Origin of the sequence: Bacillus sp. BB51/4, assembly GCF_008368845.1 — a bacterium.
Taxonomy (GTDB): Bacteria; Bacillota; Bacilli; order Bacillales; family Bacillaceae_G; genus Bacillus_A; species Bacillus_A wiedmannii.
The window spans coordinates 1-57,671 of sequence record NZ_QOSC01000014.1 but is presented as its reverse complement, the minus strand read 5'-3'; the positions used below and the strand labels follow the sequence as shown (position 1 = coordinate 57,671).

The window sequence follows — 57,671 nt, the reverse complement described above, 5'->3', positions numbered from 1 at the left end:
TATGAGTCAAAAGGTGACACATTTATTCACGAAATCATTATGGAGCTAAACAAAGCGTTTATTACTCCAATTGAACGTGAGGACATCCTACAACTTGCAATGAGTATGGATGATGTATTAGATGGATTAGATCATAGTGCTGGTCTATTCGAAATGTATTCTATTACAGAAGCTGATGAATACATGATTAAATTCGTTGAAGCAATTAATCAATGTGCGATTGAGATTGCAAATTCTGTTGAACTACTGTCTAAAAAGAAGTTAGTCGACATTCGTACGAACGCAATTAAGATTAAGGATTACGAATCACAATGTGATGATATTCGCCGTCATGCAATTAAGCACTTATTCTCTCGTGAGAAAGATCCGATTAAGATTATTCAATACAAAGAGATTTACGAAGAGCTTGAAGAAGTAGCGGATAGCTGCCAAAGCGTTGCAAACGTATTAGAAACAATTATTATGAAGAACGCGTAAGGAGTTTGATCATGGATACACTCTTGATACTGACCGTTTTAGTAGTCATTTGCGCTTTAGCTTTTGACTTTATCAATGGATTTCACGATACAGCAAACGCTATTGCAACGGCTGTTTCAACGAAAGCTCTAAAGCCTAGACATGCAATTATTATGGCAGCTATTATGAACTTTTTAGGTGCGATGACATTTACAGGTGTAGCAAAAACGATTACAAAAGATATCGTTGATCCATTTGCCTTGCAAAATGGTTCTCTTGTAATTTTAGCTGCTTTGCTTGCGGCAATAGCTTGGAATTTAATTACTTGGTACTACGGTATTCCAAGTAGTTCTTCGCATGCAATTATCGGCTCAATCGCAGGTGCAGCTATCGCTGCTGCCGGTATTAGCTCATTAAATCTTAAAGGGTTCATAAAAATTCTTGAAGCTTTAATCATTTCACCGATTATCGCTTTTGTTATTGGTTATATCGTATACAGTATTTTTAAAGTGGTCTTTAAAAACTTTAATTTAACGAAAACGAACAAAAACTTCCGTTTATTCCAAATTTTCACTGCAGCATTACAAGCTTATACACATGGTACGAATGATGCACAAAAAGCAATGGGAATCATTACGATGGCTCTTATGGCCAATAACTATCATACTTCTGACGACATCCCGTTCTGGGTACAATTATGTTGTGCAATCGCAATGGGTCTTGGTACTTCTGTTGGCGGATGGAAAATTATTAAAACTGTCGGTGGACAAATTATGAAAATTCGTCCTGTAAATGGTGTAGCTGCTGATTTATCATCATCACTTGTTATTTTCGGCGCAACATTCATTCACTTACCGGTTAGTACAACGCACGTTATCTCTTCTTCTATTTTAGGGGTTGGTGCTTCACATCGTGTGAAAGGTGTAAAATGGGGAACTGCAAAACGCATGTTAATTACATGGGTTATTACACTTCCTATTTCAGCTTCGTTAGCTGCATTATTTTTCGCTTTATTACACTTAATCTTTTAATTAAAAGTCGTCTTCCTTATTTTTCTAGGAAGACGACTTTTTTGTGAACAAACCTTTTTCTTATTAAAAAGCGTGTATAATAATTGGTGGATAAGTTATATAGAGGAGTTGGCAATTTTGGAATACATCATGTTACTTTTCATCGGGTTAATCGCCGGGACAGTCGGGAGTCTAGTCGGGCTTGGTGGCGGAATTATTATTGTTCCGTTATTAATCGGATTACACAGTCTATCACCACAACTTGCAGTAGGAACTTCAATGGTAACAGTCGTTTTTACAGGACTATCTTCCACCCTTACTTATATGAAGCATAAACGAGTAGATTACAAAAGTGGACTTATTTTATTTATCGGGAGTGGCCCTGGTGGTATCATCGGCTCGTGGGCAAACAAATTTTTAAACCAAGATACATTTTCTTTATATTTTGGGATTTTCCTTATTTTTGTCTCCATTCTTCTTATGTTACGAGACAAATTAAACCCCCTTTCTTTATCAAATATGACGGTAATTAAGCGTTCTTTTACAGATAACGAAGGAAACACTGTACACTATCAATTTCCACCGCTTCTCGCAATCTTTATCGCCTTTATAGTTGGTTTTATATCTGGATTATTTGGAATTGGCGGCGGTGCCTTACTTGTTCCAGCAATGATGCTACTTTTTGCATTCCCAGCACATATTGCTGTAGCAACTTCGATGTTTATCGTATTTTTATCAGCAATTGTAAGTTCTGCAACTCACATCTCCCTTGGAAATGTCAGCTGGGTTTACGCATTAATTCTTATTCCTGGTGCATGGATTGGCGGGAAAATCGGGGCTTATATTAATACAAAATTAAGTGGTAATGCCGTAATTAATTTATTACGTATCACATTAATTATTCTCGGAACTAGATTAATCATTACTTCTTTTTTATAACGCGTTCTTTTTAGAATGCGTTTTTCTTATACACATGAATATAAAAATCCTCCTAAGAGAACAAATAAAATTAAACAAACACATAATAACATATAGTTGGAAATATGTACTTTCTTCAAGTTGACCACTCCTATAACTGCGACTGTTATCTTTATGATAGCGAAAAAATAATTCCCTTGCAGTTACAAAGTGCTAACAATGCAAAATCATTTATTACAAATTTTATCCTTATATTTCATTTCTTTGTATATTCTATCGTTTTAATAAAAAAAGATGTCATATTGACATCTTTTTTAGTGAAGAAGTGACCATCCCATAAAATCCTCATGTACTTGGCACGCCCTCTTATCGTTTCGATCATATAATTCAGCATAACTATCTGTTTCTTCATCATAAGCCATCGTATAAATAATTTGGCCGTCTACTTCAACGGATAACACGACTCCACCTTTCATCTCTTCTACATGAATGATAGCATTCGCCGGAATTCTCATATCCGTCATTTTTATCGCATCTAACAATATACTAAACCCCCTACAGCGTATTCATTGCTAGTACTATTACACACTAAATAGTATACTACTGTAATAGCATATATTTCGTCAATGAAATTGCTATTTAAAAGCATATTGTCTTTATACATATACGCTAAAATAGAAGAAATAGAAATGTTTAAATGGGGGGCTAACATTGATTCTACACAAAGGAGATGTACTATTCCGTCAAGGCGAGGACGGTCCTTTATATTTTATAAAAACAGGTTTATTAAAAGTAGTACGGATAGAAAAAGATGGAACACCATTTCTATTCAACATTATCGTTCCAGGTGAAACGATACCTCACCATTCTTTAATTTCACCGAAGGAATATCACGGTACAGCAATCGCTTTAATGAAAACAGAAGTTGAACCTATAATTAGTAATGAATGGTACGATCAACTTCAGGCAAATCCTGCATCATATGCAAATATTGCTATGCAACTACAATCAAAATTAAGAATGATGCAACAGCGTATCGATCAATTGACAACCGTCTCTCCGAAAGAACGTCTACATCGTTTACAAGAATGGTTCACACTATATTTAGGTGACATTCCTATATATGAAATATTAACACAAACTGAAATCGGTCAACTCATAGGTATACGCCGTGAAACGGTAAATCGGCTGTTACGAGAACAAATAAAAAACGAGGTAAAATAATACCTCGTTTTTTACTTATTTCAAACTTCATCTATTGTAAGCTTGCTGCTGGACCGAAAAATTCATAATGAATATGCTCTTGTTCCACACCTAAATTAGTTAGTGCAGCATTTATATGCTTCATAAATGGTACGGGACCACAGAAATAAAATTCTGCTTCAGTTGTCGGAATAATAGTTTGTAACCATTCAGCTTCAATGAAACCTTCTTTATCAAAGTTCTTCATTTCCAAATCTTTTTCAGTTGGTGCAGAATAGCAAGTGTATGCTTTAACTTGTTCGTATTCATTATCTACTGCCTCAACGTGTTCTTTCATTGCATGTGTATTACTATTTATCGCTGCATGAACAAAACATACATTACGTTTTGAGTTTTGTTCAATTAATGTATTTAGCATACTCATCATTGGTGTAATACCTACTCCACCACTAATTAGCACAACTGGTAATGTTGAATCCATATTTAATACGAAATCTCCTGCTGGTGCACTTACTGGTAACATATCCCCTTCTGCTACATGATCGTGTAAGTAGTTAGATACTTTACCGTCCGTTGTATCTACACCTTTTTCTTTCTTTACACTAATACGATAATATTCTTTTCCAGGAGCATCTGATAAACTATATTGACGATTATGTGTATACGTTTCACCTTCTATATTTATTTGAATCGTTACATATTGTCCTGGGATGAATGAAGAAACTTGCCCTCCATCTTCAGGTTTTAAATAAAATGATGTAATAACGTCGCTTTCCGTAACTTTTTTAACAACCACAAAGTTACGGAAATCTTTCCATCCCCCTTCTTTATGTGCCGCTTCTTCATACATCTCTGCTTCAATGCTAATGAATGCATCAGCAATGACACCATAAGCTTCTCCCCATGCATTTAAAACTTCATCAGGTGCACCTGCAACCTCTTTAATTGCACGTAGTAAACATGTACCTACAATCGGGTAATGCTCTGCTTTAATACCTAAACTTCTATGCTTATGACCAATTTGTTTTACAACCGGAATAATAGCTTCTAAATTATCAATATACGTTGCAGCTGCATAAACAGCATTCGCTAGCGCTTGTTGTTGTCTTCCCTTTTTCTGATTTGTATGGTTGAAAATATTTAATAACTCCGGATGTTCCGAAAATAAAATTTGATAAAATCTCGTTGTAATTTCAACGCCTTTTTCTTGTAATAATGGTACTGTTGACTTTACGATTTCAATTGTTTTTGCACTTAACATTGTATCCCACTCCTCTATTTCCTTAACTGTTTTTAGTTTAACTGAATTGTATAGTACATATTGTGATTTTAATCACTATTAACACGGTGTTTTTGTGAATAATATATGAACATTGCACTTACAAAAGAAAATAAGCCAACTAGAATTTCTAGCTAGCTTATTATTTGGACTGTATAGCTTGTTCAATTACCCTTATATCTTTTCCATCTCCAAACTCTGTATACCCCCAGATGTTCGTTTCACCTCTATATTTATTTACTATAATATCTAAGTCATGGTATACACGATGTGCATAAACTACATACTCAATATTTTGAAGTTCCACACCTTTTTTTACAATTTCATAGCTTCTATTTACATCACGTTTTATTTTTTCATTCTTTATTTCTGTATGTATATTTTTTAAAGATGATTCTTGTTGTTGAAACCATTGTTTAAATTGGTTCCAGTCCCCTTCTGTATAATTCTCTGCTTTACCGTAATTTAAGAAATTATTATAACTTTCATGCGTCATACGAATAAAATCTAGCACTTTTGTCTCTTCTTGCACATCTTCTATTTGAGCTATTGTACTTACCTCAGCAGGCTTATTCGCATAATGTAATAGCAATTTCATAAGACTATAGCTCGCAATGATCATTACGATAATAATCCCGAATACAATTAACAATTTCTTCATATACAGAACTCCTTCTCTACTAAAGATATTACAATGTATGACTATACTTGTAACATTCTCTCGTAGAAATATAATTCCTGTATAAATTCTTCCTATCATTTCGACAATATTTTTCTATACATTTCTCGTTGGTAAATGTTCTTGTAAAACAATGTACCCTTCATAAGCTGTGTAACCGAGTATAGCCATTAATCCGATATAACAAGCAAAGACTGTCCATTTTGTTTTCATATCAACTTTATAATAGTTTTCCTGTTGTCTCTTTTCTGTCTCCCATTCCTGTAATTTTCTTTCTGACATTTCAAATGCTTCTCTTATATGAATTGTATGCGTTTCTTTTTCATCTTCATATGGAACGTAATCAAGCGGCTCAAACTTTGGTAAAAGATGCTCTAACACTTCAATCTTTTGAAGTTCTCCTACTTTTAATTCTTTCTCTCTTTCTTTTTGCCTTAATATATTTATTTCATGTTGCATCATATATATATTTCGATGCACCGCACCTGTTTCTTTTAACTCCTCTTCAAGTCTTGCAACATATTCTTTCATTCCATCAATTCTATATCCTAATTCCTTAATTGGCTCATCTCTCTTTATTACTCTATATAATTCCATACAGCCGATAATAAAAATAAATCCTCCCAAAATACTTTTAAAGTAAATGGCATAACAGAGCAATACAATAAGACCCGCTCCCCAAATCTTTGTACTTACAACTGAGATAATTCGTCCACCATCTAATGGAGAAACCGGAATCAAGTTAAAGAAGTTAATCATACTTCCAAGTAAAATAATTAATGCCCAAAATGGCTCTTTCGTTATTATATAAAGTGGAATCGCAGGTAAAAATGACAACAATCCGAAAAGAGGTCCCATGAAGGCGATGTAAGCTTCATCTTTTGCATTTTTCGGCATCTCTTTCATCCCAATAAGAGCGCCCATAAATGGAATAAATATTGCTGGCGATGTTGGTATACCTTTTCTTTTCGCAGCCCATAAATGGCCCATTTCATGAATAAACAACAAATAAATGAGCGCTACCCCAAATTTCCAACCATATATAACCGCGTATGCTCCAAGTGATAGAAACATACTAAATACCGTTGAAAACTTTGCTAGTTTAAAAATTGCAAATACCCACTTTAACTTAGAAAGTAAAAATAGCCCTATTGCAACAATAATTCCCCATAATCCTTTTTTATTATTTTTCATATTCCTCTCCTTTATCTCTCATTAATGAATCATATTTATTCATCAAAACTATTCTTTTCTCTATTATGACATATTTTTTTCTATCGTTAGAAATAATGTTTATTTAATCCATTTTTAGCCAAAAATATAAATATAAGGAGGTGTTTGCAAATGAATTTACAATCTCTCATAATAGGCGCTCTATCGTTTTTAGCTTCAACTCTTATTTTTTATACCGTTAGTTACGTATTATTATTAGATTTGTTGCCCAATCACGTATTTATTGCCCTTGTCATCCTTTCCGCTCTTATGATTTCTTTTCTTATTACACGAAAATCAATGAATGAGCCATCTGCAAAAGCAAAGTAATAGAGAGGGGGAAAAACCCCCTCTCTATTATCATTTCCTAGGAAAGGCCATATAAACTTTACTAATTACCTTCATCCCGATCCGTAAGGGCTAATTAAAGTTTCATTTTATCTTTGTAAATCCATTTTTTCACCATACTCTTTAACAATTTGAATGATATTTTGAAAAACACCTATTTTTTCTTTTTTGCTATTTAATATTTTCAAATCATAATTTTCATAATATGTTTCTAATGACTTTAATTGTGATTCTGAAGCATCTTTTACCGGAACAGTAGCATGCAATTCATATTGTTTATACCCTTCCTTTACCTTTTCACCTGAAATTTTTTCACTCTCTTTTGCTCCAATTAATTTTTGAACTTTTTCTGGGAAAACGACTTGTAAATAATACTCTTGTTCCTTCTCTAACTTGTTGTATAGTGATTGTGAAATCGTATACCGCACCGTATAATTCACTTTTTGATCGCCTGCTTTAATATGAAACGCAGTAATCTGCAAATCTTTTTTTGTTACTTCCGTTAAAGGACCTACCTGCATCTCATCTTCTTTTTGTTCTAAAACATTTGGAAATATAGCCAAAAGCTTTTCTGTATCTTTTTTATTCAGCATATACATAGCTTTTTTATATTGTATCCATCCTCTTCTGTCTTCTCCTCTTAGCCATGCATAATATGTTTCTTTTTTTCCACCCCTATTAATTTGTATTTCATATTCCGGTTCACCAAAACTACCTGTTACTTCTTGTTTTTCCGTTTTATCTATAATGTCTATTACTAACTTAGCTTCTGATTCCTGTAACTTTTTCTCTTTATGTTTTTTTTGTATAACGGTTACCCCTATCGTTTCTTTCACTTCATTCACCGTCTCTTCCACTTTTTTTGTTTCTTTTTTTTGCTCTACTTGACCACAAGACGCTAGTAACATAGCAAATAACAATAATACATATTTCCTTTTCAACTTAATCCTCCTTTTACAATAAGAAATTCTTATACTCTTCATATAAAAAACAAAAACGTGACACACTATAAAATACGCTATACTAAGTATTGAAAGGAGGTCTTTTTCATGTCCATTAATTTTCACGATGCAAATAATAAATACACATACGCACAGCGAAACGCCCATATTTCTTGGGGAGAAATGATAACAAGTATTACAAATATACAAAACAAGCAAATAATTGATATCGGCTGTGGTGGCGGGATTTATACGAAAGAACTTGCTCTTATGGGGGCCAAAAATGTCATTGGACTTGATTTTTCAAAAGAAATATTACAAGCTGCAAAAGAAAATTGTAGCGGCTTTCCAAATATTTCATTCATTCACGGTGATGCACATAGCGTCCCATATCCTAATGATACATTCGACATTGTTATTTCGCGCGCAGTGATTCATCATTTACAAGACATTCCTACATTTCTACGTGAAGCTTCTCGTATATTAAAGAAAAACGGTGTACTTATTGTACAAGACCGAACTATTGAAGATTGTACAATTCCTGGAAGCCCCGAACACATTCGTGGATATTTTTTCTCTACCTTTCCAAAACTCATTGAAATAGAATCAAAAAGGCGGCCAAAAACCACCACGATACAGCAAGAATTACAAAAACATTTTCTTCACGTGTTCCCCTCTCAAACACAATGGGAAGTACGAAAAATACATGATTCTGTAGAAGCATTGCTACAAGATTTATCACCTCGAACAGGTCGATCCATTCTATATGAATTAACAGATCATGAACTTTCTCAACTTCTACAACAGATCCAGACCGCATTACAAAGTATCTCTCCTATTATCGAAAGAGATCGGTGGACAATTTGGAGCGCCATGAAATTGTAAGGAAGGAAGCCTCACAACATAATGTGAGGCTTCCTTCTTTCATAATCTAATTTTGCAACACTCTTGATATCCTCCACTTCTGGCCTGTGCACTTCCACACTTCGGACATACTAAATATCTAGACTGATTTGTCAACAAACTACCTTTTTGAAAGAGTAAAACTTCTGCTTGTTTAAACGAACGCGAATAATATAACCACATAAAACCAATTATAGCAATAATGCCAAATAATACTCCCATCGCAAGCATTCCAGTCACCTCTTTTGGTTTGTTCTTTCCAGCAAGTGGATTGTTGTATTATTCTCTGTAAATTCAAACAATACCTTCTTTACTCCTATAAATATCAACTTTCTCTATAAGTTTTACAATTCTCTACAACTTTTTACTCCCGTTTTACAATTCACCATTCCCTTTACAATAACGAATATCACATTCGATATTTCCATATATAAATACATCTTTCAAAAAAATGTTGACTTTCAAAAAAAAACATGTGACAATACTGTCAGAATACTTGAATAAAAATTCATTGACGAGAACGAGTACGTTATAGGACTGTCCCCCAGAGAGTTGGCGATTTGCTGAAAGCCAACGTTCAGTGCGTAACCGAAAATCATCTCCGAGAAGTAGAACCGAATGTTACAGTAAGTTCTTACCGGCTGTCCCCCGTTACAAGGAACACGTATCATGTTGTACGTTGTAAAGCCGTATACATATAGACTCATTTCTACATGTATAAATTAGGGTGGTATCGCGGGTAAATATAACTCGTCCCTTTCTTTAGGGACGAGTTTTTTGTGTTCTTACAAATGAATTTAAAAAAGGAGGAAAAACAATGAACACTGTATCAAAAAAACATATTTTTTTCACGGGTCTTATGCTATTTTCTTTATTTTTTGGGGCAGGTAATTTAATTTTCCCTCCCATGCTTGGACAAAATGCAGGTGAAAACTTTTGGCCGGCAATGATTGGATTTTTACTAACAGGAGTCGGTTTACCATTATTAACTGTTATTGCAATTTCTTTATCAGGAAGCGGCATGCAACAACTCGCAAGTCATGTTCACCCATTATTCGGAATTTTCTTTACTGTAGTTGTATACATCGCAATCGGTCCTTCTATGGGAATTCCACGCGTTGCAAATGTCGCTTATGAAATGGGTGTTAGTTCTTTCTTACCAGAAACAATTCGTTCTAGTAACCTAGCACTATTTTTATACACAGTCGTCTTCTTCGCTATCGTATTTTGGCTTAGTTTAAATCCATCTAAACTTGTCGATCGCATCGGAAATATTTTAACACCTATTTTATTACTCTCTATTTTCTTACTATTTGTTAAAAGTGTATTTACACCACTCGGGCAATCAGGACCAGCGATGCAAGAGTATCAAACTTCTCCAATATTCAAAGGCTTTATGGAAGGATACTTAACGATGGATACCATTTCTGCGCTTGCATTTGGAATTATCGTTGTAAATGCCATTCGCTCTAAAGGTGTGAGTGATCGTAAATCCATTGCCATCGCAACAACGAAAGCAGGACTTATTGCCGCTACTGGTCTCGTACTTGTATATGGTGCACTTGGCTGGCTCGGTGCAACTAGCGTCTCGCTCGGATATGCACAAAATGGCGGACAATTACTTACTGTTATCGTACAGCAATTATTCGGTCCATACGGTTTACTTCTATTATCTCTAATCGTTACACTCGCTTGTCTAACGACTTGTGTTGGACTTGTATCTGCGTGTAGTCAATATTTCTCAACATTATTGACTAAATTTTCATACAAAATGTTCGCGATTATTATTTGTGCGTTAGGATTATTAGTTGCCAACTTAGGTTTAACGAAAATTATTGCCATCTCTGTTCCAATTCTACTTGTTGTATATCCAGTTGCAATTGTACTCGTTCTACTATCGTTACTTCATAAATATTTCGGTGGATATCGCTCTGTTTATGTAGGTGCTTTAATTGGAGCAGCAATCGTAAGCGTATTTGACGGATTAAAACAAGGTGGCATTTCAGTTTCATTTATCACACCATATTTTGAATTTATCCCTTTATATAATGAAGGAATTGGCTGGCTAATACCAGCATTAGCCGGGGCTATTATCGGCCTTACAATCGCTAAGTTAAGCGGTGCGAAAAAAGTTCCCTTAATAACCGATTCTCGCGAAGTAAAAGCATCCTAAAAAAACTCCCGAAAGGGAGTTTTTTACTTTTGATAAGCAGTATGATTAAAACTGCTTATTTTATACGCTTTCGTATAATAGTCGATATTTGTATCCACTGTTTCTACTTTGACAACATCGTAGCAATCTTCTTGCTTTACTAAAAATAAATAGTACTCTTCTGTCGCCTCAACAATTGCAATTTTATCTGTTTCAACATTATATTGTTCACAAAGCGCTTGTAATGCGTTCACATAATCCCCTAATTTTTTAGACTTATCCATGCCAAATATCGTTTGAACTAACATACACTCTCTCCCCTTTGTATGTACTGTTAACAGTTTAATGATAACGCTTACATTTATTAACGTCAATAAAAAAATTTGGCGTAAACTAATAATCAGTGGGATAGCCCCCCACTGATTAAAGTTTCACTTTATCATTTCGTCAATTGATGTCTAAACGCATAAATAACCGCCTGTGTCCGGTCACTGACATTTAGCTTATTTAAAATATTACTCACATGTGTCTTTACTGTTTTGAGGGCAATAAACAATTCATCTGCAATCTCTTGATTACTTTTCCCCTCTGCAATTAATAACAAAATTTCAGACTCTCTTTCTGTTAACTCCTCGTGCAAAGGTTGTTCTTTCTTCTGACGCATACGAGACATCATTTTACCAGTAACTTTTGGCTCTAATACCGTTTCTCCATCATAAGTAGCTCGTACAGCGTCTGCTATATCACTTGCTCTTGATGTTTTTAATAAATAACTTGTCGCTCCAGCCTCAATAACAGGGTACAATTTCTCATCATCTAAAAAGCTCGTTACAACTACAATTTTCGCTTCTGGCCATTCCTGAATAATAGCACGTGTTGCTTCAACCCCATCCATCTCGTCCATGACAAGATCCATCAAAATAATATCTGGTCTTAATTGCAGTGCTAACTCTGAACCTTTTCTTCCATTTTCAGCTTCTCCAACTACTTCGATATCTGGCTGCGTTGATAAATATGCTGATACACCCATTCGAACCATTTCATGATCATCAACAAGTAACACTTTTATCATGATTCTCCCCCTCTCTCAATCATAATCGGTACTTTTACTTCTATTTGCGTCCCTTTAGCCGGGAAACTAAGTACTTTTAATGTCCCACCAATTTCATGAACACGCTCTTGCATTGATCTTAAACCATATGAACCAGCCTTATTCACTCCGACTTCAAATCCAACGCCATCATCAATAATTTTTAGAATTGCATATTGATCAATTTTCCGAAGACGTACTTCCGTTTTCTTCGCTTTCGCATGTCGTAAAGTATTGGATAAAGCTTCTTGCACAATACGAAATAAATGATCTTCTACACCTTTTTTCAATTCTATTGGCTCGATTAGCCATTCAATTTTCATATGTTGCTTTCGCGATAATTCCGTCAATAATTCCTCTATACCTTGTGTCAGTTTCTTACCTTCTAATTGTACAGGCCGTAAATGAAGAAGCAATGCTCTCATTTCTGATTGCGCATTTACAACCATATTTTCAACGAGCTGCAACTGCTTGTTTGTCGTTTCTGGAATTTCAGCTACTTGTTCATTAATAGCCGACATCATCATCGACATTGCAAAAAGCTGCTGACTTACAGAATCATGCAGCTCCCTCGCCAATCGATGCCTTTCTTGGGATATCGCTTCTTGTCTCATCTCTTCATTCCAATGAGCTCGTTCATTCGTTACTTTTTGAAAGAGTCCAGCTTGCTCCTCTAATCGACGAGCAAGACCGATTACTTTTCGTTCTACTTCATGAAATTCATCATCTGCAGTAAACGAAACATCGCTCGGAAAATTCCCTCGCTCCACTTCAAATAGAAAAGTATTTAATCCTTGTATACGCTGCTCTATATAGTAACCGATTGCATACCCTACAATTCCCCCGATAAGTAAACTTGTAGTCATAATAAACAAGCCAATTGGAACAGAAGCGATGGATTCCTTCCATAATAAATCATACACTTGTTGCTCGCTTTTCCATACATATACAATTGTACAAATGAGTGCGATACTAACAGAAGACAACATAGAATAACGAATATACATCCACGAAATATTTTTTTGTTTCTTCATTATACTTTCCTCACTTCCGTATCGCCTACGACAAGCGAAGAAATAATTTTAATACGACGAGGAGCTTCTTTATACTGCTCTGTTCTAAATGTAACATTACGATTAAATCCTGTCTCTTCATGTCCTGGCAGGAGCACACGTCCGACAATAACAGAATGATTTAAAGACAGCTCAATATCATATGGCACGTATAAACGAATATTACCAACGATACCTCGGATAACAATTACCGTTTCTCCTTCTGGAATCATAGCAGTTGTTAAATCTATTTCCACATCACAAGCACCATATTGAACATTAATATCCTCAAGTTCATAAATATGATCCATCATTCGCACATTACCTACAAACATGTTTTTTAAATATGGTTCTGTACGATAAATTTGCTTCTCTTCATCTATATATCCTTTTTCTTTAATTTCAACCTTCATTGCTTTTTTCTGATGTCCTTGTTGAATCAATTGATAACCAATTAAAGCTAAACAAGCAAAGACGACAAGAACAAATGCTGCTGATGAAAATAAGAAGAATAAAAATACGATACCACCAACAAATAAAAAGACATTTCCCCTTACATAACGATTCTTCTTACGATAATGCCTTCCAAACATAAGCATAATAAATGCAAAAATGAGACCACCTGGTTCAAAATGTCCAAGTATCATATCAAGAAAAAGACCGAATCCAAATATGATGAGGAGCATCCCCATTAATTGTGTTTTTGAAAATTGTTTCTTCATTTCAGCTCCCCCCTTCTTGTTACATATACATAGAAGAAAAGGCATTGCTTTCCAACACCTTTTCTCCTATCACTATATCATAAGCCTGTTTTATAATATACTACTATTATTTTGTTAACTCTTTCGTTAACGATACATCATTCTTCTCTTTCATTTCACGCTCAAGCTTTGCAATCTTCATATCAAATGTGTCACGTTCATGCTCCTCATTTATACGAGATTCTAAGTCGCGAATATGATCTTCAATTTCTTCAAAGCGTAAGAACGGATTATTTTCATCCATTTTATGCATCGCTGTATTCATACGACGATTTGCATGTGCCATATTTTCACGTGCCATTAATTCCATACGTTTTGCGTGCATTTCTTTTAATTTATTTTTCATCTCAGCAAGACGACGCTCTAACTCATCAATTTGATCTACAACACCTGCATACATTTCTTCTAATCGAGTTACTTGCCCTTCATAATACGCTACTTCTTGTAACGCACGCTCATGTAGTTGTAATTCGCCTGCTTCTTGAGCGACGATCGCTTGCTTTGATCTTTTATTAACGAAATAACGTGCTTGCTCAAGCTCACGAGCGAAATTAGATTTTAATGTTTTATGGCGCTCAATTAACTTCTCAATTTTTGTTATTTCACGCTCACTATCGCGTAAATATTGGTTTAACATCGCGATTGGATTTTTTCTTTCTTTCTCATCTAACACATTATGAAAATCTGCTAAAATTGCATCGCGTACACGTCCGAATAAAGATTGTTTCATTATAATCTTCCTCTCTTCTACTTTATCAATTTGATTTGGTTTTTATTAATTTTTTATTAGTTTTTCATTAACTTGTTCCACTCATCTTCAAAGTTGCTATATGGTTTAGAACTTTCTGTTGCAGAATCAACAACTACATTTTTTTCTTTTTTCCACTCACGGTATCCGTAGTATAAAACTACTAATGCTGCGATACCGATTAATGCTGGGGAATGAGAAAGGGCGATGGACAAGCCGATCAAACCAACAATACCCCAAGCTAACTTTCCAAAAAATGATTGTGCTCGCACAAATGATTTATAGCTCCAGTACACAACTCCTGCTCCAATTGCGAATCCTATAATACCAGCAAGACTGCCAAGAGCAATTAAAGCTAAAATACCAGCCGCGATAAACGCTAGAAATTGTTTCATCTTGTGCTTGCCTCCCTTCGATTTGATACTCTTATCTTAACTATTTTTTCACTTTTCCATAACGAGCTTAAGAACCGTTTTCGACTCAGACTTAAGACTGAGTTGCATTCAGCCTTTTGTAAAAATATGCGGTAGGATAGGATGATTCACTCTTTTATCGCAAAAAAAAGCCGTACAGAGAACATTCTCTGTACGGCTTTCGTTATTATTCATAAACTTCATTTTAAATTATGCTGTTTTGTGATACTCTTTCTTTCCCGCTACTTTAGAAAACTTCGGGAAACCAATTAATATAGAAATAATTCCACATACTCCAACTAAAATCGGATAAAACGCATATGGTAACAATTCAATCGGAGATAACGCCGCAAATCCTGCTGCCGTTAACATTTGCGCACCATACGGAATTAATCCTTGCACACAGCATGAGAAAAGATCTAATACACTCGCTGATTTACGAGGATCAATTTCATATTGATCTGCAATGTTTTTCGCAAGCGGACCTGTAAAGATAATAGAAATCGTATTATTTGCTGTACACATATTCGTCATACTCACTAAGCCAGCGATACCGAACTCTGCTCCTTTTTTTGAACGAATGTTACGCGTTAAAATATTCATTAAATATTGAATGCCACCATTATATTGAATCAGTTCGACCATACCGCCAATTAAAATAGCAAGTAATACTAACTCCATCATACCGCCCATTCCAGCCGTTACACTTTTAAAGAAACTCTCTAATGTGTAACTCCCATCTAAAAGACCGATAACGCCAGATAGTACAGTTCCACCAGTTAACACAATAAGTACATTCCAACCAAGTAATGCTGTAATAAGTACTCCTGCATACGGTAAAATCTTTATCCAGTCAAAGCTATGCGCTTTAATCTGCGTGTCGCTTCCTAAAGTAACGATTACTAATAGTACAATTGTAATAATAGCTGCTGGTAATACAATTAAAAAGTTCGTTTTAAACTTATCTTTCATTTCCGTTCCTTGTGAACGTACAGCTGCGATTGTTGTATCTGAAATAAATGATAAATTATCACCAAACATCGCCCCGCCAACAACAGTAGCCATCGTAAGTGCAATTGAGATATCAGTTTGTCCACTAATACCTACAGCAATTGGTGCTAATGCAGCAATTGTTCCCATTGAAGTTCCCATTGCTAATGAAATAAATGCCCCTATAACAAAAATTCCAGCTACGATAAATCCTTGCGGTAAAATGGATAACGCTAAGTTAACTGTAGAATCAACGCCACCCATCCCTTTTGCCGTTTCAGAAAACGCTCCTGCCAGTACAAAAATTAAAACCATAATCATAATATCCGGGTTCCCTGCACCTTTAGCGAATCGTTCTACTTTTACATTAAAACTTTCTTTACGATTCATTGCTAAAGCGACTCCTACAGCAATTGAAATTGCTACAAGTATCGGCAATTTATAGAAATCACCTGTAATAATTCCAGAACCAATAAATAGCGCCAAAAATATCCCAAGTGGTAATAAAGCCAAACCATTTCCTCTCGTTTCTTTCAAAGTACCATCTCTCCCTAGTTTCAACCTTTTTCTAATGAATAACAAAAGACCTCTTCCAATGAGAAGAGGTCTTATACATCTATAAGGAACGCTCTTCTCATCTTTCAAGCACAATGCTTGCTGGATTTGGCACAGCACTCTGAAATCGAGTCCGCTGCCGAGGCATCGTAGGGCCAGTCCCTCCGCCTCTCTTTATAAGAAGGTTTCATATTTATTTTTTAATAATAATTTCTCCCCTAACTTTACTCGCTTACAAAACAAAAGTCAATTATTTTTTGTATAGATTTTTTTGGTAATTATACAAAAATTTGAATACAACAATCATTTTAACTTTTTGATTTCTTCTTCCAATATTGAAATCCAATAAAATTCGCTATTTTTTATTGCATCTATTATCCATTTCGTAGTGTACCAAGCTAACTCATACTCTTCTTTTGTAACATCGCCACTTTTATAAGCATCCTCTAGCTCATCTTCATCCAATATATACATTTTACCGTTCGGTAATAACACTACATCTAAATATAAATCATCAAAATACGGTAAACCACGTTCATCTATTTCATATTCTTTCGCCACATCGATATAATATTGCACTAATTTTTTCTGATCATCTAACATAGCTGTAATCGCAAAATTTTTCCCGTCTATGAAATATTGAATCCACGTATATTGATTCCCTGCGATACAAAGTTCTTTACCATCATATTCTTTACAACTAGGTTCTCTTACCTTTTTTATTTCTAATATTCCTAGCATTCCTTCTTCCACTTGCTTAACCACATAATCCTTCTCTATTAGTCGCTTCCACGAAGAACCGTCACCATATTTACGTTTCATTACGTCCGCTCCCCTTCTATATAGAAAAGCCCCCACATATTATGTGAGAGCTTGTTCAAATTATAATTAAGCTGCTTGACCTTTTTCAGAAATCTCTTTCAAATAAGCTTGTCCTTTTTCAGCGTCATACTGACCTTCCCACTTAGACATAACTACAGCTGCTAAAGAGTTACCTACAACGTTAACTGCTGTACGAGCCATATCTAAAATACGGTCAATACCAGCGATAAAGGCTAAACCTTCAGCTGGAATACCTACTGTACCAAGTGTCGCTAATAATACAACGAATGATACGCCCGGTACACCCGCAATACCTTTTGATGTAACCATTAATACGAGTAATAATGTAATTTGTTGTGTAATGGATAAATCAATACCGTACATTTGCGCTAAGAAAATAGCTGCAATTGCTTGATATAAAGTTGATCCATCTAAGTTAAATGAATAACCTGTCGGAATAACGAAAGATGTAATTGCCTTCGGACAACCGAACTTCTCCATTTTCTCCATGATTTTCGGTAAAACTGTTTCTGAACTTGCTGTAGAGTATGCTAAGATCAGTTCGTCTTTTAAAATCTTAAAGAATTGGAAAATGTTAATTCCAAATATTTTCGCTGTAAGTCCTAGTATGACTACAACGAAGAAAATCATCGCACCATATACAACTATGACTAATTTCCCTAATGGAATTAATGAAGATAAACCAAACGTCGAAACTGTTACACCAATTAATGCGAATACACCAAACGGTGCAAATTTCATAACTTGGTTAGTCACGTAAAACATCGCATCTGCTACACCTTGGAAAAATTGCAGAACCGGTCTTCCTCTTTCACCAATCGCCGCAACTCCTAAACCAAATAGTACAGAGAAGAAGATAATCGCAAGCATATCGCCCTCAACCAATGATTTCATAATATTCGTTGGAACGATATTCACAAATGTATCTGCAAACGAATGACTTTGTACTTGAGCTGTTGTTTCTGCATATTTAGAAATATCAGTCTTTGTTAATTGATCCATATTCACGCCTTTTCCTGGTTGGAAAATATTCGCTACCAGTAGACCAACAACAATTGCAATTGTTGTAATAATTTCAAAATAAAGAATTGTTTTCCCGCCTAATCGGCCTAGTTTTTTAACATCGCCAACACCAGCAACTCCAACAACAATACTTGCTACAACAATCGGCACAACGATCATTTTAATTAATCGGATAAAAATATCACCAATTGGTTTTAGGTACCCTACAACTGTGCTATCGCCATAAAAAATTGCCCCCACCGCGATACCTAGGGCAAGTCCAATTAAAATTTGCCATGCAAGTCCTATTCTTTTCATATTTGTTGTAACCCCCTCTTCGATGTGTCACTCTACCTCTCATTCTATATCTATAAAACTTGAAATTAAGAGTATTACATATTATTCGACAATTCACTACATTTTGTCCCTGTTAAAAATCATAAATCAAAAAATTAAATCTGACAACAAAATAACTTTTCCTGAACACAAATAATTTTCTTGACAAAAATAAAACCCATGTCAGAAAACCTAACATGAGAACGATTCCTCACTAGTATTTTAGTGGGTTTTCAACTTGATTTTCACTATATAAAATCACGATTGTTTCCCTTTATTTTACAGATAAAATCTAGAATACAGCTTTGTTGCACAAACTAAAAAAATAAAATCACCATTACAAATACTGTTGAAAAATGATAAATTCCGACAAAACTTAGCAATTTTATAAAATTTTCTTTACATTATGGTTACAACGATAGACACCCTTCTTCTTATGATATATAACATTCATAGGGAAAGGAGCCAGACAACCATGAAAAAGAAATTTGCAGCGTTCAGTGTTTTAGCAGCAGGAACGATTTTTGTTTCTCCGTTTCTTTCACCCGCATACGCTGAAACGAATCAAGATAAATTATCTAATATTCAATCTGAATTAGAAGGAAAACAAAATGACTTACAAAATAAATCAGCCGAGAAAGAACAAATAGAAAAGGAAATTCAAGAATTACAAAAGAAAATCGACGACCTAACTACTTCTATTAATAAAAACGAAGCTGAATTAAACGATACAAAAAAAGAAATTAGTAAAACACAACAAGTAATCGCTGAAAAAAAGAAACATATAGAGCAATTACAAACAAACATAGATACGCGTCAGGAAGTTATTAAGCAACGTTTACAATCTATGCAAGAAAAACCTCGTACAAATATCATTACAGAGGTATTAACAAATTCTACAAATATTGCTGATCTTGTTGATAATATGTACTCTGTAAGTTTAATTTTAAACAACGATACAGATATTGTGAAAAAGCAAACAACTGACCAAAATGCTGTAGCAACTGAAAAAGAGGCTGTTGAGAAAAAAGAGCAACAATTAAAAGAATCCGAGCAAAAATTAGAACAAAAACAGCAAGAATTACAAAATAACCAACAACAGCAGCAAAGCTTTATTAGCGATCTACATACGAAAGTAGCAAAAGTAGATTCAGAGATTGAAGGATTAGAAGAATCCAAAGGTATTTTAGAAAACCAGCGTCAAGCTGTTCAAAAAGCAATTGAAGAAGAAAAGCGTGCCGAAGAGGCTCGTAAAGCTGAGGAAGCTCGCAAGGCAGAAGAAGCTCGTAAACAAGCTACTACATCTGCTCAAACAGCTCAAGCAGCTCCAACACCACACGATACAAATATTGGCGGGTTTATTAAGCCGGCAGCTGGATCAAAAACTTCTGGGTTTGGCGTGCGCTCTATAGATAACCATAAGGGAATCGATATCGCAGCTTCAGGAACCGTTCCAATTATTGCCGCTGCTGATGGCGTTGTTATCCGCTCGGAATTATCATCTAGTTACGGAAACGTTGTGTACTTATCTCACCGTATAAACGGAAAAACATATACGACAGTATATGCTCATATGAGTAGCCGTTCTGTATCAAATGGACAAACCGTAAAACAAGGCACTCAACTTGGATTTATGGGGAACACTGGCCAATCATATGGACAACATTTACACTTCGAACTTCACCTTGGAGAATGGAATGTCGGCAAGACAAATGCAGTTGATCCATCTCCTTATATCGGATTATAAAAAAACTCGGTGCATACCGAGTTTTTTTATTTCCACTTCACACACTATAGGCATTCCACATAGACTACAACTACATGCCTATATTTTATGAGGTGAATCATATGAATACACAATTACAACAAGAAATAGAAGAAGCTAGAGAAACTTACATTGGCCGAATATTTACATTTGGCGGCTCAGCATTATTTTTAATCGGATCATTTATCGCAGTCGTCACAGCCTATAAAGCGTATAATCGTTTATTAAATACACCTACTACATAATAAAACGACGGAGATTTCTCCGTCGTTTTATTATGCAAACATTTTAAATACGCCTATCGCATTTAAAAATACAATAATTACAGTTACTGGAATAACATAACGAAGCAAGAAGAACCAAATATTAAATAATGTTTTCCCTTTCGTTTCCGTAACTTCTAATTCTTTCATTAACATCTCTTTACTCATTTTATTTGGTACGAATAGCGAAATGGCTAGTACTCCGAGCGGCAGTAATACATTACTTACCGAAAAATCGACGAAATCAAAGAATGTCTTACCAAATATTTTCACATCACTCATAATTCCAAACGATAATGCTGACGGGATTCCAACTGCAAAAATAAGAATACCAATTAATAATGATGCTGACGGACGCTTCTTCTCATTACCTTTCGCAACAGATGCTACTACAATTTCAAGCATTGAAATTGCTGATGTTAAAGTCGCAAAGAAGAATAAAATTAAAAACATAACAAAGAAAAATTGTCCAAATGGTATTTTTGCAAATACTGCCGGAAGGACGATAAACAGTAATCCTGGCCCTTCAGTCGGCTTAACGCCTAATGCGAAAATCGCTGGGAAAATTGCTAATCCTGCAAGTACTGTAACAAAAACAGTTAAACTTACAATAGATGTTGCTGATTTCGCTAAATGTTCTTCTTTCTTCAAGTACGAACTATACGTGACCATTACTGAGGCACCTACTGTTAGTGAGAAGAACGATTGTCCCATCGCGTATAAAATCGTATCTGCTGTCAGCTTTGAGAAATCTGGTTTTAAGAAGAACTCTACCCCAGCCATAGCACCATCAAGTGTTAACGCACGAATAATGATAGCAATAAATAAAATGAATAATAGCGGCATCATATACTTACTTGCTTTTTCTATTCCTTTCTCGACACCTTTACTTACAACAAAAATAGTGCAAAGCATGAAGATAAATTGCGCTCCAATCGCGCTTACTGGATTTGAAATCGTTTCACCAAACAATTTCCCGTAATCAACAACACCATTCCAGAAGCTTCCTGTAATACTATAGTATAAATACAGTAAAATCCATCCACCTACAACACTATAAAAAGAGAGTACACTAAAACAAGTTACAACTCCCATACGACCAATCCAAGGATATACTTTACTATTTGGTACTAGTACTTTATAAGCTGTAACCGCCTCTTTTTGAGTGCTACGTCCAATAACAAACTCCGCTAATAGTAAAGGCATACCTATAAATAAAGTTAATAGTAAAAATACAAGGAAGAATGCGCCTCCCCCACCATTACCTGCAACATATGGAAATTTCCATATGGCACCAAGACCTACTGCGGCTCCGGCTGCTGCGAGTACAAAGCCTATTTTCGACGTCCATTGCTGTGTTTCTTTCATCATAAATTCTCCTTTTCTGAATATTAAAACTTTTATTAATTATACACTTTCATTTCATACTCGCACACCTCCTTTAGAAAATAAAAAAGTCCCCTACACGCAAATATGCATGTAGAGGACGATATATGTAATGTAAATACCGTGGTACCACCTCAATTGGATTGATAAATCCCACTTGTTCAAGTACAGGAAAACTCCGATACTCTATCCTTTTAACGGCGGAACCCGGGTTGCCTACTACAATGTTCAACATACCTCTCGCAAGCCCATTCTGTATATTTTATCGTACCGGGCTCCCACCTTACCCCAGCTCTCTGAACGTATCAAATATACATACTCTTCTTGCTCATCGATTTCATTTATTGAAGTTACTTGTGATTATAAATTATATTTTTATAGTTGTAAAGTACAATTTATTCATTATCCTATATGAACTCTTCTCTCTAATTCTTGTAAAAACAATTCTCTTTTTTGTTCATTTTGAACATATATCGACTTTAATACTTCTTGCAACAATGTATTTCTCTCTCTTTTCTCTATTTGTAATTCTTTCACTTTTATTCTAACTTCGTATAAAAAATCAAGATACGATTCATACGCCTCATCATATTTATTTGCGATATCATCACGGATTTTTTTTGCCAGTTTCGGACTTGCTCCTCCAGTAGAAACAGCCACATTCAGTAATCCACGATGAATCGCCGCCGGAAAATGAACATTGCCACTTTCCGGGTTCGTAATAACATTTACTAATTGATTCTCTGTGCTATCTTCAGCAATTTGTTCATTTAATACGGCATCACTACTCGCTGCAACAACTAAAAAAGCACCTTGAATATCATTTTTTTCATACTCCCTTTGATACCAACGAATTTGCTTTTCTTCCACTAGTTTCACTAAATTCGCATCCAATTCAGGACTTATCACAATTATATCCGCACCTTGTTTTAGTAAAGGAATAATTTTAAATCCCGCGACTTTCCCTCCACCAATGACAACAACACGTTTCTTCTCAACTCGCACTGTAAGTGGATACATATTGATCTCCCTTCAATAATTTCTTCGTTTTCTGAATTAACATATATTGAAACGCTTTATTCTTTCCTAAATACGGACTTATTTTTATCTCATCCAACTCATATTGGCGCACTTCTTTTTCAATATGTTTCATAAGTAAACCTGTAAATAATAAGTAAGGAAGTACAACGATATTTTTTTCTTTTCGTTCAACAACTTCCTTTAACTTCTCCTCAAATTTCGGCTCGGCAGCCGCTAAATAACAAACCTCTACTTTTTTAATTTTCTCTTCATGTTGAAATAAAGAAGCGATCCAGTTTATATCTCTTAATACTTCAGGATCACTACTCCCTCTTGCAACGAGAAGTAGCGTCACTTCATTCTTATCTTCCTGTTCAATGCCACTTCCGCTATACACCGATTTCACAAGTGTTTCTGATACACCAAACGGGTTACCGTAGGTCACTTTAACATTCGAAAATTGATTATTTAACTTTTCCAATTCAAACGGTATATCTTTTTTCACATGACCTGCCGCTAATAAAAAAACTGGAATAACAATAATCTCTGTAGCACCACGCTTCACACATGTATGGAACCCTTCATCAATCGTTGGACTCGCTAACTCTAAAAAACAAACTTCTTGAATACTTGCCTCTACACGGTTCATGCATGACGTAATAAATGCAACCGCTTCTTCTTTAGCTGCTTTCAAACGACTTCCATGGCATATATATAAGATGGCTTTCATTTTATAACACTCCGCTTACTTGATAGGTACTTTCTGTCTGTTTCTCAAACCAATGGATTTTCCCTCTAAAACGGACCACTTCTCCAATTACAATCATGCTTGGATTTTGAATTTGTTCTTTTTTTGCAACATCCACAATTGTTCCTAACGTCCCAACAACTGTGCGCTGCATTGATGTCGTTCCCCGCTCAATAATAGCAGCAGGTGTACTTTTGTCTTTTCCATGCTTCATCAGTTGTTCACATATGTAGGGTAAATTGCTAACCCCCATATATACAGCTAAAGTCTCTACACCTTTCGCTAAATTTTCCCACTTCACTTCTTCTTCAGCACCTTCTTTCCTATGCCCTGTCACAATAGCAAAACTCGCACTTGCATCACGATGTGTCACTGGAATGCCAGCATAAGCAGGAGCAGCTATTCCAGCTGAAATACCAGGAACGATTTCAAATGGTACCCCTTGCTTTGCTAACGCTTCAGCTTCTTCCCCTCCTCTACCAAATACAAATGGATCCCCGCCCTTTAGCCTCGTTACAACTTTTCCCTTTTTCGCATATTTAATAAGAAACGTGTTAATCGTCTCTTGCTTCATCGTGTGATAATTTGGTAGTTTTCCGCAATAAATTAAATCCGCTTCAGGCTTTGCATGGGAAAGCAACTCTTTATTCACGAGACGGTCGTATAAAATAACGTCTGCCTTCTCAATACATTTCAACCCTTTCACAGTAATTAAATCTGGATCACCAGGACCTGCACCAACGATATAAACCTTCCCCATCATCTCTCCTCATTTCTACTATTAAAGTGAAACTTCCATCCTTATATACGAATGGAAGTTTTCATTATTTCGTATTACCTTTTCCCTACTCATGAATAACAAATGCCGCACCTTTTCGAATCTTCTTTTTTTCAAACAGGGAAATCTCCTTTACTTCTGGTAACGGTAAAAAATGCTTTTCAAGCTCTATCTCCGCGAGCTTAAATGCCTGTTCTTCACTTTGAGCAACGACAACAATCGGAACAATACTATTTACTAACACAGCTTCAAATCGATATAAATCCATATTGTCCCTCCTAAGACGCTATTACTTCTTCTAACACGGTATTTAACGCTATTTGTAATGTCTCTATACCAACACGACCGACAAAATCATAAAACGTTTCAGCTGGTAATTTATTCTCTTTGAAATAACTTATAAATGATGCAAGTACTTCAGGTAGATCCTCGCCATCTATTTTCCCTTTTAACTTTTGATTGTAAGCACCGCCATCTAACAACGTTCCACCTACGTATATTTCAAATGCTTCAACAATTCCTTTTTCCTTCGTTTTCATTTTCACCCCTTGTAATCCAATGTCAGCAATTTGACGTTGTCCACATGAATTCGGGCATCCTACCATATGAATACGAACTGGAACATCGAGTGCAATTTGTGTATCTAAGTACTCTGCGATTTTGCGTAATCTTTCTTTCGTTTCTACTAAAGCAAGATTGCAATATTCAATACCGGTACAGGAAACCGCATGACCAATAAATGATTTCGGACTTGCTGATATCGCTTCAAACAACGGCTCATTTAGTAAACCTGTTACATTTCCTGGCGGAACATTCGGAATAATGAAGTTTTGCGAATTACATGTACGAATCTGTCCATTTCCATACTGCTTAGCAATTCTTGCAATCTCAAACATTTCTTCTGCATGTAGACGTCCTACCGGCACATTAAAACCTACATATTTTAGTCCATCTTGTTTTTGATCTTGAACACCATAAAAGTATCCCGCATTCCATCCTTTGAGAGCACTTTCTCCTTTACTTTGCAAAGGTCCTATATACTCTATTAGTTTCTCTTTAAATTTCTCTGCTCCCCAGTCTGCAACTAGAAATTTCAAACGAGCTAAATGACGTTTTTCACGGTATCCAAAATCACGGAATATCGTAGCAATAGCAATCGCTACCCCCTTCACTTCTTCTGGTAAAACGAATACATCTAATTCATCAGCTAAATATGGACGAGCTGATAATCCACCACCTACTTTTATATGAAAACCAACTTTTTTCTCACCATCTATTTCTTTCGTAGCAGGTGTAAATGCAACACAGTTAATCTCTGCGTTTGCTGAGTTATAAATGTTAGAACTAATAGACATTTTAAATTTACGTGGTAAGTTAGAAAACTCTTCATTATGTTGGAAATAGTCATATACCTCTTTCACAATACCAGTTGTATCAAACAGTTCATTTGCATCAATACCAGCAAGTGGATTCCCTGTAATATTACGCGTTATATCACCACAAGCCCCAGCTGAAGATAACCCAACTCTTGCTAATCTTTTAAAAATATCTGGAATTTGATGAATTTCTAACCAATGAAACTGAATCGCCTGCCTTGTCGTAATATCTATTACGTCACGCCCATAATCTTCAGCGATAGAAGCAAGCACTTCTGCCTGCGCGTTCGTAATAATCCCTGATGGAATATTTACACGCATCATAAAATAACCAGCTTCTTTCGGACGTTGTAAATACAACCCTGCCCATTTGAATGCGTCCCACTCTTCTTTCGGAATAGATTCGAATCCATTCTCCGCATAGTAAGGAATATCATTAAAAATTTCCAATCCATCTTTTTTTAATTTATTTTTCTCAGTCTGATTTAATTTTTCATTGTTAGCCCATACTTTTTCATAACTCATTTTTTAATCCCCCTATATAAAACTACGCTCTTGTAAGTACTTCACGATTTGTTCTGCACATTCTTCAATAGAATACTTGTGCGTTTCTACAATTAACTCTGCTTTCTCTGGCTCCTCATACGGTGAATCAACACCAGTAAACTCTTTAATATCACCTTGTCTTGCCTTTTTGTATAACCCTTTTGGATCACGTTTTTCACACTCTTCAATTGGACATTTTACAAACACTTCTATAAACTCATCTGCCGCTAATAGATCTCTAACTTGTTTTCGGTCTACTCGAAACGGTGAAATAAACGCTGTAAGAACAACAGTACCTTGATCTACAAATAGCTTCGCCACTTCACCAATCCGTCTTATATTTTCCATACGATCACTTTCAGAAAAACCTAAGTCTTTATTTAAACCGTGGCGTACATTATCTCCATCTAGTACATAGTTTCCAATATTCTTTTCAAATAGTTTACGAGCAACCGCGTTCGCCACCGTAGATTTACCTGAAGCTGATAGACCAGTAAACCAAACTACAAAACTATGATGCCCATTTCTTACTCTTCTCTCATCTTTTGAAACAGATGCTGTATGCCAAGTAATATTCGTATCCATGTCATTCTCTCCCTATTCGGTTACTACTTCTTTTTTCAAACCTTTAATTAGCACTTCCACTACTTCTTTACGACTAAATGTACTCGGCGGAACCTCACCGTTTCTTAATAGTTCTCTTACTTTCGTACCTGATAAAATGACATGATCCTCTTTTCCGTGTGGGCATGTTTTCGTCGAAGCCATCGCTTCACATTTCGTGCAGTAAAAACTATGTTCAAAAAATAACGGTGTAATCCCTAACTCTTCCACTGTAAAGTTTGTAAAAATTTCTTGTGCTTCATAAGTCCCGTAATAATCTCCTACTCCTGCATGATCGCGCCCTACGATAAAGTGGGTGCATCCAAAATTCTTTCTGACTAATGCATGGAATATCGCTTCCCTCGGTCCTGCGTAACGCATTGCTGCAGGAAATACACCTAAAAAGACACGATCTTTCGGATAATAGTTTTGAAGTAATACTTCATAGCTTTCCATCCTTACATCAGCAGGAATATCGTCCGACTTCGTTTCCCCAACGAGCGGATTTAAAAAGAGACCATCTACAATTTCAAGGGCAGATTTTTGAATGTATTCATGGGCACGATGTACCGGATTTCTCGTTTGAAATCCAACCACTGTTTTCCAACCACGCTTTTTAAATTCTTCTCTCGTTTCAATTGGATCTAAATGATAAGAAGGAAACGGATTATTTTCAAAGCGTTTTGTAAGAATAATAGCTCCCCCGACATAAACGTTCGGTCGTTCATATAATTTTTTCACTCCTGGATGAGCCTCATCCGTCGTTTTATACACAAGTAACGCTTCTTTTTCCTTGTCAGGCACAAAAATATCTTCTATTTGAATGACACCATATACATTTTCAGCGTTAACAAGTTTTACTTCCTCTCCAGCTTTCAGACTCTCTGCTACTTCTTCTGTTACCGGTAATGTAATCGGTATACTCCATACGCTCCCGTTTGCTAAGCGAAGCGTTTCTACGACCGAATCATAATCTTTCTTTCCTAAAAAACCAATAAGCGGGCTATATCCCCCTGTCGCTAATAGCTCTAAATCACTTAACGCAATGTTGTCTAGTTGAATTTCTTTTTCAATTTGTGATACGTCGTATGTCTCGTCTATACGGTTTACTAATTCGTTTCTTATACTCATTTTCTATACCCTCTCTTAGCTTTATTTTCAAATTCACCTTATTGGTAATGAAGACCACATTCTGTTTTCACTTTCCCAGACCATCTACCATCTCTCGAATCGCCACCCTCACCTACAGGTAACGTACACTTCTCACAACCAATACTTGGATATCCAATATCATGCAGTGGGTTATACGGCAAGCTATGTTTGTATACATATCGCCACACTTCTTTCCACGTCCAATGAATGAGTGGACAAACTTTAATCGATTGAAAACGATGATCTTTATTTATAAACTTTGTATGCTTACGTGTTTCTGATTGTTCCCTCCTTAAGCCAGAAATCCACGCTTTTTCCGCTGCTAATGATTTTTCTAACGGTAAAATTTTTCTAATTTTACAACAAAGGTTCGGATTACTTTCCCATAATTTCTCACCATTTAACTTCGCTTGTTCATCAAGCGTAAGTTCCGGCTGTTTTTCTATAATATTTAATGTAGGAAATCGTTCCCGCACTTTTTGAATTAATTCATACGTTTCTCGAAAATGAACATTTGTATCTAAAAATACAACTTTAGCAGATGGATTTACTTGGTTTATAAGATGCAGTAATACCATCCCTTCCACTCCGAAGCTACATGCGTATACAATTTCACTTTTATATTCTTTATAAGCCCAACTTAATACTGATAGCGCGCCTTTCGTTTCATCTTCTTCTGAAAATGAAACATTATTTTCTTCCCACGTTTCATACGTCAACATGTTCTTTCCCCCTGTAAAAGCAAAAAGACGGTTTTAACCTAATATAATAGGTTAAAACCGCCTCTAGTTTTTCTAGTCAGCGCTTTTTACTTTAAACGTACCTTTTCACTTTTCTCTAATTGAATGACTTTCCCATCTTGCACAACAATTGTAATTGAACCATATTTCATATCAGCAAGCATCGCTTGAATTTTCTCAGATACTTCCTCAAAATGTTCCCGTACACTCACGCGAACAGCCCCCCTTTTTATTCATAAAAAAAATCTTTCCCATTTCGAAAAGACTGTTCGGTAATATATTTTACCTTATCTTTCAAAATGGATTCCATTTTGCTGGATTTAGCACCTTGCTTTCTATAAGCAGGTTGCCGAGCTTCTTCGGGCCAGTTCCCTCCGCTTCTCTTGATAAGCTTTGTATTTGTATTTTATCACAATTCTGATTTTTTTCAATCCTAGTTTTCCGATATATTTTAATTATTTTATTTTACAAAAAAGGAATTGCCCATCCGAACAACTCCTTTTCTCTATTTAAACAAGTTCTTTAATACGTATGCGATCGTTCCCAATAATATTTTCATATGTTTCGCGTTCTACAACAATTTGTGATGTGCCGCCTTTCGCGAAGACGACAGCTGGTCTACGAATCCGATTATAATTATTCGCCATCGAGTACCCGTATGCCCCTGTACAAGAAATTGCTAGTAAATCGGCAGAAGCAACTTTCGGTAGAGTAATATCCCAAATTAACATATCTCCACTCTCACAGCACTTCCCAGCAATCGAAACAAGTTCCTCATTCTCATCATTCCCTCGATTCGCTAACATCGCTTCATAACGAGCGTTATATAAAGCAGGTCTTAAATTATCAGTCATCCCACCATCCACTGATACATATTTCCGAATACCAGGAATGTCTTTCACAGATCCGACTGTATAAATTGTCGTTCCAGCATCCCCTACAATACTACGGCCTGGTTCAACCCATATTTCTGGCAGGGGATAATTACATACTGTAAATTGTTCCCTCACAGCACTTGTTACAGCTCGCACATATGTCTCAAGAGTTAATGGTGTATCTGACTCTGTGTAGCGTATTCCGAATCCTCCGCCTACATTTAGCACTTTTACTACATAGTTTGTTCGCTCTCTCACTTGTTCTAAAAATTGACGAAGAACTTCAATCGCTCGCACAAAGCCGGCCGTTTCAAATATTTGTGATCCGATATGTGAATGAATTCCTAACACATTATAATTTGATTTTTGTAAAGCAATCTCAATCACTTGCATCGCTTGACCATTTGACACGCCAAATCCAAATTTCGAATCATCTTGGCCTGTTGTAATATATTCATGTGTGTGCGCCTCTACTCCGGGCGTTACACGAATTAATATGTTCACAAATTTCCCATGTTGCACTGCTAAATCATGCAAAATTTCTAATTCCAAGAAATTATCTACGACAAAACAACCAATATTCGCCTGAAGAGCCATCACAATTTCTTCTTCTGTTTTATTATTGCCGTGAAAATGAATGCGTGATGCCGGAAATCCTGCTTGCAGCGCAGTATATAATTCTCCTCCAGAAACAACATCTAATGACATATTCTCTTCACGAGCCACTCGGCACATCTCCATGCACAAGAACGCCTTGCTTGCATATGCTACTTGATAAGAGAAACCACTTTCTTTAAACGCACGATGAAACGCGCGACACTTTCCTCGAATTGACTCTTCATCGTATACATAAAGTGGTGTTCCGTATTGTTTTGCTAGCTGCGTCGTATCGCACCCTCCAATTTCTAAGTGTCCTTGCCCATTGATTCGGCTTGTGCCGTGTAAATACATTTGAATTCCTCCCTTATTTCCTCTAAAACTCATAACCCCAATCTTCTATTCATTGCAGCACGCTTTTAGATAGACAAAAAACGCGCGGAACAATGTTCACACGCGTTTCTTATTAGGAAAAATATATATTGAAAAAATAAACGAGTTGTTATCTCCTCAAAATAAGAAACCGCATCAACATCTCCAAATAGCTCTCCATAAAATAAATATTATGACAGTACTACATTTATTCAATGCAGTCCCAATATATGAATAAGATGGTTATTCGTATATTTCGGCAATAGTCCCTTTCAACCTATGATCACAGATTCCATTAAATCTCCCATAGCTTACTCTTTCCTATCGCGGCCTCTACCTTTGAGAGTAGATGAGGTAAGTCTATTTAATTTTCAAACATCTAATTGTTGCTATTAACAATACCAAAGGACCATTTTATTTGTCAAACAATTTTTTATATTGTTTTTTTACAGTTTAATTTCGTATCATTTGGTAAGCGCTTTACTGAAATCTTTGACACTTCCCATTCCCCTTCTTCATTATTAAATGTAATCGTTACCTTCTCAAATGGTGGAGCAATTTTCCCAGCAACTCGTTCATACTTCGTTACTTCAATACTTGCTTGAAATAAATATGTACCGCTATACACTTTTTTTAAACTAATAATTTTAGGACATTGATAAGGCTTCAAGCTCCCATATTGTTTTTCAATTGCTTTATTTATTTTCGGAAATAAAACAGAATAAAGGGCATCTTCCATAAGAGGTGCATCATATTGGGCTACCGACACACTCGGTGAAGCAAAAAGTATAACACTACTGCATACTATAAAATATAATAATTTTCGCATTATAACCTCCGTATTATTACACGATTCTTTCTGCGCACGATAATTATCATACATAGAAACTCCGTTTTATTGTCTCCCACTGCCCTTTTTCTACTCAATTATTATAAAAAAGTCCACAACTCTCTTTTATTTTCGTATAATGATACTCATAGTATAATAAACATAATAACAAAGGACTGTTCGTATATATAAAATGAGGCGCTAATCAAACCGGCTCACAAGAACTGTCATGCTTTTTAGGAGAGGAGTATATTATGCTACAACATCTGTTTCCAAAACTGCGATTTGCACTCGTTGCAGTCGTTTTATTATGGATAAAAACATATATTGTGTACAAGCTAGCATTTGATATTAAAATTGATAACTTCTTTGAAGAATTTATGCTTTTTATTAATCCACTAGCTGCGTTACTTTTATTTTTCGGTTTTGCTTTACTTGCATCTAAACACCGAAACCGCATTATAGTTGGAATCAGTTTTATACTGTCCTTTATTTTATTTGGAAATGCAATGTTTTATGGGTTTTATAACGATTTCGTTACGTTCCCAGTTTTATTTCAAACAAATAATATGGCTGATTTAGGGACAAGTATAAAAGAACTCTTTACGTACAAAACATTACTTTTATTTGCAGATGCAATTATTTTAATGTTTCTTTCACGTAAATTCCCAGCATTTTGCGACAAGACGCCACTTTCTCGCTCTGAGAAGCGAACTTTCTTTAGCGGTGTAACAGCTCTATTAGCATTACAAATTGTCGTTTCAGTTATTTATAAGCCACAAATGTTCTCACGCTCATTTGATCGTCAAACTGTCGTGAAAAATTTAGGTTTATACACATATCATCTATTTGATATTACACTTCAATCTAAATCTTCGGCTGAACGTGTATTTGCAAGTGGTGACGGGTTCTCTGAAATTAAAAACTATACAGACTCAAAAGATAAGCAAGTTGATAAAAACTTATTTGGAGCTGCAAAAGGTAAAAATGTAATTTTGATTTCAATGGAATCTACACAAAGTTTTGTTATTAATAAAAAAATAAATGGAAAAGAAATCACTCCATTTTTAAATGAATTTATTAAAGATAGTTTTTATTTCGATAACTTCTATCATCAAACGGGACAAGGTAAAACTTCTGATGCTGAATTTATCGTTGAAAATTCACTTTATCCGCTAGACCGCGGTTCTGTATTCTTTACTCACGCAACAAATGAATATACAGCTACACCAGAACAATTAAAAAAATACGGATATTCTTCTGCTGTCTTCCATTCAAACGATAAAACGTTTTGGAATCGTGATGTAATGTATCCTGCACTTGGATATGATCGTTACTTTAATTTAAATGATTACGTAGGCACAGAACAAATGTCTGTCGGTTGGGGATTAAAAGATAAAGGGTTCTTTGAACAATCAATTCCAAAGCTAAAATCTTTACCACAACCGTTCTATACAAAATTTATTACTTTAACAAATCATTTTCCATTTCTTCTAAATCCAGAAGATCAATATGTTGATGAGTTTAATTCGGAAAGTGGTGTTGTAAACCGCTACTTCCCAACCGTTCGTTACACGGATGAAGCTCTTAAACTATTTATTAAACAATTAAAAGAGGAAGGACTGTATGATAATTCCGTTATTGTCATTTATGGAGATCATTACGGTATTTCTGAAAACCATAATGCAGCTATGGCTCAGTTCCTTGGGAAAGACGCTATTACACCGTTTGATTCTATGCAATTACAACGCGTCCCTCTCATTATTCATGTACCTGGTCAAGAAGGAAAAGTCATTTCTAAAGTATCTGGTCAAATTGATATTAAACCGACGCTACTTCATTTACTTGGTATTAAAACAAATCAATCAGTTGAATTTGGGACTGACCTATTTATTAAAGAAGAAGATCCACTTATGGTAATGCGTGATGGTAGCTTCGTTTCGGAAAACTATGTTTATACAAAAAACATGTGCTATAAACGAAATACAGGTGAAGAAGCGGACATTTCATTATGTCAACCAAATATTGAAAAAGCAAAAACTGAATTGAAACTCTCCGACAAACTCATTTATGGAGACTTATTACGTTTCGACCCTAACAATCGTTATAAAACCGGAACAATGACAACGAAATTTGAATAGCGCCAGAAGCAACTTTTATAAAAGTTGCTTCTTTTTTTACTTATTTTTCAAATCATTTCGCTATGAAATCTTTCACAAATTGGGAATTTTTTTCGTATGAGGAAGAAATTTATGGTATGATAAAATAAGTAAAATTTCATAAACTAATTAAGAATTTATTACAGAAAGCAAGGGATCAGATTTTGTATAGAGCAGCTATTCCAAACTTATTTACGCTCGGAAATTTATATAGTGGATTCTTGTCAATCGGCTATGCATCTTTAGGATATTATAAATCAGCTGCTATTTTAGTACTTATCGGGATGATGTTAGATAGTCTTGATGGGCGTGTTGCTCGTTTATTACGTGTTGATTCACAAATGGGAAAAGAGCTTGACTCGCTGGCGGATGTCGTAACATTTGGTGCAGCACCTGCTGTTCTCATGTATTACACATCTTTCTCCAATTACGGAATCATCGGACTATACATAGCGGGACTATTCCCTCTTTTCGGAGCATACCGTTTAGCAAGATTTAATGTAACACCATCTTCTACTTCAATGAAATATTTCACTGGGGTACCGATTACAGCAGCGGGAGGGCTTGTTGCTTTCTTAACATTATTTTCACATACCATTCCCAAAATCGTTCTTATTACAGTATTTGTAACGTTCGCATTTTTAATGGTGAGCCGCATTCGTATCCCAAGTTTAAAAGATGTACCAATTCCACGATATAGCATCATTATTACACTATTTCTAGTCGGAATCATTATAACAATGTACCAAACAGGGTTCGGTAATTTTTCTGTTTTCTTATTCATTGCTATTCCACTATATATTTTGTATATGCTATCTCAATTTCTTAGACAAAGACCATCTAAAAGAGCAAATAAAGAAAAATAAGAAACCTTCCGATTCCGGAAGGTTTCTTTTTATTTTGTAACTACTACTTTTTGATTTACAGGTGTTACAGGCTCTTCACCGTTTAATACGGCTAAAATATTTCTTACTGCCATTTCAGCCATCGCATCACGAGTTTCGAATGTTGCATTTCCTACGTGAGGAGCAAGTACTACATTCTTTAACCCTTTTAACTCTTCTGTAATTTTCGGTTCAAATTCAAACACGTCAAGAGCTGCTCCTTCAATTTCATTCGTTTTTAATGCATGAGCAAGTGCCGCTTCATTCATAATTGGTCCACGTGAAGCATTTACAATATACGCTGTTTTCTTCATCATTTTAAACTGTTCATCATCAATCATATGATGCAATTTCGGATTATAAGCACAGTTAATTGTAATAAAGTCTGCTGTTTGTAATAATTCTTCCAATGTTACATATGTTGCTTCCAGTTCACTTTCAGCTTCAGGCTTTCGATTTGGTCCTGTATATAAAACATTCATTCCAAACGCTTTCGCACGCTTTGCAACTGCCTTTCCGATTTCTCCAAGGCCAATAATTCCAATTGTTTTACCATGTACTTCACGGCCTAAGAAAAATAATGGTGCCCATCCATTAAATCCAGTTGTACGACATAATGTATCGCCTTCAGGAATTCTACGTGCAGCTGCTAAAAGAAGTGCAAATGTTAATTCTGCTGTCGCTTCAGTTGATACTTTCGGTGTATTCGTTACCGCAATCCCTTTTTCTCCGGCATACGAGTAATCAATATTATCGTAACCAGCACCGTAGTTTGCAACAATCTTCAAATTAGGTGCCGCATCAATAACTTCTTTTGTCACCTTTGTAGAAAGTAGACTTAACAATGCATCTTTATCTTTTACACGATCTGTTAATTCATCTAAAGAAATTAACGCATCTTTATCGTACATTTCTACATCATGATCCTTTAATAGTTCTAATCCGATTGCTGGAATTTTCCCTGCTACTAATATTTTTGCCACTACTAACACCTCTTCTATAAAAAATAAGATATCTCTTATCTTTCATTGTAAGAAATCCACCTATAAAAACCAAGGAATTTGATCATAGTTTTGAAAATCGACATTTTTTACCCATAAGAAAAGAGGAGATTCATCTCTCCCCTTTTCTTACGCTTTCTCTTGCGATTCTTGTCCAAGCTTTGCATCGATCGTTCCTTCTGCAACTGTATCGCTAATTTGTTCCTCAATAACTGATTGAGATGTAGCATTCGTTTCAGAAGTATAAGCTTGTTGCTGTGCATCTTGTACATTTTGTTTATTTTGTTGTTTCGCCATTTCTTACCCTCCTTTTTATTCTTTCTTATTTTGAACAAAAAGGGTGGTTTTCATCAAAAAATCGTGATCATTTTGAAATTGTTACTTCTTCTTCCAGTAATCTCATCGTTCTTACTCGTTTCGTAAATGTAGCTACGTGAGAAATATCATGATTACGTAACATCTTTATATTCTCTGCCACATATTTTCCTAAATCATTCGGATAATGAGCATCTGAGGAGAGAGTAACCGGAACGCCATGCTTAGCTAGTACTTGTAAATATAGCGGACTCGGACACATTTCGCGCACAGGATAGCGATAGTACAATCCCGCGTTTATTTCCGTTGCCGTATTTGTTTCTACTAACGCACGCGCAATTTCCTTATAATAAGAAAGTTGTTCATTTTCATCTAACCGATAATTAAATACTTTTATGTTATCAAGATGAGCTATAATATCAAATAAATTAGAGCGAACTGCACACTCAACCGTTTTGAAAAACGTATCATATAAAGCATATAAGTCATGTTCCTTAAAATATTCTTTCGTATCTGGATTATCAAATCCCCATCCATTTAAAAAATGAACAGAGCCAATTACATAATCAAAATCTCCTAATGCGAGTAAAGATTGTAATTCTTGTTCACCACCAATAAAATAATCCGCTTCAATTCCAAGTTTTAGCGTCACGCCTCGTTTACTCCATCGTTCTTTCGCCTCTTCAATTGCCTTTGTAAAATCATGCAGTGACGTTACCCTCACTTGGTCTAACCATCCCTTCTGTAAACGACCAAGCCCTGAATCACTTATATCGACATATCTTTCATAGTATTCTTTCGCTTCATAAAAACGGTATAAATGATCGACAATACCAACTTCTTTTATACCTTTTCGCAAAGCTTCTTCTAAATATAAATCAATCCATTTCGTTGTAAATGGCCCTTCTTTCACACGTCTTTGCAGGCGTTCTTGTGTTTTCACAAGCCATTCCATAGAATGTTTTTCTTCTTTAAGTGGTTCATAATGTTGTAACACTTCATTTATTTTAGCTAGCCATCCTATTGAATATGGCCCTTCTTCTAAATGAATGTGATAATCCACCTTCATCTACATTTCCCCCTTATAACGTATCTATTTCACTTCTGTCCCCTACTCGCGAAAGCTTCCCATTTCTTTCTGTCACTTCCTCCATAACATCTTCTAATGATATATTTTTTTCAGCTAATAAAACAAAGCAGTGATACAATACATCAACCATTTCTTTCACTAATTCTTCTTTGTCATTATTTTTAGATGCGATAATTACTTCCGTGCATTCTTCACCAATTTTCTTTAAAATTTTATCTTCTCCTTTTGAAAATAAATAATTTGTATACGATTCAGGAAGTGGATTTCCCTTTCGTTCTTCAATTGTTTCAAATAGTAATTTAAAGGCATTTTCCATATGTATCCCCCTATATAATTTGGTAGTGAAAACATGTTTTCTCTCCTGTATGACAAGCAGGTCCCACTTGCTTTACGACAACAACAATTGCATCTTGATCACAATCTAAATAAAGAGATTGCACATATTGGACATTTCCTGATGTTTCTCCTTTATTCCATAACGATTGTCTTGAACGAGAATAAAACCATGTTCTTTTCGTTTCTAGCGTTTTTTCATATGCTCCTTCATTCATATAAGCTAGCATTAAAACTTCTTTTGTCCCTTCTTCAATTACAACTGCTGGTAATAATCCTTTTGAAAAGTTAGGTTTCATAACCGCACCTCAACATTTGCATTTCTTAATTTTCTCTTTACGTCCTGCACTGTCGCCTCACCATAATGAAAGATGGATGCCGCAAGTGCTGCATCAACTGTTGTCTTTTGAAAAACTTCTATAATGTGATCAACGTGACCACATCCGCCTGACGCGATGACTGGTACGGAAACGCTTTTTGAAATTTCTTCTGTTAAACGAAGATCATACCCGTTTTTCGTTCCATCTGCATCCATACTCGTTAACAAAATTTCGCCTGCCCCTAGCTCGGCAACGCGTTTTGCCCACCCGATTGCATCCATACCCGTATCAACTCTTCCGCCGTTCACATAAACATTCCACTTTTCTTCTGCTACTTTTCTAGCATCAATTGCTACGACAATACATTGTGAGCCAAAGTGTTCTGCCCCTTCTTCAATTAGCTTTGGATTTCGCACTGTCGCTGAGTTGATTGAAACTTTATCCGCTCCAGCTCTTAGTAAATTGTACATATCTTTAACACTTGAAATCCCCCCGCCAACTGTAAGAGGAATAAATACTTTCGAAGCTGTTTTTTCTACAACATCTATAATTGTTTTTCGTCCTTCATGCGTTGCTGTAATATCTAAAAATACAATTTCATCCGCTCCCGCATCATTATATAAAGCTGCTATTTCAACAGGATCACCGACGTCTTGTAATCCTATAAAATTTACACCCTTTACGACTCGCCCTTCTTTCACATCTAGACATGGAATAATACGTTTCGCTAACATAACTTTGTTACCTCTAACACTTCTTCTAAATCAATCATTTTCTCATAAAGAGCCTTACCAATTATGACGCCGTATATATTCATATCATTTAATTTTTTCACATCTTGAATAGATGCCACTCCTCCAGAAGCAATAAGACGAATACCAACGCTTTTTTGTAGTAACTCTAATTGCTCTAAATTCGGCCCTGCAAGTGTCCCGTCTTTCGAAATGTCTGTAAACACAATCGTTTGAACACCTACATTCTCCATTTGCTTTGCTAAATCAATATAAGAAATTTCAGACACATCAAGCCAACCTCTCGTTGCTACGAAACCATTTTTCGCATCAATTCCAACAATAATTTTCTCTTTATATAGAAGAACTGCTTCTTCTAAAAATTCCTTATCATAAAGAGCAGCTGTTCCTAAAATCACTTTATCTACACCTACTGACAATAACTTCTCTACCGCTACAAGTGATCGAATTCCTCCTCCAACTTGCACAGGAATACGTACTGCCTTGCAAATCCTTTCAATAACGAGCAAATTTACTGACTCACCAGCAATTGCGCCATCTAAATCAACAATGTGCAACTTTTTCGCTCCCAATTTTCCGAATATAATCGCTTGCGCAACTGGATCTTCATTCATTACTGTTTCTTTACTAAACTCTCCTTGATAAAGTCTAACGCATCGCCCCTCTTTTAAATCGATAGCTGGGAAGATTTCCATGCCTCTACCACCTCTTTGAAATTTTTCAACATTTGCATTCCAATGTCACCGCTTTTTTCAGGATGAAACTGTGCGCCGTATATATTTCCTTTTGCTACAAAACCAGGTACTTTCACTCCATATTCACTTATTCCATACACAATTTCATTTGGACAATCTGCATAATAAGAGTGAACATAATATACGAAAGAACCGTCCTCTACTCCATTCCAAAGTGCTATTTCTCCCTCTTTCTTTAACTCATTCCATCCCATATGTGGAATTTTATAAGGAACCTTTAACTTTCGAATAACACCTGGCAATAAACTTAATCCGTTACAGTCTTGTAGTTCCTCACTTTTTTCAAATAAAAGCTGCATCCCTAGGCAAATGCCCAGAAGCGGTTTTCCTGAACTCCCGACTTCTTTTAACACACGCACTAAATTTTTTTCTTCCAATACATCCATCGCTTTCGGAAATGCACCTACTCCTGGTAAGATTACTCCATCACTTCTAAAAATCTTTTCTTTATCACCCGTTACGATGTACTCTGCTCCAATATATTGTAATGCTTGTTCCACACTGCGAATATTTCCTATTCCATAATCTATAATAGCAATCAATTACAACATCCCTTTCGTGGAATTTACACCAGTAATGCTGGCATTTCTTTCGACTGCTTCTCTAAGCGCTCTACCAAACGCTTTAAATAACGCTTCAACTTTGTGATGTGTATTGCTTCCGTATAAAATGCGAGCGTGTAATGTAATATTGGCAGCATGAGCAACTGCTCTAAAAAATTCTTCTGTTAGTTCTGTATCAAAATCCCCTAGCTTCGGATTCGTTAATTCTCCTTGAAATACAATATATGAGCGCCCGCTAATATCAATTGCGACAAAACCTAAAGATTCATCCATCGGTACATATGCGGAGCCATAACGGTTAATCCCCTCTTTATTTTGCAATGCTTCTTTCAAACAATTTCCGAGTACAATTCCAACATCTTCAACTGTATGATGCGAATCAACGAATACGTCGCCTTCCGCCTCCACTTGTAAACCGAATCTTCCATGCCTTGCAAATAAAGTTAGCATATGATCAAAAAATCCAACTCCCGTTTGTACAGAAACGTTCTTGCCTTCATCAAGCTGCAAACTTAATTTGATTTTTGTTTCTGTCGTCTCACGTATTTGACTGCACTCACGCATTATTCTTCCTCCTCAAATCTTATTTGAATTGCTCTCGCATGCGCATGTAATCCTTCTTTATTGGCAAGTTCTACAATATGATGTTGTACATCTCTTAACGCTTCCTCCGTATAAGACAGAAAGCTTGATTTTTTCACGAAATCATCGACTGATAACGGTGAGAAAAACCTTGCCGTTCCACTTGTCGGTAACACGTGATTCGGTCCTGCTAAATAATCACCGAGTGGTTCCGGTGCATATGGACCAAGAAAGATAGATCCTGCATGTTTCACATAAGCTAGAGCATTCATCGGTTCTTTTATATGTAACTCTAAATGTTCTGGAGCGATTTCATTCGATAATTGTAGCGCCTCATCTAAAGAAGGAACGATAAAGATAGCTCCATTTCTATTTATCGATTCACGTGCAATTTCGCTTCTTGGTAATGTTTCTAACTGTCTTTCTATCTCTCTTTCTACTTCTTTTGCTAACTCTATATTCGTTGTAATACAAATTGCTGTTGCTCTCTCGTCATGTTCTGCTTGTGATAATAAATCAGCAGCGATATATTTTGCATTACCGGTTTCATCAGCAATAACTACAATTTCTGACGGTCCAGCAATCATATCGATATTTACTATTCCGTATACTTCTCGTTTCGCCAGAGCAACGTACAAATTTCCTGGTCCAACTATTTTATCCACTTTTGGAATCGATTCCGTCCCATATGCTAAAGCAGCAATTGCTTGCGCACCACCTATCGTATAAATTTCATCTACCCCTGCAAGGCTTGCAGCAACTAAAATATGGGGATCAATCCCCCCTTGCCTTGGTGGTGTTACCATTACAATCTTTTTCACACCAGCGAGTTTTGCTGGCAATACATTCATTAATACTGACGAAGGATACGAAGCAGTTCCGCCCGGCACATATACCCCTATATTTTCTAACGGCCGAATGATTTGCCCTCTAATAATGCCTTCACTCGTGCAATCGAATATGGATTGCCTTTTTTGCTTTTCGTGATAAGAAATAATGTTTTTCTTCGCCTCTTGTAACGCTTCTAAAAATGAATTCTCTACAAACATACCTGCTCGTTTTATTTCTTCCTCACTTACACGAAACTCTTTAATCTCCACACCATCAAACTTTTTTGTATAAAAAGATAGAGCCTCATCCTTACTCTTCCTTACCTTTCGAACGATTTCGCTTACACTTCTTTGAACAGTTTCTTCTATTATATTAGCGTTTTCTCGTAGCAATTTTATTTTCGATAACGCCTTTTGAAAATCTTCAAAAACTATCTCCATTACAAGTCCCCCTATTTTCCTGACAAAATTTCTTGCTCCATCATATTTACAATACTGAATATTTCGTCTTTTTTAGTTTTTAATGCAGCCTTATTTACAATCATTCGAGCAGATATAGAACACATTTCCTCAAATACAATGAGCCCATTTTCTTGTAATGTTTTTCCTGTTTCCACAATATCAACAATCGCATCTGCCAATCCAAGAATAGGAGCGATTTCTACAGAACCTTCTATTTTTATAATTTCTACATCCTCCCCTTTATCATGAAAATAGTTAGAAGTAATATGTGGATATTTCGTCGCAATGCGTTTCTTCCGGTAGCTCTTCGGATTATAAGTAGGAATAGAAGCAACACAAAACTTACACACACCTACTCCTAAATCTAACATTTCATAAATATCTTTCTCGTTTTCCATTAAAATATCTTTTCCAACGACCCCAATATCAGCTACTCCATGTTCTACATAAGTAGCAACATCTACTGCTTTCACTAAAATAAATGAGATATCTGTATTTTTACTTTGAAAGACAAGCTTTCGTCCTTTATTTTTGAGCTCCGAACAATCAATTCCAATCTGCTCAAAGAGCGGAATCACATGTTTTTCTAATCTTCCTTTCGTTAACGCAATTTGAATGTTACGCATGGATTTTCTCCTTCTTTCTGGACTATCCATTTCTCTTTCCATACATATTCCACTAATGATTCGTTCTTTGCCTCAACGACCGTTACTATTTGGTTTTTTCTTGCAAATTGAAAGGTGTCTTTTACATTAGAGAATAAGGATAGCTCTACTTTTTTCCCGTCCTTTTGAAGTAAATTTCGTAATCTTTCCGCTTCTGCTAATCTATTTAACTCATAATGAATAATAATATCTATTCCCTTTCGTTCATATGGTTCTTGTTGCTCTTGCAGTGCCTTCACAATTTGATTGACTTGCACCGCGAGTCCAACAGCTGGCAGCATCTCTCCAAAATTTCCAATTAACTCATCATATCTTCCGCCACTAACAATTTCTTCTCCTATTTCATATATATACCCTTTGAAAATAACTCCCGTATAGTAATCTAAATGTTGGATCATACCTAAATCAATTGATATGTAAGATCCATACCCTAGTTTTTCAATTGCTTCATATATTTCTTTCACTCTTGCAATCGCCATTTTCATTTCATTACTTGAGGCGAGTTTTTCTGCTTCCTCAATCACTTCTAAATTCCCAAATAGCCTTGGTAATTTCTCAAGTAATCTTACTGTTTCATCACATCGATCTAATTTCTTTTCTCTAATAAAATTTGATAGAGCCGCATAATTTTTACTTTCAATGTATGTCCTAAGTACTCTCTCTTCTTCCTCATGAATGGAGAGTTTTTTTACAATACATTTATATAACTGCACTTGCCCAATCTCTATTGTAAAAGATTGCACCTTCACCTTTTGAAGCGATTGAATGACGCTTATGACGCATTCAATTTCAGCTCTTACATTATCAATCCCTATAATTTCAATACCACTTTGTACAATTTCATTATATTTTCCAGTAAGGGACTCATTCGCCCGAAATACATTCCCGCCATACGTCAGTTTAAGCGGCGTATCCCACCTCTGCGTTCCCATCACTCTCGCTAAAGGAATTGTCATATCTGGACGTAACACGATAATCCGTCCCTTTTCATCAAAAAATTTATACATCTTTTCTTCATCTATCGGTCTATTTTGAAAGGCAAAAACATCATAAAATTCAATTGTAGGTGTCCTTATTTCCTCATAACCTCGCCCTAAAAAAGTACGTCTTAATTTTTGCTCCACTTCTTCAATTAACGTACATTCTTCGAATAAATAGTCTCTCGTTCCATTTGGGTTTGCCCGTTTCCATTTTGTCATCTAAATTCTCACACCTTTCCCTTTCTAATGTATGCCCATTTCATTCACCTAAACCGAAAATAAAAAGAGCCTTGTAGACAAAATACCTACAAGGCTCTTTAGTAGAGTGTAGGTACAACGGGAATAACCCTTGTGCCTACACGTTTTCACGCTAGGTTCAAGGGCTTTATGTATGATGATGTAGTTGTGTAAGCATTTTAATAGATTGCATGATATTCATAATACTTACTCCCTTTCTCCTCTGATTTTTACATAGTATATAATACTTCATTCTGAATGTAAATATTTTTTGAACATTCCGTTTTTTAAATATAAAGCTACTTTCCTTTCATACTCTACAATTTCTTGATGATATTGCATCGTAATACTAATTTCGTCTAGACCATTTAATAATTTCTCTTTCCACATTTTCTCGATTGTAAAATAAAATCTGTGCGTACTTGTTTTAATTACCTCATTCTCTAAATCTACTTCTATTTGTTCTCTCGCATCCGTTTTGGCAAGTTGTTCTCGCATTTCTTTATCCATTACAATTGGTAACATACCATTTTTCATACAATTCATATAAAAAATATCCGCAAACCCGCCGGCGATAATAACGCGAAAACCATAATCAGCAAGCGCCCACGGAGCATGTTCTCTTGAAGAACCACAACCAAAATTATCACCTGTAATTAATATACTTGCTCCTTTTCTATTTTGTGCATTAAGCGAAAAATTAGGGTTTTCATGGCGGTTATTATCATAACGCCATTCATCGAATAAATATTTTCCAAATCCCGTCCTTTCAATTCTCTTTAAGTATTGCTTCGGAATAATTTGATCTGTATCAATGTTATTATTCATCAGTACTGCAGCAGTACCTTTATGAATACGAAATGGCTCCATCATAACTCTCCTTTCTAGTATCAACAAAATGACCGTATAACGCAGCTGCTGCCGCCATTGCTGGGCTAACTAAATGTGTTCGTGCCCCTTTTCCTTGTCTTCCTTCAAAATTACGATTTGAAGTCGAAGCACAATGTTCTCCTTCAGGTACTTGATCTGGATTCATTCCAAGACACATTGAACATCCAGGTTCTCTCCATTCAAATCCAGCTTCTTCAAATATGTGATGTAGCCCTTTTTGCATCGCAGCTTCTCTTACTCTTTTCGATCCAGGCACAACGAGCGCTCGCACACCTTCTTTTACCTTTCTCCCTTTCACAACAGATGCAGCAATTTCTAAATCAGAAAGCCTGGAATTTGTACAAGATCCAATGAAAACATGCTGAACAGGAATGTCATACGTGCTTTGTCCAGGGCTTAATCCCATATAAGAAAATGCTCTTTCGTCATTTGCATCCTGCTTTTCTGGCAATTTTTCATCAATACGAACACCCATACTCGGATTTGTTCCCCATGTAACGTACGGTGCTAAATCCGTCACATCTATCGAAATATGCAAATCATAAATTGCATCTGAATCTGTATAAAGTTCAGACCATTTCTTCTCGAATGTTTCAAAGTCTTTCGGTGCATATTTACGTCCTTTTACATAAGCAAATGTTTTTTCATCTGGTGCTATAATACCAGCCTTTGCTCCTCCTTCAATTGCCATATTACAAAGCGTCATTCTCTCTTCCATCTCCATAGCCTCAATCGTCTCTCCGTAAAATTCCATTACATACCCAGTTCCAACTGCTACACCGTACTTTGAAAGGAAATGCAAAATAATATCTTTTGCGTAAACACCTTTCTGTAATTTTCCTTTTAACTCAATACCCATCGCTTTCGGCTTTCGTTGCCATAACGTTTGCGTTGCCAATACGTGCTCCACTTCACTCGTACCAATGCCAAATGCTAGCGCGCCAAACGCACCATGCGTTGCTGTATGACTATCACCACAAACAATTGTTTTTCCTGGTTGTGTAAGTCCGAGTTCTGGTCCGATAACATGAACAATCCCTTGCTCTTCATCTCCGATATCCGCTAACGGCACCTGAAATTGTTTACAATTTTCCCGGAGTGTATCTAGTTGCTGCTTCGCAATACGATCTGTAATATTCCAAACATCTTTCGTCGGAATATTATGATCCATCGTTGCGAATGTTAAATCAGATCTGCGAACCGTTCGATTTGTAAGCCGCAAGCCTTCAAAGGCTTGCGGTGACGTTACCTCATGAACAAGATGAAGATCGATATATAATAAATCTAATCCATTTTCGTTTGTCGTAACTACGTGTCTTTCCCAAAGTTTATCTAGCAGCCTTTTTCCCATTATCTCCCTCTCCCTACTAACGCTTGCTCTTCCATCTCTTGTATAACTGCCTTCGTAAATGAAGTTGTCGTTTCAGTTCCCCCGATATCTGCTGTACATTTCCCTAATTTAAGGACTGCTGAAATTGCTTCTTCAATTGCACACCCTTCTCTCGTTAATCCGAACGATTGCCCAAGCATCATTGCAACAGAGCGCATCATTGCAATTGGATTTGCCTTATTTTTCCCCGCAATATCCGGTGCTGATCCGTGAATAGGCTCGTATAATGAAGGTCCCTTTTCCGCATGACTTGCTGATGGAAGCATTCCTAATGATCCCGCTAATACGGAAGCCTCGTCACTCAAAATATCCCCAAATAAATTTTCCGTTACAATTACATCAAACCGTCCTGGATTCCGAATTAACTCCATCGCAGCTGCATCTACTAAAATATGTTCTAGTTCAACGTCTGGATAACGAAGTGCTACTTCGTCCGTAACAGTTCTCCATAGTTTACTAGATTCTAAAACATTCGCCTTATCAATAGATGTTACTTTCTTCTTCCGCTTACTCGCTAATTGAAAGGCATAAGAAACGATCCGTTCAATTTCATGACGATGATACGTAAGTGTATCTGTTGCTACTTCGTCCGTTCGTTCTTTCGGATAAGAAAAATAAATTCCGCCTGTTAATTCACGAACGACAACGAAATCAATTTCATCAGCGTTTTTTAATGGCGATAAATGTGCCGTTGCGCTTTCTACCGTTACAGGGCGAACATTTGCAAATACTCCAAGTCCTTTTCTTAGAGCTAATAATCCTTTCTCCGGTCTTTCTTTCGCGCTATCCCACCTTGATCCACCAACCGCTCCAAGTAAAACCGCATCACTTGCTAAACAAGCGGCAAGCGTTCGTTGCGGTAATGGTTGCCCATTTAAATCGATAGCACTCCCGCCAAAATACTCATCTTGCAAATGAAAATGATGCCCATATAACCTCTCTACCATATGCAATACTTCCTTCGCACTTTCCATAACTTCCGGGCCAACACCATCACCAGCTAAACAAACGATACGTTTTTCCAATTTCAACACTCCTTTTAACTGAATTTTCAGAACTTTATTTTGATAGGTGAGGAAAGCTTCTCTCACCTATCAAACACTTATTTCACAAGCTGGATAAAAGATTTCAATTTCCCTGCTGCATGGACATATGCTCTCGCCGAAGCTTCCAATACGTCTTGTGCAACACCAAAACCTGATACTTGATGCGTTCCTTCTTTTAATTCAACATGAACATGAGCCAGTGCATCTTGACCTTGTGTAATAGATTGTATGCGATAATCCGCCAATTCACATTCTAATCCTAAAATTCTTTGGATTGCATTATAAATCGCTTCAATACTACCAGAACCAGTGGCTGCATCTTCGTATACATTTCCTTCTTCGTCTTTTAGCACAACTGTCGCGCATTGTGTACTATTTGAGACAAAATGTACTTGTAGTTGCGTAATGTTATATTGCTGAGCCGCAAATGCTGATTCCCCAAGCATAAGTGCACGTAAATCTTCCTCAGTAATTTCCTTCTTACGATCAGCTAATTTTTTAAAGGCTTCAAACACCGCATCTCGTTCTTCCTTTGTAAATTCATAGCCAAGCTCTTTCATTTTTTCTGTAAACGCGTGACGTCCAGAATGTTTTCCAAGTACGAATAGATTTTGAGATTCGCCTATTAGCGCTGGTTCAATAATTTCATATGTTGTCACTTCTTTTAAAACACCATCTTGATGAATTCCGGATTCATGAGCAAATGCATTCGCTCCAACAATCGCTTTATTTTTCGGTACAACCATACCTGTTAATCTGCTTACTAATGTACTCGTCGCCTTAATCTCTTTTAACGTCATAGAAGACTCCGCTTTATAGAGATCTTTTCTAATATGAAGAGCAACTGCGACCTCTTCTAGCGCCGCATTACCTGCTCTTTCTCCAATTCCATTAATTGTTCCTTCTACTTGCAACGCTCCGCCTTCAACCGCAGCTAATGAATTTGCTACTGCCATCCCAAGATCATCGTGACAATGACAAGAGAAAATTGCTTTTTCATATGAAGGAACGGATTCTTGTAAGTATTTAAAAAGAGAATAATATTCTTCTGGATTCGTATATCCAACTGTATCTGGAATATTAATTACATTCGCTCCTGCACGAATCGCAACTTCAACTGCTTCAGCTAAAAAATCTCTTGCTGTTCTTGTCGCATCTTCTGCAGAAAATTGTACTGTCGGAAATAATGATTTCCCGAGTGTAACCGAGCGGTGAATACTATCTAATACATCTTCTTTTGACATACAAAGTTTATATTTCATATGAATATCACTTGTAGCTAAAAATACGTGTAGACGAGGAGATACAGCACCTTTCACCGCTTCATATGCTCTTCGAATATCACTTTCTTTCGCTCTAGCTAAACTCATAACTGTAGCATTTTGAATGGTATTTGCAATGCGTTTTACCGATTGAAAATCCCCTTCGGAAGCTGCTGCAAAACCAGCTTCCATGACATGAATACCTAGTCTCTCTAATTGCCTTGCAATTTGCAATTTCTCTTGTTCATTTAAATTTATTCCTGGTGATTGTTCGCCATCACGTAGCGTCGTATCCATGAACAAAATCTGCTTCATATTATTTGACCCCTGCCTTTACTCGCGGCTGTACAAACGGCATCATTTCACGTAATTTACGTCCAACTACTTCAATTTCGTGTTCATTCTCTTTCTCATTTGTCGCATGGAAATTTGGTTTTCCTGCTTTATGCTCTGCAATCCAGCCTCTTGCAAATGTACCATCTTGAATTTCTGCTAGCACTGCACCCATCGCTTTCTTCGTATCTTCCGTTACAACGCGTGGTCCTGATACGAAGTCGCCCCACTGCGCTGTATCTGAAACTGAATATCTCATATTTTCAAGTCCGCCTTCATACATAAGGTCAACGATTAGTTTTAGTTCATGTAAACATTCAAAATATGCAAGTTCCGGTTGATAACCAGCATCAACTAACGTTTCAAATCCAGCTTTTACTAGCGCAGTTACTCCGCCGCAAAGCACAGCTTGCTCTCCAAATAAATCTGTTTCTGTTTCTTCTTTAAATGTCGTTTCTAATACACCAGCTCTCGTCGCTCCAATTCCATCGGCATAAGAAAGTGCCTTTTCAGTCGCAACTCCTGTTGCATCTTGGTATACTGCAAATAATGCAGGAACAGCTCCGCCTTCAGCAAATGTACGGCGCACAAGATGACCTGGCCCTTTTGGCGCTACTAGAAATACATCTACATTAGCTGGCGGTTTCACTTGATCAAAGTGAACATTAAATCCGTGTGCAAAAACGAGAGAATTTCCTGCCTTTAAATTTGGCGCAATTTCCGCTTCATATACTTCTGGCTGGAGTTCATCCGGTAGTAGAATCATTACTACATCAGCTTTTTCCGCTGCTTCTGCTACTGTATATACAGAAAATCCATCTTCTTTCGCTTTATCCCAAGAGTTCCCTTTTCTTAAACCTACTACTACATCAAATCCGTTATCACGTAAGTTTTGTGCATGTGCATGACCTTGCGAGCCATATCCAATGATTGCTACTCTCTTTTCTTTTAATACATTTACCGTTACATCTTTCTCATAATAAACTTTTGTCATTTTCATTTCCCCCTATATTTAAATGGTTATTGAATTAACATAACTTGCTTATCTTGTTTTTTCATACTACGCGTAAATGCTGTTACACCTGTTCTAGCAATCTCTTTCAAACCATACGGACGAAGTAATTCAATTAATGCTTCTACTTTCTCCTGCGTACCAGTTACTTGCACAACTATGGAATCCTTCCCAACATCTATTACAGCGGCTCGAAACGGTTCAATTAAACTATATAATTCTGCTCTTGCTACTGATGTTGCTACTTTAATAAGTGCAAGTTCTCTTGCGATCATCGCTTCTTCTGTAATATCTGATACTTTCAGAACATCAATTTGCTTATGAAGTTGTTTAATTAACTGTTCCACTTGCTGTTCATTTTCAACGTGTACAACAATCGTCATCCGCGATATGTCTGATGATTCCGTATGACCTACTGAAATACTTTCAATATTAAAATGTCTTCGTGTCATAACACCCGTAATTCGGTTTAACACACCACTTTGATTTCGAACTGTCGCTGTAACAATTCTCTTCACCTTTTTTCCACTCCCTCCATTTGGTGAACACCTTTCCCTGGCGCAACCATCGGCATTACCTTTTCTGATTGAAGTACACGGCAATCAATTACGACTGGTTCTTGTAATTTAATCGCCTGCTGTATTTGCTTCTTTGCAAGAAGTGGATCATCTATACGAACTCCTTTTATGCCATACGCATTCGCAAGAGCGACGAAATCTGGTTGACACGACAGTAAAGAGTGCGAGTATCTTTGATTATAAAATTCATCTTGCCATTGTCTTACCATTCCTAAAGCTTCATTATTTAAGATAAATACTTTAACAGGCAATGAGTGTTCTTTTAACACACTTAATTCTTGCAAGGTCATTTGAAATCCAGCGTCACCTACAATTGCAATAACTAGTTCCTCAGGCTTTGCAATTTGCGCACCAATTGCTGCTGGAAATCCGAAGCCCATCGTTCCTAATCCTCCTGAAGTTACCCATTTATCAGGAGTTTTGAGCGGATAATATTGGGCTGCCCACATTTGATGTTGCCCAACATCTGTTGTTACAATCGCTTCTCCTTTCGTAATTTCATATAACATGTCAATTGCGTATTGAGGCTTAATACTTTCCGAATTCCTTTTATAAGATAGTGGATACTTTTCTTTTCTACTCTTTAATAAAGAGAGCCACTTATGATGATTTTCTTTCCTTCCTTCTGGTTGAAGTAATACTTCCAGCGCTCGCTTAGCACTTGAAACAATTGGAATTTCAGTCGGCACATTTTTTCCGATTTCTGCTGGATCAATATCAATATGCGCAACAGTCGCCTTTTTAGCAAAATAAGCTAAATTCCCAGTAAGACGATCGTCGAATCTTGCACCTATATTAATAAGTAAGTCGCATTCATATAACGCCATATTGGCTGTGTAAGAACCGTGCATTCCTCCCATCCCTAGAAAAAGTTCATCATCTGGCGGAAACCCACCAAGACCAAGTAATGTATGCACAACAGGAATTTCATATTTACGAGCAAAACTTGTTAACTCTTTCGAAGCCTTCGCATGCAATACACCTGCTCCAGCTAAAATTAACGGCTTGTTTGCAGCCTTAATTGCTTGTAATAATTTGTTTATTTGGAGTAAATTCGGTTCATAATTAGGGTTGTATCCTGGTAAATCCATTTGTACGTCATTACATCGTTCTCCTTGCTCTACTACCATATCTTTCGGAAGGTCAATAACGACTGGGCCTGGTCTTCCTGTTCTAGCAATATGAAATGCTTCTTTAATAATTCGAGGTAAATCTGAAGCCTTTCGCACTTGATAGTTATGTTTTGTCACTGGCATCGTAAGCCCCATAATATCCGCTTCTTGGAAAGCATCACTTCCAATTAACGTCGTTGCTACTTGCCCTGTAAATACAACAAGTGGTAATGAATCAATCATCGCATCTGCTAGACCGGTAATAACATTTGTAGCACCTGGCCCACTCGTTGCAATGACAACCCCTGGATTGCCAGTAATTCTGGCATACCCTTCCGCGGCGTGAATAGCTCCTTGCTCATGCCTTGTTAAAATATGCGGAATTTCACAGTCATAGAGTGCATCATAAAGAGGTAAAACAGCACCACCAGGATAACCGAAAATCACTTCTACTCCTTCCTTTTCTAACGCTTCTAACAATAGCTGTGCACCAGTTGCCAGTTTCTCTTCCGTTTTTGAAGACATTGTTCTTATAAGCCCCCTTTTTGAAAACTTTTATCAATAAAAAAAATCCTACGTCCACACTCCAGCTATGTGCTGAAGGGACGAAAGATTTCGCGGTACCACCCTTCTTCGCAAGAATACTCTTGCCTCAGTGACCCATAAATGAGTCTAGCTAATAACGGAGCTACCGTCTAAGCCTAGACAAATGCTTCAGCTTAGCACTCAAGGGCGATGTTCGTCGACGTGAACCATCGGTTTTCAGCAACCACCGACTCTCTGTGAGGCTTCACAATCAACTACTCCTCCCTCTCAACGCTTTCTTATGTTATAAAAAGTTGCTATCCAACTTTATTTTCTTCGTAAATCTTCTCTCCATCTTCTATAACTAACTTTCGGAATTCTTCTAATAAACGATTCGTATGTGGACCTGTTTGCCCTAAACCAATCGTTCTACCATCTACTGTCGTAACAGCAATTACTTCAGCAGCCGTTCCTGTTAAAAATACTTCATCAGCTACATATACATCATGTCTTGTAAATAACTCTTCTCTAACGTCATATCCAAGTTTTTCACCGATTTCTAATATAGCGTTTCGTGTAATGCCTTCTAACGCTCCAGCAGAACTTGGTGGTGTAATTAATTTATTTCCTTTTACAATAAACACGTTATCTCCTGAGCCTTCAGCTACGTATCCTTGATCATTTAACATAAGTGCTTCTTGTACTCCAGCTAATTTCGCTTCAATACGAACTAAAATATTGTTTAAGTAATTTAAAGATTTTACTTGAGGCGACAAAACATCTGGACGGTTTCGGCGCGTTGCAACTGTTACAACCGGAATCCCCTTTTCATAATATTCTTGCGGGAATAAAGATAGTTGTTCTGCAATTACTACTACATTCGGTTTCTTACAAGAATCAGGATCTAATCCAAGATTTCCTGCTCCTCTCGATACAATAAGGCGAATGTATCCATTAGATAATTTATTTTGTCGAATCGTCTCAACAACAATATTCGTTACTTCATCTAAAGAATATGGAATTTCTAACATAATGGATTTTGCTGATTCATATAACCGGACAAGATGCTCTCTCAAACGGAAAACATTACCGCTATAAACTCTAATTCCTTCAAATACTCCATCGCCATATAAATAACCATGATCATATACTGAAACTTTTGCCTCGTCTTTTGGAACAAATTCTCCATTTAAGAAAATCCATTGCTCGTTCACTGGAAAGCGCCTCCTATGTTCTATGAATTTTTTATTGTTTCCTAGTTTACTCTCCTTTCTAAATAAATCAAGTGAATTTTTAGAAAATTTATAATTTTTAATCGTACGTACATCTTTGATTATATTGATTTAACAGCATTGTTAACGTTTACAAAAAGTCAAAAAATTTTTTTCGCCAATTTTCACTAAAAAAAATATTTGTTTAAAAGAAGGATTTTCATCAATTGATACGAATCTATTGTATTCAATAAACGGACGTCCGTTTTTATAAATTCGGGAATATATAACGACTTTTGCTGAAAAAGGGGGAAAATAATAAAAATAACGCTGTCTAAAAATAACATTCATATTTTTCATTTCGTAATCATAATCCTATTTTTAAAAAACAATTTGTCAAAATGAAGGAGGAAAACAATATGGCGTGTGTACAAATTAAAGGAACGAGACAAGAGGTAGTAGAAATGCTTCAACTATTTGATCTAATGGATACGAAAGGTTTTTGTAAATTCGATAATTATGTAGAGGTAGAACCAAATAATAAAGAACATAATAATTTTATTGCTTCAATTGACATTCACTCAAATACTTCTTCCAGCCAAGATACTTTAAACGATCAATTCGTAAGTCAAATGCTTACTGGTGTATATAACGACTAAACAAAGATTTACTTCCTACCGTCTTTTCATAAATATATGCAGTGGACTTGAGCATACTAGCAACTAGATGGTAGGAGGTGAGAATTATGGCTAGAATTGGTGTTGAAAACTCATTAACAGATGTTCAACAAGCTCTTCAGCAACAGGGACATGAAGTTGTTACCCTGGGTTCCGAACATGATGCACAAGGGTGCGATTGTTGTATTGTAACTGGGCAAGATTCTAATATGATGGGTATTGCAGATGCATCAATTAAGGGATCGGTAATTACAGCTCATGGTTTAACAACAGATGAAATTTGTCAGCAAGTTGAGAGCCGCACTTAAATTTAATATACAAAAAGAAAGAGGACTCCTTTTGAAAAGGAGTCCTCTTTTTTATATTCACCTAACGGGAAAGTAACATATACTGGATGAAAGCCCTACCTCTCTCTCATCATTACGGTTCCACTGACCGCTCCTTGATTCACTAGTATACATATAAAGCCTACAATAATAATTTATAGGGTTTGTTCACAAAAGTTGTTGGTAAGACTACCCGATCTTTCGCAAACTTTTCGTATTATATTTATAAGGTTTATTTACTTTACACTAGCTGTAACCGAGACACGAATTAAAATTTTAACACCAATACAATAACTTGTCAACATTTTTTACAAATTAAAAACAGACAGTAACGGTTTGTCTGTTTTAGAATGGAGCTTTTTCTTTTATTACATATACAACAAAACCGCTTACTAACATACATAAGCCAACTACTAAGTTTTTGATATTAATCATAAATTCCTCTCCCTTATTCCACACATCATATATATTTACAGTTCAATTATTCCGATCATCATAAAGCGCACTTTTTCTAATATATCACAATTCCTAAAAAATGCAAGTTCACTTTTGGCGACCATTTACAAATTTATCTACAGTGCTTGGTACAGTATTTAAAGCCTTCTCAATTAAATGTGTACTACTATTGAGGTGTAATACTTGCACACCGTTAGAACCAACTACTAAAAAAGCAACTGGGCTAATGGAAACCCCAGCCCCGCTTCCGCCTCCAAACGGATGGCTTTGCTTGTTCTCTTTATGCTGCCCTTGTCCGTTATTATGCTTTTCGGAAATAAAATCACCTTTAAAGTCACTTCCGCCGGCACCAAAACCAAAAGCCACTTGAGATACTGTTAATACTACATTTCCATCAGCCGTTGAAACTGGACTTCCAACAATCGTATTTACATCTACCATCTCTTTTAAATTTGTCATTGCTGTTTTCATTAAATTTTCAATTGGATGTTCCATTATGTATTGCACCCTTTCCTCATTATTCTTTTTTATACTTTCCAAAATAGAGGAAGTCATACTAACTTTTCCTATTTCAAAAAAACAATTCCACTCTTCTAAATGGAATTACGCCTTGTACTCGCTCGGATAAAGTGAAACTTTAATCAGCAGGGCTTTGTTCATCACCCACTGATTATTAGCCTTCAGCAATCAGGCGTTTGCGGGCCACAAATAGCGGGATAAAAAAGAACAAGAGATGCATACTACTATTGAACCTTGTTATGAAAGGAGTCATGACTTTGACTGAGAAATTTGATGAGTATAAAAAAAGAGATAGAATAGATAGTGATTATAGTGACTACAAAGAAGAATATGCAGCTGAGGTTGCACCACAGCGCATTGATTATGATTACGATGAGAAAGATAATAAAGATGATGTAAGATCGTCCGCCGCTGGATCAACGGCTGGCTTTATCGCTCTTGCCTTATCTATCTTATCACTATTTACCTTCCCAACATTATTTGGTCTTGTTTCTGTATTACTAGGGATCTACGCTTATAATCGCGGAGCTACTGTAACTGGTGGTATCGCTGCGATTGTCGGCGGAATTGCAGCACTCATTGCAATTTTATTCCGAGTAGCGCTTATCGGTTTATTGTTCTCCCTTTTTTAAAAAGAAAAAGGTATCTCGCTTATGCGGGATACCTTATCCTGTAAATACATCTTCCGATGGATATTTAATTTTTTGTTTTGCTGGTCGTGCTAAAGAAAAGACAAGTGTTAACGGTCCGATTAATCCACAAAACATAACAAACATAATAATACATTTTCCAAACGCTGATAACTTTGCAGTAATCCCCATCGTTAACCCTACTGTGCCGAACGCTGAAATTGTTTCAAATAGTAACTGAATAAAGCTGAAGTTTTCTGTAAGCATTAATACAAATACCGCTGCAAAAATGAGTATTTGACTGGCAACAGCAATCGCTAACGCTCTCGTTACTGTCGACATTTTAATTGTGCGCTGAAATAAAACGATTTCCTCTTTTTTTCTAAAGAAAGAAAGGACAGATGTAACTAAAATAACAAACGTTGTTAATTTAATCCCTCCACCCGTTGATACACTTCCTGCACCAATAAACATTAAAACCATCGTAAATAATATAGATGATTCTTCCATTCCCCCGTAGTCAACTGTATTAAATCCAGCAGTACGAGGAGTAATACCTTGGAAGAAAGAAGCCCATAACTTTTCATTTAAAGGTAAATTCCCTAACGTCTTCACATTATTATATTCCAATACAAAAATCACAATCATCGCTATAACATTTAGCGCTACTGTTCCGACAATCATGATTTTGGAATGAAGTGATAATTTTCGAAAGCTACGACTATACCATATATCAATTAATACTGTAAAACCGAGACCTCCTATTACGATTAATGAGCAAATCCCAATATTAATAATAGGATCTCCTACATACCTTGTTAAATTATCCGGCCATAGAGCAAATCCAGCATTATTATAAGATGCAATAACGTGAAAAATGCTATAATATACACCTTTTCCAAAACCAAACTCTGGAATAAAGCGAAACGATAAAAAAATGACTCCAATAAGCTCAATACAAATAGAAAATATAAAGACACGTTTTACTAATTTTACAAGACCACCTATATTTGTCTGATTAAATGCCTCTCCGATTAATAATCGATGGCGTAATCCGATTTTTTTACCTAATACCCAAACAATTAAAATGGCAATTGTCATAAGACCTAAACCACCCGTTTGAATTAAAAACATAATAACAATCTCGCCAAACATCGTAAACGTACTTGCAGTATCTACTACTCCCAATCCCGTTACAGTTGCTGCTGATGTTGCCGTAAAGAAAGCATCTACCCAGCTAATATGTACTTTCGTTGCAAATGGTAACTTTAATAACAAACCGCCAACCACAATTAAGCAGAAAAAACCTAGTGCTAATATTTGTGGTGGATTTAATCGTATAAAACGATTATACAGCCCTTGTCTTTTTGTTACTTCCATATTCACTAACTCCCTTTTCCCCTCATAACTAAAGGCTTATAAGAAACCTTACATAGCGGGATAAACCTTATATTCTTATAATATAGTTGAGCATAATCCTTTTTTTTAAAGATTTCAACTTTTATTTATACTCGAACTCCACTTCATTTTATGACAAGAAACTTTCTATTATATTTATTCGTACTCTACAACTCTCGCAACAATCATTTTATATGTATCATTTCTCAAATTCTCATACCTTTCACTCTATGTTCACATCAAGGTCACATCCAACTTTTATAGTATATGTATCGGAGCTGTTCCTCCCTAATTTATAAGACATTCCCCAGTGTCTTGAACAGCTTTCCATCCTAATTAAATTGACATAAATTGTCCCCTTCCTTTGACCATCTCATATGCGATGGTCTTATTTTTTTATTTACTCTATCTTCTATTTAAAACTCCCTCTCTCTTTC

General features: G+C 36.1%; 65 protein-coding genes, 3 riboswitches and 3 other annotated features (1 of these 71 running past the window's edge). Of the genes, 14 read left to right on the top strand and 51 right to left on the bottom strand.

Features of this window, described 5'->3' with window-relative positions:
* The 3 genes from DN392_RS20085 to DN392_RS20075 form a co-directional block, all read left to right on the top strand.
* On the top strand, positions 1–477 hold the 3' portion of the coding sequence (locus DN392_RS20085) for a DUF47 domain-containing protein (protein WP_000231452.1). 144 nt of this gene lie to the left of the window's left edge; only the last 477 of its 621 coding nucleotides appear in the window; its start codon lies off the left edge, out of view; its stop codon occupies positions 475–477.
* 11 nt (positions 478–488) lie between these two features.
* Positions 489–1,487: an inorganic phosphate transporter gene (locus tag DN392_RS20080; RefSeq protein ID WP_000380278.1), complete on the top strand. Its 999-nt coding sequence runs from the start codon at positions 489–491 to the stop codon at positions 1,485–1,487.
* A 117-nt stretch (positions 1,488–1,604) separates the two neighbouring features.
* Positions 1,605–2,405, top strand: a complete 801-nt coding sequence (locus DN392_RS20075) for a sulfite exporter TauE/SafE family protein (RefSeq protein WP_000455764.1) — start codon at positions 1,605–1,607, stop codon at positions 2,403–2,405.
* Positions 2,406–2,698: 293 nt separating this feature from the next.
* Here the strand turns inward: DN392_RS20075 and DN392_RS20070 are convergent, their stop codons facing one another.
* Complete coding sequence (locus tag DN392_RS20070) at positions 2,699–2,926, bottom strand: hypothetical protein (RefSeq protein WP_000882907.1); 228 nt, start codon at positions 2,924–2,926, stop codon at positions 2,699–2,701.
* Positions 2,927–3,095: 169 nt separating this feature from the next.
* Between DN392_RS20070 and DN392_RS20065 the strand changes: the two genes are divergently transcribed.
* Positions 3,096–3,608, top strand: a complete 513-nt coding sequence (locus tag DN392_RS20065) for a Crp/Fnr family transcriptional regulator (protein WP_000600578.1) — start codon at positions 3,096–3,098, stop codon at positions 3,606–3,608.
* Between the two features lie 31 nt (positions 3,609–3,639).
* Here DN392_RS20065 and hmpA read toward each other — a convergent pair whose 3' ends face one another.
* The 3 genes from hmpA to DN392_RS20050 all read right to left on the bottom strand — a co-directional run bounded on the left by hmpA (position 3,640) and on the right by DN392_RS20050 (position 6,739).
* The gene (hmpA, locus tag DN392_RS20060) at positions 3,640–4,848 is read right to left on the bottom strand and encodes an NO-inducible flavohemoprotein (protein ID WP_000947342.1); all 1,209 of its coding nucleotides are present in this window, start codon (positions 4,846–4,848) and stop codon (positions 3,640–3,642) included.
* A 160-nt stretch (positions 4,849–5,008) separates the two neighbouring features.
* A complete protein-coding gene (locus tag DN392_RS20055) occupies positions 5,009–5,527 on the bottom strand; it encodes a hypothetical protein (protein ID WP_000734814.1) in 519 nt (172 codons plus the stop codon).
* A gap of 114 nt (positions 5,528–5,641) precedes the next feature.
* A complete protein-coding gene (locus DN392_RS20050) occupies positions 5,642–6,739 on the bottom strand; it encodes a site-2 protease family protein (RefSeq protein ID WP_000794473.1) in 1,098 nt (365 codons plus the stop codon).
* A 150-nt stretch (positions 6,740–6,889) separates the two neighbouring features.
* Here DN392_RS20050 and DN392_RS20045 point away from each other — a divergent pair, with 150 nt between their 5' ends.
* Positions 6,890–7,087, top strand: coding sequence for a hypothetical protein (locus tag DN392_RS20045; protein ID WP_001053356.1), 198 nt, complete (start codon positions 6,890–6,892; stop codon positions 7,085–7,087).
* Between the two features lie 107 nt (positions 7,088–7,194).
* Here DN392_RS20045 and DN392_RS20040 read toward each other — a convergent pair whose 3' ends face one another.
* Positions 7,195–8,046, bottom strand: a complete 852-nt coding sequence (locus DN392_RS20040) for a YhfM domain-containing protein (protein WP_000824712.1) — start codon at positions 8,044–8,046, stop codon at positions 7,195–7,197.
* Between the two features lie 108 nt (positions 8,047–8,154).
* Between DN392_RS20040 and DN392_RS20035 the strand changes: the two genes are divergently transcribed.
* Positions 8,155–8,931, top strand: coding sequence for a class I SAM-dependent methyltransferase (locus DN392_RS20035; protein ID WP_000026253.1), 777 nt, complete (start codon positions 8,155–8,157; stop codon positions 8,929–8,931).
* Between the two features lie 39 nt (positions 8,932–8,970).
* Here the strand turns inward: DN392_RS20035 and DN392_RS20030 are convergent, their stop codons facing one another.
* A complete protein-coding gene (locus DN392_RS20030; protein ID WP_000880630.1) occupies positions 8,971–9,180 on the bottom strand; it encodes a hypothetical protein in 210 nt (69 codons plus the stop codon).
* Positions 9,181–9,451: 271 nt separating this feature from the next.
* Positions 9,452–9,710, top strand: a binding site (T-box leader).
* 56 nt (positions 9,711–9,766) lie between these two features.
* On the opposite strand from DN392_RS20030, the gene brnQ3 reads away from it, so the two are divergent.
* Entirely contained in the window at positions 9,767–11,122 is a 1,356-nt protein-coding gene (gene brnQ3 / locus DN392_RS20025; protein ID WP_074651079.1) for a branched-chain amino acid transport system II carrier protein BrnQ3, read from the top strand.
* Positions 11,123–11,145: 23 nt separating this feature from the next.
* Here the strand turns inward: brnQ3 and DN392_RS20020 are convergent, their stop codons facing one another.
* From DN392_RS20020 to gltP, 9 genes are all read right to left on the bottom strand, one after another.
* A complete protein-coding gene (locus tag DN392_RS20020) occupies positions 11,146–11,484 on the bottom strand; it encodes a DUF3922 domain-containing protein (RefSeq protein WP_164085695.1) in 339 nt (112 codons plus the stop codon).
* A 56-nt stretch (positions 11,485–11,540) separates the two neighbouring features.
* The gene (locus DN392_RS20015) at positions 11,541–12,173 is read right to left on the bottom strand and encodes a response regulator (RefSeq protein ID WP_000598709.1); all 633 of its coding nucleotides are present in this window, start codon (positions 12,171–12,173) and stop codon (positions 11,541–11,543) included.
* Positions 12,170–13,225, bottom strand: a complete 1,056-nt coding sequence (locus DN392_RS20010; RefSeq protein WP_000744323.1) for a sensor histidine kinase — start codon at positions 13,223–13,225, stop codon at positions 12,170–12,172. The genes DN392_RS20015 and DN392_RS20010 overlap by 4 nt, the downstream gene beginning before the upstream one ends.
* A complete protein-coding gene (gene liaF, locus DN392_RS20005; RefSeq protein WP_000743885.1) occupies positions 13,225–13,965 on the bottom strand; it encodes a cell wall-active antibiotics response protein LiaF in 741 nt (246 codons plus the stop codon). The genes DN392_RS20010 and liaF overlap by 1 nt, the downstream gene beginning before the upstream one ends.
* 106 nt (positions 13,966–14,071) lie before the next feature.
* Positions 14,072–14,734, bottom strand: coding sequence for a PspA/IM30 family protein (locus DN392_RS20000; RefSeq protein WP_000814132.1), 663 nt, complete (start codon positions 14,732–14,734; stop codon positions 14,072–14,074).
* A gap of 56 nt (positions 14,735–14,790) precedes the next feature.
* Complete coding sequence (locus DN392_RS19995; protein ID WP_000808635.1) at positions 14,791–15,147, bottom strand: lmo0954 family membrane protein; 357 nt, start codon at positions 15,145–15,147, stop codon at positions 14,791–14,793.
* A gap of 228 nt (positions 15,148–15,375) precedes the next feature.
* A complete protein-coding gene (locus DN392_RS19990; RefSeq protein ID WP_000665482.1) occupies positions 15,376–16,692 on the bottom strand; it encodes a Na+/H+ antiporter NhaC family protein in 1,317 nt (438 codons plus the stop codon).
* A 94-nt stretch (positions 16,693–16,786) separates the two neighbouring features.
* Positions 16,787–16,893, bottom strand: a riboswitch (SAM riboswitch).
* A 120-nt stretch (positions 16,894–17,013) separates the two neighbouring features.
* Positions 17,014–17,532: a ribonuclease FAU-1 family protein gene (locus DN392_RS19985; protein ID WP_000824649.1), complete on the bottom strand. Its 519-nt coding sequence runs from the start codon at positions 17,530–17,532 to the stop codon at positions 17,014–17,016.
* 66 nt (positions 17,533–17,598) lie between these two features.
* On the bottom strand, positions 17,599–18,873 hold the full coding sequence (gltP, locus tag DN392_RS19980) for a glutamate/aspartate:proton symporter GltP (protein ID WP_000821144.1): 1,275 nt from the start codon (positions 18,871–18,873) through the stop codon (positions 17,599–17,601).
* 493 nt (positions 18,874–19,366) lie between these two features.
* Between gltP and DN392_RS19975 the strand changes: the two genes are divergently transcribed.
* Positions 19,367–20,638 carry a murein hydrolase activator EnvC family protein gene (locus tag DN392_RS19975; protein WP_048561375.1) on the top strand — a complete coding sequence of 424 codons (1,272 nt, stop codon included), beginning with the start codon at positions 19,367–19,369 and terminating at the stop codon, positions 20,636–20,638.
* 101 nt (positions 20,639–20,739) lie between these two features.
* Positions 20,740–20,901 (top strand): hypothetical protein, encoded by a 162-nt coding sequence (locus DN392_RS30470; RefSeq protein ID WP_179209979.1) that lies wholly within the window; start codon positions 20,740–20,742, stop codon positions 20,899–20,901.
* Between the two features lie 30 nt (positions 20,902–20,931).
* On the opposite strand, the gene DN392_RS19970 is transcribed toward DN392_RS30470, so the two are convergent.
* The 12 genes from DN392_RS19970 to DN392_RS19915 all read right to left on the bottom strand — a co-directional run bounded on the left by DN392_RS19970 (position 20,932) and on the right by DN392_RS19915 (position 31,941).
* Positions 20,932–22,287 (bottom strand): sodium-dependent transporter, encoded by a 1,356-nt coding sequence (locus DN392_RS19970; protein WP_048561376.1) that lies wholly within the window; start codon positions 22,285–22,287, stop codon positions 20,932–20,934.
* A gap of 111 nt (positions 22,288–22,398) precedes the next feature.
* Positions 22,399–22,646, bottom strand: a binding site (T-box leader).
* 61 nt (positions 22,647–22,707) lie between these two features.
* Complete coding sequence (locus DN392_RS19965) at positions 22,708–23,325, bottom strand: NAD(P)-binding protein (protein WP_048561377.1); 618 nt, start codon at positions 23,323–23,325, stop codon at positions 22,708–22,710.
* The gene (locus DN392_RS19960) at positions 23,300–24,055 is read right to left on the bottom strand and encodes a sirohydrochlorin chelatase (protein WP_048561378.1); all 756 of its coding nucleotides are present in this window, start codon (positions 24,053–24,055) and stop codon (positions 23,300–23,302) included. Before DN392_RS19960 ends, DN392_RS19965 begins: the two co-directional genes overlap by 26 nt.
* 1 nt (position 24,056) lies before the next feature.
* Complete coding sequence (gene cobA, locus DN392_RS19955; protein WP_048561379.1) at positions 24,057–24,833, bottom strand: uroporphyrinogen-III C-methyltransferase; 777 nt, start codon at positions 24,831–24,833, stop codon at positions 24,057–24,059.
* Positions 24,834–24,918: 85 nt separating this feature from the next.
* A complete protein-coding gene (locus DN392_RS19950) occupies positions 24,919–25,119 on the bottom strand; it encodes a DUF3906 family protein (protein ID WP_000366913.1) in 201 nt (66 codons plus the stop codon).
* 10 nt (positions 25,120–25,129) lie between these two features.
* Entirely contained in the window at positions 25,130–26,752 is a 1,623-nt protein-coding gene (locus tag DN392_RS19945; protein WP_071742282.1) for a nitrite/sulfite reductase, read from the bottom strand.
* Positions 26,753–26,764: 12 nt separating this feature from the next.
* Entirely contained in the window at positions 26,765–27,358 is a 594-nt protein-coding gene (gene cysC / locus DN392_RS19940) for an adenylyl-sulfate kinase (protein ID WP_048561381.1), read from the bottom strand.
* Between the two features lie 12 nt (positions 27,359–27,370).
* Positions 27,371–28,507 (bottom strand): sulfate adenylyltransferase, encoded by a 1,137-nt coding sequence (sat, locus tag DN392_RS19935; protein ID WP_048561382.1) that lies wholly within the window; start codon positions 28,505–28,507, stop codon positions 27,371–27,373.
* A 38-nt stretch (positions 28,508–28,545) separates the two neighbouring features.
* Positions 28,546–29,250, bottom strand: coding sequence for a phosphoadenylyl-sulfate reductase (locus DN392_RS19930; RefSeq protein ID WP_088091291.1), 705 nt, complete (start codon positions 29,248–29,250; stop codon positions 28,546–28,548).
* Between the two features lie 86 nt (positions 29,251–29,336).
* On the bottom strand, positions 29,337–29,480 hold the full coding sequence (locus DN392_RS19925; protein WP_000116163.1) for a YezD family protein: 144 nt from the start codon (positions 29,478–29,480) through the stop codon (positions 29,337–29,339).
* Positions 29,481–29,552: 72 nt separating this feature from the next.
* Positions 29,553–29,661: riboswitch (SAM riboswitch) on the bottom strand.
* 116 nt (positions 29,662–29,777) lie between these two features.
* Positions 29,778–31,094 carry a diaminopimelate decarboxylase gene (gene lysA / locus DN392_RS19920; RefSeq protein WP_000280662.1) on the bottom strand — a complete coding sequence of 439 codons (1,317 nt, stop codon included), beginning with the start codon at positions 31,092–31,094 and terminating at the stop codon, positions 29,778–29,780.
* Positions 31,095–31,274: 180 nt separating this feature from the next.
* A riboswitch (Lysine riboswitch) is annotated at positions 31,275–31,456 on the bottom strand.
* A gap of 89 nt (positions 31,457–31,545) precedes the next feature.
* Positions 31,546–31,941, bottom strand: a complete 396-nt coding sequence (locus DN392_RS19915) for a DUF3888 domain-containing protein (protein ID WP_001228833.1) — start codon at positions 31,939–31,941, stop codon at positions 31,546–31,548.
* Positions 31,942–32,195: 254 nt separating this feature from the next.
* On the opposite strand from DN392_RS19915, the gene DN392_RS19910 reads away from it, so the two are divergent.
* Both DN392_RS19910 and pssA read left to right on the top strand, forming a co-directional pair.
* The gene (locus DN392_RS19910; protein ID WP_000939068.1) at positions 32,196–34,082 is read left to right on the top strand and encodes an LTA synthase family protein; all 1,887 of its coding nucleotides are present in this window, start codon (positions 32,196–32,198) and stop codon (positions 34,080–34,082) included.
* Between the two features lie 182 nt (positions 34,083–34,264).
* The gene (pssA, locus tag DN392_RS19905) at positions 34,265–34,966 is read left to right on the top strand and encodes a CDP-diacylglycerol--serine O-phosphatidyltransferase (protein ID WP_000285422.1); all 702 of its coding nucleotides are present in this window, start codon (positions 34,265–34,267) and stop codon (positions 34,964–34,966) included.
* A gap of 29 nt (positions 34,967–34,995) precedes the next feature.
* Here the strand turns inward: pssA and DN392_RS19900 are convergent, their stop codons facing one another.
* From DN392_RS19900 to DN392_RS31295, 21 genes are all read right to left on the bottom strand, one after another.
* Positions 34,996–35,967: an NAD(P)-dependent oxidoreductase gene (locus DN392_RS19900; protein ID WP_001062817.1), complete on the bottom strand. Its 972-nt coding sequence runs from the start codon at positions 35,965–35,967 to the stop codon at positions 34,996–34,998.
* Positions 35,968–36,114: 147 nt separating this feature from the next.
* A complete protein-coding gene (locus DN392_RS19895) occupies positions 36,115–36,282 on the bottom strand; it encodes a DUF4025 domain-containing protein (RefSeq protein ID WP_001118875.1) in 168 nt (55 codons plus the stop codon).
* Positions 36,283–36,349: 67 nt separating this feature from the next.
* Positions 36,350–37,369: a histidinol phosphate phosphatase domain-containing protein gene (locus DN392_RS19890; protein WP_000861828.1), complete on the bottom strand. Its 1,020-nt coding sequence runs from the start codon at positions 37,367–37,369 to the stop codon at positions 36,350–36,352.
* A gap of 13 nt (positions 37,370–37,382) precedes the next feature.
* Positions 37,383–37,706, bottom strand: coding sequence for a phosphoribosyl-ATP pyrophosphatase (gene hisI / locus DN392_RS19885; protein ID WP_000426349.1), 324 nt, complete (start codon positions 37,704–37,706; stop codon positions 37,383–37,385).
* Between the two features lie 10 nt (positions 37,707–37,716).
* Positions 37,717–38,022, bottom strand: coding sequence for a phosphoribosyl-AMP cyclohydrolase (gene hisI, locus DN392_RS19880; RefSeq protein WP_000803982.1), 306 nt, complete (start codon positions 38,020–38,022; stop codon positions 37,717–37,719).
* Positions 38,019–38,777, bottom strand: a complete 759-nt coding sequence (gene hisF / locus DN392_RS19875) for an imidazoleglycerol phosphate synthase cyclase subunit (protein ID WP_064470129.1) — start codon at positions 38,775–38,777, stop codon at positions 38,019–38,021. Before hisF ends, hisI (DN392_RS19880) begins: the two co-directional genes overlap by 4 nt.
* Positions 38,771–39,490, bottom strand: a complete 720-nt coding sequence (gene hisA / locus DN392_RS19870) for a 1-(5-phosphoribosyl)-5-[(5-phosphoribosylamino)methylideneamino]imidazole-4-carboxamide isomerase (protein WP_064470130.1) — start codon at positions 39,488–39,490, stop codon at positions 38,771–38,773. Before hisA ends, hisF begins: the two co-directional genes overlap by 7 nt.
* The gene (gene hisH / locus DN392_RS19865) at positions 39,463–40,092 is read right to left on the bottom strand and encodes an imidazole glycerol phosphate synthase subunit HisH (protein ID WP_149238098.1); all 630 of its coding nucleotides are present in this window, start codon (positions 40,090–40,092) and stop codon (positions 39,463–39,465) included. Before hisH ends, hisA begins: the two co-directional genes overlap by 28 nt.
* Positions 40,093–40,677 (bottom strand): imidazoleglycerol-phosphate dehydratase HisB, encoded by a 585-nt coding sequence (gene hisB / locus DN392_RS19860; RefSeq protein WP_001206366.1) that lies wholly within the window; start codon positions 40,675–40,677, stop codon positions 40,093–40,095.
* Positions 40,677–41,966 (bottom strand): histidinol dehydrogenase, encoded by a 1,290-nt coding sequence (gene hisD, locus DN392_RS19855; protein WP_000407014.1) that lies wholly within the window; start codon positions 41,964–41,966, stop codon positions 40,677–40,679. The genes hisB and hisD overlap by 1 nt, the downstream gene beginning before the upstream one ends.
* Positions 41,967–41,977: 11 nt before the next feature.
* A complete protein-coding gene (gene hisG, locus DN392_RS19850) occupies positions 41,978–42,613 on the bottom strand; it encodes an ATP phosphoribosyltransferase (protein WP_001244476.1) in 636 nt (211 codons plus the stop codon).
* A complete protein-coding gene (locus DN392_RS19845) occupies positions 42,589–43,851 on the bottom strand; it encodes an ATP phosphoribosyltransferase regulatory subunit (protein ID WP_048566770.1) in 1,263 nt (420 codons plus the stop codon). Before DN392_RS19845 ends, hisG begins: the two co-directional genes overlap by 25 nt.
* Positions 43,852–44,118: 267 nt before the next feature.
* Positions 44,119–44,739 (bottom strand): 3-isopropylmalate dehydratase small subunit, encoded by a 621-nt coding sequence (gene leuD / locus DN392_RS19840; RefSeq protein ID WP_000433213.1) that lies wholly within the window; start codon positions 44,737–44,739, stop codon positions 44,119–44,121.
* Positions 44,717–46,111, bottom strand: coding sequence for a 3-isopropylmalate dehydratase large subunit (gene leuC, locus DN392_RS19835; protein WP_000520134.1), 1,395 nt, complete (start codon positions 46,109–46,111; stop codon positions 44,717–44,719). Before leuC ends, leuD begins: the two co-directional genes overlap by 23 nt.
* The gene (gene leuB / locus DN392_RS19830) at positions 46,111–47,175 is read right to left on the bottom strand and encodes a 3-isopropylmalate dehydrogenase (protein ID WP_064470131.1); all 1,065 of its coding nucleotides are present in this window, start codon (positions 47,173–47,175) and stop codon (positions 46,111–46,113) included. Before leuB ends, leuC begins: the two co-directional genes overlap by 1 nt.
* A gap of 77 nt (positions 47,176–47,252) precedes the next feature.
* Positions 47,253–48,773, bottom strand: coding sequence for a 2-isopropylmalate synthase (gene leuA / locus DN392_RS19825; RefSeq protein WP_064470132.1), 1,521 nt, complete (start codon positions 48,771–48,773; stop codon positions 47,253–47,255).
* A gap of 1 nt (position 48,774) precedes the next feature.
* The gene (ilvC, locus tag DN392_RS19820; protein WP_074651070.1) at positions 48,775–49,791 is read right to left on the bottom strand and encodes a ketol-acid reductoisomerase; all 1,017 of its coding nucleotides are present in this window, start codon (positions 49,789–49,791) and stop codon (positions 48,775–48,777) included.
* Positions 49,792–49,811: 20 nt separating this feature from the next.
* Positions 49,812–50,321: an acetolactate synthase small subunit gene (gene ilvN / locus DN392_RS19815; protein ID WP_000822948.1), complete on the bottom strand. Its 510-nt coding sequence runs from the start codon at positions 50,319–50,321 to the stop codon at positions 49,812–49,814.
* Positions 50,318–52,018 carry an acetolactate synthase large subunit gene (ilvB, locus tag DN392_RS19810; protein WP_000095842.1) on the bottom strand — a complete coding sequence of 567 codons (1,701 nt, stop codon included), beginning with the start codon at positions 52,016–52,018 and terminating at the stop codon, positions 50,318–50,320. Before ilvB ends, ilvN begins: the two co-directional genes overlap by 4 nt.
* A 73-nt stretch (positions 52,019–52,091) precedes the next feature.
* Positions 52,092–52,319, bottom strand: a binding site (T-box leader).
* A gap of 16 nt (positions 52,320–52,335) precedes the next feature.
* Positions 52,336–53,232, bottom strand: a complete 897-nt coding sequence (ilvE, locus tag DN392_RS19805) for a branched-chain-amino-acid transaminase (RefSeq protein ID WP_064459956.1) — start codon at positions 53,230–53,232, stop codon at positions 52,336–52,338.
* A gap of 141 nt (positions 53,233–53,373) precedes the next feature.
* Positions 53,374–53,589, bottom strand: a complete 216-nt coding sequence (locus tag DN392_RS31295) for a hypothetical protein (RefSeq protein WP_016136600.1) — start codon at positions 53,587–53,589, stop codon at positions 53,374–53,376.
* Between the two features lie 59 nt (positions 53,590–53,648).
* On the opposite strand from DN392_RS31295, the gene DN392_RS19795 reads away from it, so the two are divergent.
* A complete protein-coding gene (locus tag DN392_RS19795; protein WP_000752505.1) occupies positions 53,649–53,888 on the top strand; it encodes a DUF3911 family protein in 240 nt (79 codons plus the stop codon).
* Between the two features lie 86 nt (positions 53,889–53,974).
* The gene (locus DN392_RS19790) at positions 53,975–54,214 is read left to right on the top strand and encodes a YkuS family protein (protein ID WP_000101009.1); all 240 of its coding nucleotides are present in this window, start codon (positions 53,975–53,977) and stop codon (positions 54,212–54,214) included.
* A 363-nt stretch (positions 54,215–54,577) separates the two neighbouring features.
* On the opposite strand, the gene DN392_RS19785 is transcribed toward DN392_RS19790, so the two are convergent.
* Both DN392_RS19785 and ytfJ read right to left on the bottom strand, forming a co-directional pair.
* The gene (locus tag DN392_RS19785; protein WP_000608225.1) at positions 54,578–54,667 is read right to left on the bottom strand and encodes a hypothetical protein; all 90 of its coding nucleotides are present in this window, start codon (positions 54,665–54,667) and stop codon (positions 54,578–54,580) included.
* Positions 54,668–54,775: 108 nt separating this feature from the next.
* On the bottom strand, positions 54,776–55,243 hold the full coding sequence (gene ytfJ / locus DN392_RS19780) for a GerW family sporulation protein (RefSeq protein ID WP_002096773.1): 468 nt from the start codon (positions 55,241–55,243) through the stop codon (positions 54,776–54,778).
* Positions 55,244–55,446: 203 nt separating this feature from the next.
* On the opposite strand from ytfJ, the gene DN392_RS19775 reads away from it, so the two are divergent.
* A complete protein-coding gene (locus DN392_RS19775; protein ID WP_074651135.1) occupies positions 55,447–55,839 on the top strand; it encodes an imidazole glycerol phosphate synthase in 393 nt (130 codons plus the stop codon).
* A 33-nt stretch (positions 55,840–55,872) separates the two neighbouring features.
* Here DN392_RS19775 and DN392_RS19770 read toward each other — a convergent pair whose 3' ends face one another.
* Positions 55,873–57,216: a TrkH family potassium uptake protein gene (locus tag DN392_RS19770; RefSeq protein WP_000454120.1), complete on the bottom strand. Its 1,344-nt coding sequence runs from the start codon at positions 57,214–57,216 to the stop codon at positions 55,873–55,875.
* Positions 57,217–57,671 lie beyond the last annotated feature (455 nt).

What these genes read in the sequence shown, in the direction of transcription:
- DN392_RS20080 (WP_000380278.1), top strand. Translation starts at nt 489, where the DNA reads ATGGATACACTCTTGATACTGACCGTTTTAGTAGTCATTTGCGCTTTA.
- hmpA (WP_000947342.1), bottom strand. Translation starts at nt 4,848, where the DNA reads ATGTTAAGTGCAAAAACAATTGAAATCGTAAAGTCAACAGTACCATTA.
- DN392_RS20055 (WP_000734814.1), bottom strand. Translation starts at nt 5,527, where the DNA reads ATGAAGAAATTGTTAATTGTATTCGGGATTATTATCGTAATGATCATT.
- DN392_RS20050 (WP_000794473.1), bottom strand. Translation starts at nt 6,739, where the DNA reads ATGAAAAATAATAAAAAAGGATTATGGGGAATTATTGTTGCAATAGGG.
- DN392_RS20045 (WP_001053356.1), top strand. Translation starts at nt 6,890, where the DNA reads ATGAATTTACAATCTCTCATAATAGGCGCTCTATCGTTTTTAGCTTCA.
- DN392_RS20035 (WP_000026253.1), top strand. Translation starts at nt 8,155, where the DNA reads ATGTCCATTAATTTTCACGATGCAAATAATAAATACACATACGCACAG.
- DN392_RS20030 (WP_000880630.1), bottom strand. Translation starts at nt 9,180, where the DNA reads ATGCTTGCGATGGGAGTATTATTTGGCATTATTGCTATAATTGGTTTT.
- brnQ3 (WP_074651079.1), top strand. Translation starts at nt 9,767, where the DNA reads ATGAACACTGTATCAAAAAAACATATTTTTTTCACGGGTCTTATGCTA.
- DN392_RS20015 (WP_000598709.1), bottom strand. Translation starts at nt 12,173, where the DNA reads ATGATAAAAGTGTTACTTGTTGATGATCATGAAATGGTTCGAATGGGT.
- DN392_RS20010 (WP_000744323.1), bottom strand. Translation starts at nt 13,225, where the DNA reads ATGAAGAAACAAAAAAATATTTCGTGGATGTATATTCGTTATTCTATG.
- liaF (WP_000743885.1), bottom strand. Translation starts at nt 13,965, where the DNA reads ATGAAGAAACAATTTTCAAAAACACAATTAATGGGGATGCTCCTCATC.
- DN392_RS20000 (WP_000814132.1), bottom strand. Translation starts at nt 14,734, where the DNA reads ATGAAACAATCTTTATTCGGACGTGTACGCGATGCAATTTTAGCAGAT.
- DN392_RS19995 (WP_000808635.1), bottom strand. Translation starts at nt 15,147, where the DNA reads ATGAAACAATTTCTAGCGTTTATCGCGGCTGGTATTTTAGCTTTAATT.
- DN392_RS19985 (WP_000824649.1), bottom strand. Translation starts at nt 17,532, where the DNA reads ATGAAACGTAAATATGGTGACGGTTCTTCGTGGAAGCGACTAATAGAG.
- gltP (WP_000821144.1), bottom strand. Translation starts at nt 18,873, where the DNA reads ATGAAAAGAATAGGACTTGCATGGCAAATTTTAATTGGACTTGCCCTA.
- DN392_RS19975 (WP_048561375.1), top strand. Translation starts at nt 19,367, where the DNA reads ATGAAAAAGAAATTTGCAGCGTTCAGTGTTTTAGCAGCAGGAACGATT.
- DN392_RS30470 (WP_179209979.1), top strand. Translation starts at nt 20,740, where the DNA reads ATGAATACACAATTACAACAAGAAATAGAAGAAGCTAGAGAAACTTAC.
- DN392_RS19970 (WP_048561376.1), bottom strand. Translation starts at nt 22,287, where the DNA reads ATGAAAGAAACACAGCAATGGACGTCGAAAATAGGCTTTGTACTCGCA.
- DN392_RS19965 (WP_048561377.1), bottom strand. Translation starts at nt 23,325, where the DNA reads ATGTATCCACTTACAGTGCGAGTTGAGAAGAAACGTGTTGTTGTCATT.
- DN392_RS19960 (WP_048561378.1), bottom strand. Translation starts at nt 24,055, where the DNA reads ATGAAAGCCATCTTATATATATGCCATGGAAGTCGTTTGAAAGCAGCT.
- cobA (WP_048561379.1), bottom strand. Translation starts at nt 24,833, where the DNA reads ATGGGGAAGGTTTATATCGTTGGTGCAGGTCCTGGTGATCCAGATTTA.
- DN392_RS19950 (WP_000366913.1), bottom strand. Translation starts at nt 25,119, where the DNA reads ATGGATTTATATCGATTTGAAGCTGTGTTAGTAAATAGTATTGTTCCG.
- DN392_RS19945 (WP_071742282.1), bottom strand. Translation starts at nt 26,752, where the DNA reads ATGAGTTATGAAAAAGTATGGGCTAACAATGAAAAATTAAATCAGACT.
- cysC (WP_048561381.1), bottom strand. Translation starts at nt 27,358, where the DNA reads ATGGATACGAATATTACTTGGCATACAGCATCTGTTTCAAAAGATGAG.
- sat (WP_048561382.1), bottom strand. Translation starts at nt 28,507, where the DNA reads ATGAGTATAAGAAACGAATTAGTAAACCGTATAGACGAGACATACGAC.
- DN392_RS19930 (WP_088091291.1), bottom strand. Translation starts at nt 29,250, where the DNA reads ATGTTGACGTATGAAACGTGGGAAGAAAATAATGTTTCATTTTCAGAA.
- lysA (WP_000280662.1), bottom strand. Translation starts at nt 31,094, where the DNA reads ATGTATTTACACGGCACAAGCCGAATCAATGGGCAAGGACACTTAGAA.
- DN392_RS19915 (WP_001228833.1), bottom strand. Translation starts at nt 31,941, where the DNA reads ATGCGAAAATTATTATATTTTATAGTATGCAGTAGTGTTATACTTTTT.
- DN392_RS19910 (WP_000939068.1), top strand. Translation starts at nt 32,196, where the DNA reads ATGCTACAACATCTGTTTCCAAAACTGCGATTTGCACTCGTTGCAGTC.
- DN392_RS19895 (WP_001118875.1), bottom strand. Translation starts at nt 36,282, where the DNA reads ATGGCGAAACAACAAAATAAACAAAATGTACAAGATGCACAGCAACAA.
- DN392_RS19890 (WP_000861828.1), bottom strand. Translation starts at nt 37,369, where the DNA reads ATGAAGGTGGATTATCACATTCATTTAGAAGAAGGGCCATATTCAATA.
- hisI (WP_000426349.1), bottom strand. Translation starts at nt 37,706, where the DNA reads ATGGAAAATGCCTTTAAATTACTATTTGAAACAATTGAAGAACGAAAG.
- hisI (WP_000803982.1), bottom strand. Translation starts at nt 38,022, where the DNA reads ATGAAACCTAACTTTTCAAAAGGATTATTACCAGCAGTTGTAATTGAA.
- hisF (WP_064470129.1), bottom strand. Translation starts at nt 38,777, where the DNA reads ATGTTAGCGAAACGTATTATTCCATGTCTAGATGTGAAAGAAGGGCGA.
- hisA (WP_064470130.1), bottom strand. Translation starts at nt 39,490, where the DNA reads ATGGAAATCTTCCCAGCTATCGATTTAAAAGAGGGGCGATGCGTTAGA.
- hisB (WP_001206366.1), bottom strand. Translation starts at nt 40,677, where the DNA reads ATGCGTGAGTGCAGTCAAATACGTGAGACGACAGAAACAAAAATCAAA.
- hisD (WP_000407014.1), bottom strand. Translation starts at nt 41,966, where the DNA reads ATGGAGATAGTTTTTGAAGATTTTCAAAAGGCGTTATCGAAAATAAAA.
- hisG (WP_001244476.1), bottom strand. Translation starts at nt 42,613, where the DNA reads ATGCGTAACATTCAAATTGCGTTAACGAAAGGAAGATTAGAAAAACAT.
- DN392_RS19845 (WP_048566770.1), bottom strand. Translation starts at nt 43,851, where the DNA reads ATGACAAAATGGAAACGGGCAAACCCAAATGGAACGAGAGACTATTTA.
- leuD (WP_000433213.1), bottom strand. Translation starts at nt 44,739, where the DNA reads ATGGAGCCATTTCGTATTCATAAAGGTACTGCTGCAGTACTGATGAAT.
- leuC (WP_000520134.1), bottom strand. Translation starts at nt 46,111, where the DNA reads ATGGGAAAAAGGCTGCTAGATAAACTTTGGGAAAGACACGTAGTTACG.
- leuA (WP_064470132.1), bottom strand. Translation starts at nt 48,773, where the DNA reads ATGAAGCAGATTTTGTTCATGGATACGACGCTACGTGATGGCGAACAA.
- ilvC (WP_074651070.1), bottom strand. Translation starts at nt 49,791, where the DNA reads ATGAAAATGACAAAAGTTTATTATGAGAAAGATGTAACGGTAAATGTA.
- ilvB (WP_000095842.1), bottom strand. Translation starts at nt 52,018, where the DNA reads ATGTCTTCAAAAACGGAAGAGAAACTGGCAACTGGTGCACAGCTATTG.
- DN392_RS31295 (WP_016136600.1), bottom strand. Translation starts at nt 53,589, where the DNA reads ATGAAAAATATGAATGTTATTTTTAGACAGCGTTATTTTTATTATTTT.
- DN392_RS19795 (WP_000752505.1), top strand. Translation starts at nt 53,649, where the DNA reads ATGGCGTGTGTACAAATTAAAGGAACGAGACAAGAGGTAGTAGAAATG.
- DN392_RS19790 (WP_000101009.1), top strand. Translation starts at nt 53,975, where the DNA reads ATGGCTAGAATTGGTGTTGAAAACTCATTAACAGATGTTCAACAAGCT.
- DN392_RS19785 (WP_000608225.1), bottom strand. Translation starts at nt 54,667, where the DNA reads ATGATTAATATCAAAAACTTAGTAGTTGGCTTATGTATGTTAGTAAGC.
- ytfJ (WP_002096773.1), bottom strand. Translation starts at nt 55,243, where the DNA reads ATGACTTCCTCTATTTTGGAAAGTATAAAAAAGAATAATGAGGAAAGG.
- DN392_RS19775 (WP_074651135.1), top strand. Translation starts at nt 55,447, where the DNA reads ATGAAAGGAGTCATGACTTTGACTGAGAAATTTGATGAGTATAAAAAA.
- DN392_RS19770 (WP_000454120.1), bottom strand. Translation starts at nt 57,216, where the DNA reads ATGGAAGTAACAAAAAGACAAGGGCTGTATAATCGTTTTATACGATTA.